34 protein-coding genes (1 of these 34 running past the window's edge) are annotated in these 57,671 nt (G+C 50.5%); 27 read left to right on the forward strand and 7 right to left on the reverse strand.

All coding sequences use genetic code 11. The features are described from left to right. Positions 1-233 precede the first annotated feature (233 nt). The 3 genes from XMD579_RS03830 (at position 234) to XMD579_RS03840 (ending at position 24,176) form a co-directional block, all read left to right on the forward strand. Positions 234-19,937, forward strand: a complete 19,704-nt coding sequence (locus tag XMD579_RS03830; protein WP_217364081.1) for an Ig-like domain-containing protein — start codon at positions 234-236, stop codon at positions 19,935-19,937. Between the two features lie 232 nt (positions 19,938-20,169). After that, positions 20,170-21,390, forward strand: coding sequence for a TolC family protein (locus XMD579_RS03835; RefSeq protein WP_173481649.1), 1,221 nt, complete (start codon positions 20,170-20,172; stop codon positions 21,388-21,390). A gap of 8 nt (positions 21,391-21,398) precedes the next feature. Next, positions 21,399-24,176: a BamA/TamA family outer membrane protein gene (locus XMD579_RS03840; protein ID WP_173481648.1), complete on the forward strand. Its 2,778-nt coding sequence runs from the start codon at positions 21,399-21,401 to the stop codon at positions 24,174-24,176. Here the strand turns inward: XMD579_RS03840 and XMD579_RS03845 are convergent. Continuing rightward, complete coding sequence (locus XMD579_RS03845) at positions 24,173-24,661, reverse strand: hypothetical protein (RefSeq protein WP_173481647.1); 489 nt, start codon at positions 24,659-24,661, stop codon at positions 24,173-24,175. The genes XMD579_RS03840 and XMD579_RS03845 overlap by 4 nt on opposite strands. 128 nt (positions 24,662-24,789) lie before the next feature. Between XMD579_RS03845 and XMD579_RS03850 the strand changes: the two genes are divergently transcribed. From XMD579_RS03850 to XMD579_RS03860, 3 genes are all read left to right on the forward strand, one after another. Next, positions 24,790-25,161 carry a response regulator gene (locus tag XMD579_RS03850; RefSeq protein WP_173481646.1) on the forward strand — a complete coding sequence of 124 codons (372 nt, stop codon included), beginning with the start codon at positions 24,790-24,792 and terminating at the stop codon, positions 25,159-25,161. A 4-nt stretch (positions 25,162-25,165) separates the two neighbouring features. Next, positions 25,166-27,727: a response regulator gene (locus XMD579_RS03855; RefSeq protein ID WP_173505876.1), complete on the forward strand. Its 2,562-nt coding sequence runs from the start codon at positions 25,166-25,168 to the stop codon at positions 27,725-27,727. 139 nt (positions 27,728-27,866) lie between these two features. Further along, complete coding sequence (locus XMD579_RS03860; protein WP_173498988.1) at positions 27,867-28,856, forward strand: sigma-54 dependent transcriptional regulator; 990 nt, start codon at positions 27,867-27,869, stop codon at positions 28,854-28,856. A 698-nt stretch (positions 28,857-29,554) separates the two neighbouring features. Here XMD579_RS03860 and XMD579_RS03865 read toward each other — a convergent pair. Continuing rightward, positions 29,555-29,842, reverse strand: a complete 288-nt coding sequence (locus tag XMD579_RS03865; protein WP_173481482.1) for a hypothetical protein — start codon at positions 29,840-29,842, stop codon at positions 29,555-29,557. A 155-nt stretch (positions 29,843-29,997) separates the two neighbouring features. Here XMD579_RS03865 and XMD579_RS03870 point away from each other — a divergent pair, with 155 nt between their 5' ends. Next, positions 29,998-31,245 carry a lipoprotein-releasing ABC transporter permease subunit gene (locus XMD579_RS03870; RefSeq protein ID WP_173481642.1) on the forward strand — a complete coding sequence of 416 codons (1,248 nt, stop codon included), beginning with the start codon at positions 29,998-30,000 and terminating at the stop codon, positions 31,243-31,245. Further along, complete coding sequence (locus XMD579_RS03875; protein WP_173481641.1) at positions 31,238-31,924, forward strand: ABC transporter ATP-binding protein; 687 nt, start codon at positions 31,238-31,240, stop codon at positions 31,922-31,924. Before XMD579_RS03870 ends, XMD579_RS03875 begins: the two co-directional genes overlap by 8 nt. Here XMD579_RS03875 and XMD579_RS03880 read toward each other — a convergent pair. Beyond that, positions 31,911-32,432, reverse strand: coding sequence for a DUF2062 domain-containing protein (locus XMD579_RS03880; protein WP_173481640.1), 522 nt, complete (start codon positions 32,430-32,432; stop codon positions 31,911-31,913). The genes XMD579_RS03875 and XMD579_RS03880 overlap by 14 nt on opposite strands. A gap of 119 nt (positions 32,433-32,551) precedes the next feature. Between XMD579_RS03880 and XMD579_RS03885 the strand changes: the two genes are divergently transcribed. The 8 genes from XMD579_RS03885 to murB all read left to right on the forward strand — a co-directional run bounded on the left by XMD579_RS03885 (position 32,552) and on the right by murB (position 39,338). Continuing rightward, the gene (locus XMD579_RS03885; RefSeq protein WP_173481639.1) at positions 32,552-34,756 is read left to right on the forward strand and encodes a DNA internalization-related competence protein ComEC/Rec2; all 2,205 of its coding nucleotides are present in this window, start codon (positions 32,552-32,554) and stop codon (positions 34,754-34,756) included. 67 nt (positions 34,757-34,823) lie between these two features. After that, a complete protein-coding gene (locus XMD579_RS03890) occupies positions 34,824-35,444 on the forward strand; it encodes a MotA/TolQ/ExbB proton channel family protein (RefSeq protein ID WP_173481638.1) in 621 nt (206 codons plus the stop codon). Positions 35,445-35,452: 8 nt separating this feature from the next. Continuing rightward, on the forward strand, positions 35,453-35,863 hold the full coding sequence (locus XMD579_RS03895) for a biopolymer transporter ExbD (protein WP_173505877.1): 411 nt from the start codon (positions 35,453-35,455) through the stop codon (positions 35,861-35,863). A gap of 1 nt (position 35,864) precedes the next feature. After that, positions 35,865-36,854: a tetraacyldisaccharide 4'-kinase gene (gene lpxK, locus XMD579_RS03900; protein WP_173481636.1), complete on the forward strand. Its 990-nt coding sequence runs from the start codon at positions 35,865-35,867 to the stop codon at positions 36,852-36,854. A 1-nt stretch (position 36,855) separates the two neighbouring features. Beyond that, entirely contained in the window at positions 36,856-37,041 is a 186-nt protein-coding gene (locus XMD579_RS03905; protein WP_173481635.1) for a Trm112 family protein, read from the forward strand. Positions 37,042-37,046: 5 nt separating this feature from the next. Further along, positions 37,047-37,814, forward strand: coding sequence for a 3-deoxy-manno-octulosonate cytidylyltransferase (kdsB, locus tag XMD579_RS03910; RefSeq protein WP_173481634.1), 768 nt, complete (start codon positions 37,047-37,049; stop codon positions 37,812-37,814). Positions 37,815-37,845: 31 nt separating this feature from the next. Then, positions 37,846-38,322 carry a low molecular weight protein-tyrosine-phosphatase gene (locus tag XMD579_RS03915; protein WP_173481633.1) on the forward strand — a complete coding sequence of 159 codons (477 nt, stop codon included), beginning with the start codon at positions 37,846-37,848 and terminating at the stop codon, positions 38,320-38,322. Continuing rightward, entirely contained in the window at positions 38,322-39,338 is a 1,017-nt protein-coding gene (gene murB, locus XMD579_RS03920) for a UDP-N-acetylmuramate dehydrogenase (protein WP_173481632.1), read from the forward strand. Before XMD579_RS03915 ends, murB begins: the two co-directional genes overlap by 1 nt. A 65-nt stretch (positions 39,339-39,403) precedes the next feature. Here murB and rne read toward each other — a convergent pair whose 3' ends face one another. Then, positions 39,404-42,136: a ribonuclease E gene (gene rne, locus XMD579_RS03925; protein WP_173505878.1), complete on the reverse strand. Its 2,733-nt coding sequence runs from the start codon at positions 42,134-42,136 to the stop codon at positions 39,404-39,406. A gap of 487 nt (positions 42,137-42,623) precedes the next feature. Here rne and rluC point away from each other — a divergent pair, with 487 nt between their 5' ends. From rluC to XMD579_RS03950, 5 genes are all read left to right on the forward strand, one after another. Continuing rightward, positions 42,624-43,550 (forward strand): 23S rRNA pseudouridine(955/2504/2580) synthase RluC, encoded by a 927-nt coding sequence (gene rluC / locus XMD579_RS03930; RefSeq protein WP_254443752.1) that lies wholly within the window; start codon positions 42,624-42,626, stop codon positions 43,548-43,550. Between the two features lie 28 nt (positions 43,551-43,578). After that, positions 43,579-44,679: a DNA-binding protein gene (locus XMD579_RS03935; RefSeq protein ID WP_173484303.1), complete on the forward strand. Its 1,101-nt coding sequence runs from the start codon at positions 43,579-43,581 to the stop codon at positions 44,677-44,679. Between the two features lie 123 nt (positions 44,680-44,802). Next, positions 44,803-45,777: an HTH-type transcriptional regulator CysB gene (gene cysB, locus XMD579_RS03940; RefSeq protein ID WP_173505880.1), complete on the forward strand. Its 975-nt coding sequence runs from the start codon at positions 44,803-44,805 to the stop codon at positions 45,775-45,777. A gap of 100 nt (positions 45,778-45,877) precedes the next feature. Continuing rightward, a complete protein-coding gene (thrH, locus tag XMD579_RS03945; protein ID WP_173481627.1) occupies positions 45,878-46,495 on the forward strand; it encodes a bifunctional phosphoserine phosphatase/homoserine phosphotransferase ThrH in 618 nt (205 codons plus the stop codon). A gap of 56 nt (positions 46,496-46,551) precedes the next feature. Continuing rightward, positions 46,552-47,424 (forward strand): alpha/beta fold hydrolase, encoded by an 873-nt coding sequence (locus tag XMD579_RS03950; protein WP_173483208.1) that lies wholly within the window; start codon positions 46,552-46,554, stop codon positions 47,422-47,424. Here XMD579_RS03950 and XMD579_RS03955 read toward each other — a convergent pair. Next, positions 47,418-48,002: a MarC family protein gene (locus tag XMD579_RS03955; RefSeq protein WP_173483207.1), complete on the reverse strand. Its 585-nt coding sequence runs from the start codon at positions 48,000-48,002 to the stop codon at positions 47,418-47,420. The two genes, XMD579_RS03950 and XMD579_RS03955, sit on opposite strands and share 7 nt — an antisense overlap. 133 nt (positions 48,003-48,135) lie before the next feature. Between XMD579_RS03955 and XMD579_RS03960 the strand changes: the two genes are divergently transcribed. From XMD579_RS03960 to XMD579_RS03985, 6 genes are all read left to right on the forward strand, one after another. Beyond that, complete coding sequence (locus XMD579_RS03960) at positions 48,136-48,822, forward strand: GntR family transcriptional regulator (protein WP_173481624.1); 687 nt, start codon at positions 48,136-48,138, stop codon at positions 48,820-48,822. Between the two features lie 12 nt (positions 48,823-48,834). Continuing rightward, positions 48,835-49,728 carry a methylisocitrate lyase gene (gene prpB, locus XMD579_RS03965; protein WP_173481623.1) on the forward strand — a complete coding sequence of 298 codons (894 nt, stop codon included), beginning with the start codon at positions 48,835-48,837 and terminating at the stop codon, positions 49,726-49,728. A gap of 62 nt (positions 49,729-49,790) precedes the next feature. Then, positions 49,791-50,921, forward strand: a complete 1,131-nt coding sequence (prpC, locus tag XMD579_RS03970; protein WP_173481622.1) for a 2-methylcitrate synthase — start codon at positions 49,791-49,793, stop codon at positions 50,919-50,921. A 22-nt stretch (positions 50,922-50,943) separates the two neighbouring features. After that, on the forward strand, positions 50,944-53,553 hold the full coding sequence (gene acnD / locus XMD579_RS03975; protein WP_173481659.1) for a Fe/S-dependent 2-methylisocitrate dehydratase AcnD: 2,610 nt from the start codon (positions 50,944-50,946) through the stop codon (positions 53,551-53,553). Between the two features lie 63 nt (positions 53,554-53,616). Beyond that, positions 53,617-54,795, forward strand: coding sequence for a 2-methylaconitate cis-trans isomerase PrpF (gene prpF, locus XMD579_RS03980; RefSeq protein ID WP_173481621.1), 1,179 nt, complete (start codon positions 53,617-53,619; stop codon positions 54,793-54,795). Between the two features lie 233 nt (positions 54,796-55,028). Next, the gene (locus tag XMD579_RS03985) at positions 55,029-56,498 is read left to right on the forward strand and encodes an NAD-dependent succinate-semialdehyde dehydrogenase (RefSeq protein ID WP_173505881.1); all 1,470 of its coding nucleotides are present in this window, start codon (positions 55,029-55,031) and stop codon (positions 56,496-56,498) included. A gap of 42 nt (positions 56,499-56,540) precedes the next feature. Here XMD579_RS03985 and XMD579_RS03990 read toward each other — a convergent pair whose 3' ends face one another. After that, a complete protein-coding gene (locus tag XMD579_RS03990; RefSeq protein ID WP_173484301.1) occupies positions 56,541-57,329 on the reverse strand; it encodes a class II aldolase/adducin family protein in 789 nt (262 codons plus the stop codon). Between the two features lie 15 nt (positions 57,330-57,344). Beyond that, on the reverse strand, positions 57,345-57,671 hold the 3' portion of the coding sequence (locus tag XMD579_RS03995; protein ID WP_173505882.1) for a MarR family winged helix-turn-helix transcriptional regulator. 159 nt of this gene lie beyond the right edge of the window; only the last 327 of its 486 coding nucleotides appear in the window; its start codon lies off the right edge, out of view; it ends in the stop codon at positions 57,345-57,347.

Raw genomic sequence — 57,671 nt, forward strand, 5'->3', positions numbered from 1 at the left:
GCGTTGAGTTTATCGTTAACTTCTCTGAAGCGGTCGATCTGGAAGGCGATGCGCCTTCACTGTCACTGAGCAACGGTGCCACGGCTGAGTATGTCAGCGGTGCGCCGTCTAAACAGCTGCTGTTCCGCTACACCGCCCAAGAGGGTGATGCGAATGCTCAAGACCTCGATGTTCTGAGCTTTGATGCACCTAACAGCACACTGATCTCACTGTCAGGCACCGGCGAGGCGTCTGTGTCACTGTCACAGATCACTGCGGTTGCTGCCAAGTACGATATTAGTTTTGATGGTGAGCGCCCAGAGGGGACGATCACCTTTGATAGCGACGCCTTGATTGCCGGTGAGACCTCGGGTGTCACTGTCACCTTCGCTGAGTCTGTCACCAACCCTCGTGATGCCATCAGTGTCAGCAACGGTACGCTGTCACCGCTGGTGCCTGTGGAAGGTACAGCTATTCCCCGTACGGTGTGGAAGGGTGTGTTTACCCCGACCCTGAAGATCGAAGCCGATGAGACGACGCTGGTGCTGGATAACAGCCTGGTGGCTGACAATGCCGGTAATACCGGTACGGGGCTGAGTGTCTCTAACCCGATCTCTATCGATACCCTGGGTCCTGTCGCAGAGCTTAGCTCTAGCGTGCTCTACAACGGTAACCGTCTGATCACCATCGATTTTGGTGAGCAGGTCACTGACTTCGATGTGAACGACATTGTCGTGACTAACGGCATTAAAGTGACCAGTGGCTTTACTGAAGTTCAAGCCGGTCAGGTCTACACCCTGGAAGTCGCTCCCACCGCGGCAGCACAGGATAACCCTACCGGCGATGTGACTGTCACGCTGCGCAAAGGCACGATGACCGATAGCCTGGGTAACCTCAATGCAGAGCAGTCGATTGCGCGTCCTTGGGATATCCGTGCGCCTGAAATTACTCGTATCAATGCCGAGAGTGGTTCCTACACTGCCGGCGATACCATCGCGATTGCCGTCACATATGACGAAGTGGTGAACGTTGATGCCGTCAACGGCACACCCTTCCTTGCCCTAAACAACGGCCAGGTGGCTGAGTACGTTCGCGGAAGTGAGTCCAACACACTGGTGTTTGAGTACACCGTGGTACAGAACGATCAGGTCGATGCGCTGAATGTGCAGGCACTGGTTAAAGACGGTGCCAACATTACCGACAATGCGGGTAACGACGCAAAAACATACATCACGCCGGGTGCCAACCTCTCGAACCATGCAGTGGTTGAAATTGATGGCGTTGCGCCAACGATTGTCACCATCTCTGCGGTTGAAGATGCACTTTACTTGGCGGGTGATAGCGTAGAACTGACCGTTCAGTTCAGCGAAAACGTCTACATCGACTTTACCAACGGTTCACCGATCCTTGCACTGAGCAACGGTGCGGTTGCTGAGTATGTGGATGGCGATGGTTCAAGCTTCCTGAACTTCCGCTACACCGTTCAGCCAAATGACTTTGATACAACCGATCTGGATGTACATGCTCTGATCACTAACGGATCGGTGTTCAGGGACATCTCCGGCAACGAAGCCAATATGGCGATCCTGAGTGATAACAGCCGATTGGCGTACCGCTCGGATGTGGTGGTTGATGCAGCGACACCTTACATCAAAACCATCTCTGCCAATGCCGGTCACTACAACGAAGGCGAGATCATCGATATCGCCCTGGGTTGGAACAAGCCGGTTGAGATGAACGATGCGCTGGGTACCCCAGAGCTGAAACTAAGCAATGGCGAAATCGCCACCTACAACGCCGCAGCCTCTACACCAACACGCCTAGTCTTCAGCTATGCCGTTCAAGCGACTGATTTTGAGTCGGACGCACTGGCGATTGCTGAATTGCGCACCAACTACGCCACCTTCAACGGCGTTGTTGCTGGTGAATCTGCGGATCTGACCCTGCCAAATGGCGGTGCGATTGCGCAGGCTGAGGGTGGGATCTTTATCGATCTGACGCTACCAGAAGTAGAGTCTATCAGCGTTCTCGACGAGAACGGTTCCGCAGATCTGAGTGCAGGCGAAGCTGCAACGCTGACAATTACGTTCAACGGTGCAGTGAAAGAGCTGCGCCCAGAGTTCTTCAATGTAGAAAACGGTTCAATCGGCGAGTTTGAAACAACTGACAACGTCACTTGGACTGCCGTATTCACGCCACTCAAAGATACTCAAGCCGGTGAACAATCTCTCAGCTTGAATCTCAATCTGGTCTCAGACCTAGCCGGTAACTTCGGCGAAGGCGATTCGCCAGCGGCTAGCTACACCTTGGATAGCGCTTACCCAACCGTGACCATCCGCTCGGATGCGGACGGCATCGTTAATGGCGATGTGCGCATGGTGGTGAACTTCTCTGAATCGGTACAGGATTTTGACCTGACTAAACTGTCAGTCGAAGGCGGTACCATTGATCAGTTAAGCCTGGAGACCCCCGATAACTCGGGTCGTCCTGAAGGCGAATACAGCTTTGTTGTGACCCCCGATCGCAATAGCACGCAGCCGATTAAAGTGCGCGTGATGGATGGCGTTGTCACTGATGAGGCCGGCAACCCCAACAAAGCGTCGGATGTTCTGCTACAGCCAGTCGATACGGTAAAAGCCAAGATCGAAGGTATCCATGCAGAGGCCGGTGCCTATGCGGTGGGTGATACCGTTCAGTTGACCGTGAAGTTTACTGAAGAAGTGGCACTCGAGGACCGTCCGGACGATCCGGATAGCCCGCGTCTGCCGACCCTTTTCCTCAATAATGGTGAGCTCGCGACGTATGTCTCAGGTTCAGGTTCTGATGAGTGGGTGTTCGAATACACCTACAGCGCAGACCACGCGGAAGGTCACCCACTGCAGGTGATCACCTTCCTTGAGAATGACAAACTGGTGGTGGATGAGGCCGGTAATCGCGCTAACACCATCTTAGGTTCGAATAACCGTCTGCAGGAATCGGTAGTCGTAGATGGTACCGAGCCCGTGGTACTGGGCTTTAGCTCAGTCGAAGCGACCTACAACAGCACCGAAGCGTCTGAAAATGGCATGTACAACATCGGTGATGTGATCTGGATTAAATTGACCGCTTCAGAGTGGCTCAATGTGGATACCACCGAAGGGCGTCCAACGTTACTGCTCGAAAACGGCGGCACCGCGACCTACGTATCGGGTACCGGTTCGAACACACTGCTGTTCCGCTACGACGTGCAGGATGATGATCTGTCGACAGACTCATTGACGGTTGCGTCGGTCAGCTTCAATGACGGGCTAATTACTGATGCTGCGGGCAACGCACTGGTCGCCGATAGCTTCAACAATGCGATTGTTGCAGGCCATGTGAAACCTCAGGTTGAAGTGGATACCGATGCACCGATTGTTGAGACGGTTAGCATTGTTGAGACAGTAGCTATTAACGATACTGGCGCCACTGTTGACGCAACCAACGACGGTTACTACAGCGCCGGCACCACCATCGCCTTCGAAGTGAAATTTGATGATGTGATCAATGTCGATACCTCTGAAGCGATCGATGGCAGTCCAGTACTGGCACTGAGCAACGGTCAGCTCGCCACCTATGTGGAGGGCGATGGCACCGATACGCTGCGCTTTGAGTACACCGTATCCGCAGACGATATCAATACCACCGATCTTGAAGTCCTGGGTCTTGCCGAGCAGGGCGCCGTACTCACCGATGATGCAGGTAACCCTGCACTCGTTGAGATGGTCACTGACCGTCGCAACTACACTACGGCGGTGGTGGATACCCATGGCCCAGAGTCTGTAGGTACGAGTGATAGCTTTACCGAAAACGCGGATGGTGAGGACATTGTTCGCACCCTCGAGACGCTCAGCTACACCTTCGAATTTAACGAGATGATGGATCTGCTGCTGGCCACTGTTGCGGGCGTTGATCCAAGCATTGATCCAGCGGATACCGCCACCATTGAGCAGATCGTGGCGGACAATCAGGCGGAGATCCTGAGCTACTTCAGTGTCACCCTCGAAGAGGTTGATCCTGCTATTCACGTGCGTGTGGATGGCGATGGCGATCTGCTGTCAGACGTAAATGACGGTCTAGTGGCGACTAACTTCCGCTTCGAGAGCAACGAAGATGGCACGCTGGATCTGACCAAGTTTACTGTCGATGTGACAACCCCAGACCGTACTTATGCCGATCTGCATGTAGGACTCAATACCGAGAAGTTCGTCGACTTCGCACAGAACGAGCCGATGGATGCGACCATTGTGGCGACTCAGCGCGTGGATACTCAGTCGTTTGATCTTACTGCAACGCCGGTTGCGGGTCTCTTTATTCAAGATGATTCCGTTGTGGTTGTACTCGATGCCGATGGCAATGAACTAGTAGCAAACGTCACGCTTGATGCTGCCACTGGTCAAGCGACTGTACGCGTATCTCCAACCGAGGCTTATCCCGGTGGTTACCGCGGTCCAGTTATGGTTGAGCTGATTGATTACGACGATACAGCTGATTATATCGACGAATTTACCGGCCAGGGTGTGTCACTCTCCGACGGTGTGACTCCAAGCATCATGCGTGCGGTCTTCAATATCACCGAGCCGGGCGAAGTGAAAGTCACGGTATCACCTGTTACCGAGTTGGCAGTCACTAAACTGACCGAAACAATGGCATCCGAAGGTTCGACTTCGCTCGATCCAGCTAAGGTAAACGAATTTAACAGCGGTATCGGTCGTATCTTCGGTATCGATGACATTATCAAAACCGCGGCAACCGTTGTGAATTCAGCGACCGTTGAAGCACAGACGGGCGCTGATGTGACCGACTTCGACGCTACCGATGGTATCGACTCCTCTGAGAAGTACGGCCAGGTGCTGGCGATGCTGTCTGCGCGTGACAGCGCCACAGGTTCACTCACCAACACGATCACTGACCTTGCGGCTGACATTAAAGTTGCCAGCCTGGGCAAGAGCACCGCGATTGCAATTACACAGTCCGGCGCTGACAAACTGGCGGATACGCTCAAGTCGATTGAGACTGCAGCGGTTACTGCAGATCCTGAAGTTGTTGATCAGAGCGTAGAGCTTAATGATTCAGGCGTTAACACGGGCCTTATCGATGTCTCCTACATCGAGTCCGCAGCGGGTAACAGCTACGGTATTAACCTCGATGAAGCGAAAGAGACGCGCGTGCCGGTTAAAGGCGCAGCTGAAGGTGATACCGTGTTTGTTCAGTGGGGTGTTAACACCGCGACTGGCGAACCGAATCTAATCGAATACGTTGTCACAGCTGACGACGTCGCAGAAGATGGAGCAGTTACTGTTCCTGTCAGTATCGATGCTATTGCGCTGCAGATGGACTCGAAAGAGGTACCCATCCGCACGGCAGTGATCAAACCGGATGCGGTTGATATCGAGGGTAACCCGGTTACAGCGCCGAGTGAATCTGACTTCACGGCACCGGTATTGTTACAGGTCGATATCATTCCACCTGAAACGACGGTTGAGGCTCCAACTGCCGAGACTCCATTTGAGGTGTCCGGTGCCATTGAGGGTCTTAACGCGGGTGATGACTTCTTCATCCTGATCAACAACAGTGCTGACGAGCGCTTCAAGTACAAGGTCGAAAGCACATTCTTGGGCGATGAAGATGCCGAGCTCCCAGCGGGCTTGAGCCTTGAGAACATCGTCTACGACGAGATCGGCGATACTTGGGCGTTTGACTGGTCGTTTGACCTGACTCAGGCGATCTCCGTCGCTGAATTGGCTGCTGCTGAAGCGGACCCAGATTACACGCCGGTACCTACTTTCTCTGAAGAGAGCGAGACAGCGGTCTTCCAGGTCGATGCAGCAACTTCAGACTTGGTGGGTAACGCCGCCGAAGATAATTCACGCAACGAGTTCATCATCGGTACCGCGAGCGATCTAGTTGATAGCGACACCGAAGTCACCTTTATGGATCAGGTGCTCGATCGCCTGACTGAGCGCTATGAAGATGAGGCAGTCGATACGCGCTCTGAAATTCAGACCATTGCGAATGCCGTTAACAATCTGGAGGCGATTGCCGCTTTTGATGCGGCGGCTCTTTCAGGCAGTTTAGTAGCCGAACGCCAGAGTTTAGTGCTATCCGCAGACGGTTCCGTTGCTCCTGGTCAGTTTGCGCTGAACCTTGGCGGTGACGCCGTTGACGTTGATCTGTCAGGTGTCGCGAACCCAAGCGTATTGGACATTGTCGATGCGATCCGTGCTGAGTCCGGTTACGCCGATAAGAACTACACCGTCGCGCTGAGCGCTGATGGTAATAGCGTTGAAATTAGCTACAAAGCCTTTGGCCCACAGCCAGAGTCGAGTGCTATTTCAACACTGACTGAGACACTTTCTGCCGCTCCGATCGATTCAACCATCGATGTGGCCGGTGATATCGCTAATTTTGCGGTTCAAAGCATTGCGGTGGACGGTGCCGCTGTCGAAAACGGCTTTGCCGTTTCCCCAGGACAAATCCGTCTATCGTTTGGTGGTGTCAACCTTGATCTGACCGCTGCTGAAGGCGATCTGATTACTGATCTACTGGCCGATGCGCAAGCCGCTCCGGCGTATGCAGACCTGCCATTTACCCTAGCGGTTAATGATGCCGGTGATAGTTTGGTAGCCACCTGGAAGCAGGTCGGTACGATCAGCGACACCCTGTCCCTGAACCGTGACTATGAACAGACCACTGAGACCTCAGTGGACGCGACCAGCAGCACCGATGGTGATGCGGGTATCAGCACGGCAGAGTTGCAGTCACTCGATATCCAGAATGTCGATGACTCTAAACTGCGCGCGATTAACAAAGCACTGGCTGAGAACCTGGCGCAGATTAAATCTGAGCCGAGCATCACCTTTGCTGACCAGACACTGGCTGCCGGTGATGACACTACCGTTACGCTGAGTTTCCCAACTCGTGTGGGACAGGTGCCCGATGATGTCCTGGCCCTGGTGGGTGGTGACCTGAGCACGGAAGGGGTAGAGGGTGCACCGATCTGGAGTACTGTTGACGGTATTAACTGGACAGCCACCTTTACTGCCAGCAGTGCGATCAACAACACTTCACTGCGCTACGAGCCGGTGCTCGATGAGGACGGCGTGCAGGTGCTGGATGCCAATGGCGATCCTAAACTGGCGGTGATTCCAACCGTCGATGCCGATGGAAACCCAACCGGTGAGTATGAATCGATCGGTCTCAACGATCTGCGTCAGGTATCACTGGTGGAAGCACTGGTGAACCGTGTGACCGATGCGTCGGATACGGTGAAAGCCTTTGCCAGCGAGCAGGGTGATACCCCTGCGGCATTGCCGTCGGTGCAGGACTTCGCTGATATGTCAGTAGAAGGCGTGGCCGATGACAACCTCAGCGCGGTACAAGATGCCCTGAGCACCGTACGTGATCGCTTTGAGGGCGAGGGTGACCTCTTTACCCAGATCGAAACCGTTGTGGATAGCTACAACGCGGTATTCGATACCGTGTATGCCGAAACAGAACAACCGACCCCTGTCGATCTGATTGAAGATCTAAACAACATTGGTGTTAGTAACCTGAGCAGCGATGCTGCGCGTGCTGAAGACCAGACCACGCTGTTGCAGGGCGCCCTGCGTGAAGTTGCCGCAGCTAAAACAGATATTACTGACGGTGCGACTGCAGCCGAACAACAAGCAGACATGATCAACTCGGTAGCGAAGCTCGAGAGCTTTGTGACTAGCGTTGAGAACGTCCTTGCCCGTGCCAACGGTGAAACCGTGGATGTCGACGGCACAGCTACGCCTGTGGCTGTTAGCGATGCAGACCTGACTGCGCTGGGCTTTGGAGACCTGTTACAGGATGAGTCCGCCAATAGTCGACTGAGCGCCTTGCAGAAAGTCCTGCTGGATCAGTCTGAAGGCGAGGGCAGCGACGCCATCGTTAACTACGCGGATCTGAAAGCGGTTCTTAACACTGCTTCGGATGCCTTCGATGCGATCGTGGGTCTCACTGCAACTGCTCAAGATACAACCCATGCAGATGCCGATGCGCGTGCAGCGGCAGTTACTGCAGCCTTGGCTGAGGTCGATGCCGACAGCTTCCAGAACATGGGTATCGATGGTGTGACCGATGTAAATATCGGGTCGATGACCGGCGATGAGATGGCAGCGGCCGTTAAAGACGCGCTGTCCAATACCCCGAATGACATTGTCAGCCTTGAAGCGATTCAAGCGGTGGTGGATAGCTACAGCGATATTTTGGCAACCGCACAGGATGATGCGGGCACCATTGAGGTGGTCGATCTGACTAACATTGGTGTCACGCTTGAAGCGGGTACCGAAGAGGCCGTGGCGGAACTAGCCAGCGGCATCATTGCGACCTTCGGTACGGCGGATGTGTCAAGCGTCAGCGACGTACAGGCGAAGATCGATGCGATCAACTCGGTGTTTGCGAATACCCTGCGTACGTCTGATACAGACACTGAGAACACTACAGTTGTGTCAAAAGACGAGCTACATACACTTGGCTTTGATGGCGCAACCGATGATAACCTGGATGCGATCCAGCGCGTGCTGAGCGATCAGAGCGATGAGTCTGACGTGAAGTCGTACGCGGATCTGAAACAGTTGATCGACAATGCTGTAAATGCGCATGCCGATATTCTTGCAGCGGCAACAACTGATGATCTGACCGATATCGACACCACCGACTACACCAACATGGGTATCGACGGTGTTAGCGGCGACCTATCTGATGGTGATGACACCAACGACGGTAACCTCGCAGCAATCAACGATGCGTTGATCAATACCGATAACAGCCTCACTACTGCCGAAAGCGTGCAAGAGGTAGTAGACAGCTACAACACCATCCTTGAGACCGCGACCAACGACAGCGGCACCATTGACGTGGCCGATCTGACTAATATCGGTGTCGAGCTAGAAGCTGGCACTGAAGCGGCTGTGGCAGAACTCACCTCTGGCGTGATTGCGAGTCTGGGTTACTCAGAAGTTGATACTGTGGCAGAGACGCAGGACATCGTGGATGCGATCGATGCGGTGTTTGCCAACACGCTGCGCACTTCAGACGATGATGCGACACACACTACGGTTGTCTCTAAAGAGCAGCTGCATACGCTGGGCTTTGTCGGTGCGACCGATGACAACCTGGATGCCATCCAGCGCGTATTGAGCGATCAGACCGATGAGTCTGATGTGAAAGATTACGCAGCCCTAAAACAGCTGATCGACGCTGCGATTGCAGCACACAGTGACATTCTCACTGCTGCATCGACCGATGACCTTACCGGCATTGACGAGGCTGATTATGCGGCAATGGGCATCGATGGGGTTGATACCGACAACCTCAGCTCGATCAACGATGCGCTGATCAATACTACGAATACACTGGATACTGCTGCCTCAATCCAAGAGGTGGTGGATAGCTACAACCACATTCTGGATCTGCGTGCCGATGGCAGCGGTATCACGCTGGATGCGGCTGACTTTACCGACCTGGGTGTGACACTGAAAGCGGATAACGCGAATCAGGCTGAACAGCTAGCTTACCTGCAAGAGATCGTCGCAAGTGATCTGGGAAGCGGTGATATCACGACTGTATCGGGTCTGCAGGCGCTGGCTAACGCTACTTCTGATCTGATCGATCTGATCCAGGGCAACAGCCCCGATAGCGATGGCACTGAGGGTCTGACTATTGAGCAGTGGGCACTCTTGGGTGTGACGGCGGCTGATGCCGAAGAGGTGGCGATGCTGAATGCTCGCTTGGCTCTGACCGCAGATGATCTGTCTGATGTCACTAACCTGGCGACTGATCTTGCGGCACGCGTGGAGGAGTCACGCAATGCACTGGCGAAGATCGAAGCCTACGCGAACGCCGATGGTGCGTCTGATTTTGATGCGGATGGTACCACGTCACCAACAGATACAGACGATATACCGACTGTCCAAGACTACAGCTTTATCGGTGTAGTCGACTATGATGCGGGCAACAGTACGCGCGTTTCCATCGATGCGACGAACATCGCGACCATCAACGAACTCTTTGCCGCAGCCCTTGTGGGTGCTGATGAGGGTGATGACCCAGCCTCAACCCGCACTGAAGTACAGGCAGTCATCGATGGCGCAGCGGATCGCTTAGGCGCGTTTGCGAAGATCGTCGCCTACGCCGAAGCGAATGTGCTAACTCCAGCAGATAGCTCGCTGATCCCAACCGCGGCCGACTTTGCGCTCTGTGGCGCAAGCGGTGTGGCGGATAACAACAACATTCCAGCGCTGCTGACTAAGTTGGCAGCGATGGGTTCTAGCAGCAACGGTCTAGCGGTGGATACCACCCCAGAACTGCAGGCCTTCGTGAAACAGGTGGCGATCGAGAAGATCAAAGCCTGGACCGATACTGATGGCGGCAACGGTGCTGCACCGATCCTGCAGGATTACCTCAACGCGGATCTGGTAAGCTACGACGACAGCGCGATCACTGAAGCGATGGTGCCTGCACTGAACGAACTCTTTGCCGGTAGCCTAACCGCTGCAGGCGATGCCGATGACCAAGCTGAACAGCAGCAGGTTATCGATGGTGCAGCGGCCATGCTCGCCGCGATGGCGAAGATCGCCAACTACGCTGAAGCAGATGGCGCGATCGACCTTGATGGCGATGCCGATACCGGCGATGCCAACGGTTACGATCACCTCACCGTCGCTGACTTTGAAGCGGCGGGTATCAGCGGTGTAGCTGACGGAACTGACCTCTCTGTAGGGACAGGTACGTCTACATCAGCGAGCGGTTACAACAACCTCGAGGCTGTACTGAATAAACTGGCTGACAGCGGTATTAAGTACCTCAATGCTGACACACTTGAAGAGGTGCAGGCATTGGTCGCGAATGTTGCGGCTGAGAAGATCGCTTACTACGCCGATCAAGATGGTCAGTGGCCAGCGGTTAGCGAGAGTTATGCGCTCTACACAGATGTGCGAGCAGATGCTGGTGGCAACGCCTTCTTCATTGATGGCACAGAAGCGCCAACACTGGATCTGAAACCGGGTACTTACACCTTCGATCTGTCACAGGCTTCGATGGCCGGTACCGATCTGGCCTTTAGTATCAACGCTGATGGCTCTGGCGGTCTGCCAGCCGGTGTTACCTTGGTTACCACGGGCACCGCTGGTCAAGCGGGTGCCTCTGCCGTACTGACCGTGCCACAGGGCTATGAAGGTACGCTGCACTACATTGATGCTAACTCAATGGTCACTGGCGGTAGCGCCGTTGCTGAGAAGCTCTACTTTGCTCCTGAGGTGCAGGACTACACCAACGCAGGCCTTGTCGATCCAAACGACAATGCGATCACAGCGCAGCACCTGCCGTTCGTGAACGCGATCTTTGCCAAAGATAGCGTTGGTCACACCGACGATGCACCGAACAACCTGTTCGATGCCGATGACGCCACCAGCCAACAGGCGGCGATCGACGCTTACGGCGCCAATATGCTGTCGCTGATGAAGTTCGTCGACTACATGCTGACCGAAAATGGCGTGGTTAAAGCGGACTTCAGCCTGGCTGACTTCACCAATGCAGGGCTATTGCGTGTCGATGGCAGCAGCATGAGCGGTGTGCTGGATCGTCTGCCGGGTTATGAAGTGTCCGACACCTTGGACCGCGATGCACTGAACTCAGTGGATAAGATCCAAGCGTTTATCTCGCGCGCGATTATCGCTGAGTACAATGATGATCCTGCCAACAATCAGGCGCCAGTGGGTGCAGACTATGTGGCAGCGGGTATCAACGGTGCTGATGACGATAACGCAGCGGCGATGAACTACCAGGTAGCGCAGATAGCTTCCGGTAGCTACAGCGATAGCATCTCTGCGATCGAAGCACTGGTTACACCTGCAAACACCGCCATCAACAAGCTGGCAACCTTCGATCTCGATCATATTGATCCGATCAGCAACGATAGCCAGATCGTTATCGGTCGCAGCCATGACGGCACCAACTTTGTCGCACAGACCCTGACACTGGCGGACTTCGGTGATTACGCCGATCCAAGCAGCGATGCGCAGGCGTCAATCAAAATTACTGCGCTGCCTGCAGCGGGAACGCTTGAGCTTGATGGTACAGTAGTATCTCAAAATGACAGCATCAGTGTGGCTGACATTAACGATGGCAAACTGACTTACACACCAGCGAGTACAAATGCTGCAACCTCACTCGACTTCTCAGTCATTGATGCTGATGGCAACGAGAGCGCTGAAGACTACACCTTGTCGATCGATCGCGAGGACTTCAGTCCTGCAGTCGGTATTGCAAACTCGGGTCTGGTACAAGCAGATACCGGTGTATACAGCGGTGGTCTTTATGTTAACGATGCGCTAACTGGCTTTGAAAGTATGAGCAGCCTGCGTGTGGTGATCACCGCCACAGGTGGCGATGTGAAGATCGGTAACCTGAGTGGGGCTACTCAAATTCAAATTGGCTTCGATTACGCGACAACCGGCGGCGATGAGATCTGTATTGAAGGTACACAGGCACAGATCAATGCGGCACTGAAAACCTTGCAGACCAAGATCACCAGCGGTAACGAGAAGGTCGATATCTCGATTGATGTTCAGCCGGGTGGCATGGTTTACAACCCTGAGAATGACCATTTCTATGAGTACGTCGCGAGCTCAGGTATCACCTGGGATAACGCTAAAGCGGCGGCTGAAGGTCGAACATTCGAGGGTATGACAGGGTATCTGGCCACTCCAACTAGTGCGAATGAAAATGCGTTTATCGCGTCAAAAGTGAGTGCGCAAGCCTGGATTGGCGCCAGTGACGTGGCTAGTGAGGGCGTTTGGAAGTGGATGACCGGTCCTGAGGCTGGGACTCAATTTTGGCAAGGCGCCTCAGGCGGTTCAGCAGTCAATGGCGAGTACGCGAACTGGGCGAGTGGTGAACCGAACGATTCAGGTGGCGAGGACCATGCACACTACCTGAGCAGTGGGATGTGGAACGATTTCCGCTTTAACAATAGCTCAATTCAGGGCTACATGGTTGAATACGGCGGTATGCCAAACGACGTCCCGACCGTTAAAGCAGGTGTTAAAACACTGACCGTTTATGCCACCGAAGCACTCGGCAACGTCTCTATGACCGTTTCAGACTTCGAGCAAGCGGGCGTAACCGGCGTGACGACTGACAATCTAGCCTCTATCAACCAGGTGTTGAGTGGTAAGTCAGCAGCAGACGTAGATACCAACCCAGAGCTGCAGTCTGTGGTGAATGGTGTCATCTCCGCGATCGCGAAGATCGAAGATTTCAATAACGGCGCTAATGGTGTCACAACACTTGATGTGGCTGACTATGAAGCTGCGGGTATCGTGGGCGTTGCAGCCGGCAACAAAGATGCGTTTAACAGCGCTATCCAGGCTCTGAACACGGGTGGCGCGAACACGACCGCTGAAATTCAGGCTGCCGTGGCACAGGTGCGTATTGAAACCTATGCCGATGCGACTGACGCCACTGGCCTGGAAGTACCTACAGTTGCGGATTACCACGCGCTGGGCATCTATGCCGTAGATGCATCTAACCTTGCGTGGGTGAATAGCTTCGCCCTTGATGCAGCATCGGACCTTGCAGACAACACCGCTGAGATCGAGCTACTGGTACAAGAAGCGCTTGAGATGAAACCGTACTTCGATGCGGTCGCTAAGATCAGTGCTTACGCTGACTCTGACGGTAATGGCACGGTACCGACACTTGAAGATTACGTGGCGGCACAAGTTAAGGGTGTCAACGAGTACAACCTCGGCATGGCGAACGCACTCTTTGCTGATAGCGCAGTGGGTACTGGCGACACAACGCTGGCAGGCACTCAGTCTGAGCAGCAGTCGGTGATTAACGCCGCATCCACAGAGCTCTCGTCTTACGCGAAGATTGTCTCTTACGCAGCCAATAATGGTGGCGAAATTCCAACGGCGACTGACTACAGCAATATTGGCCTGGCAGCATTCCCGTCCGAGTATGTGGCTAAACTCAATGCGCTACTTCTCACTCAGCCAATTGGCCGTGCCGAAGTAGATGAGCTGTCTGAGATCGAGGCCTTGGCGTCTCGCATCAAGATTACCGAATACGCTAACGCCAATGGTTTTGCCATTGATGGTACAACCGACCTGGCTGGCGACTTCGTACCTTCTATTACCGATTACGAAAATCTGGGGATTACTCAGATATTCAACGGTACTCAGATGGTCGATATCGATGCCAATAACCTCGAGCAGGTCAACGACGTGATGCGTATGCGCTACGTTGGTGACGGCGCTCGTGTCGATGTGATCGACAACGCTACCGATGCTGCGAGCAACGAAACCAACCTGGCGTACGCAAATACTGTTGATACTGCAGCAGAGATTGAGGATGCCATCCGTCTAGCGATGGGTGAGACGGTCGATTCTGGCAACAGCAGTTTCGGCTTGCGTGCGGCGGCACTCGATAAGATCGCTGCATTCGCAGAAACGGTCAGCAACCTTGCTGATCAAGCGGCTTACGATGCCTATGTGGCTGACAGCGGTAATGCTGCCAGCATTCCATCAGCCGATGACTACAACAATGCCGGTGTACTAGGTATTACCAACAGTACCGCCGAAATCAATGAATCGCTCGCAGCAGCAATTAACACCAAACTCTTTACTGGTGGTGCCAACGGCACGGTGAACACGGTCGTTGAATTGCAGCCGTTTGTCGATTCTGCTAATGAGATCGTCAACAAAATTGGCGCTTGGGCTGAGCCTGACTTGTCTGGAATTATGGGCACGGTTCAGAACTTTATCTCTCTAATACCTGAATTTGAAAACGCAGGCTTTGATACTGTCTCGGGTAATGATATCAATGGTTGGACAACCTATATCGGAGAGGTGAACCTTGGTGTAACTGTTTTGGCAGGTTTTGTGTCACCTGTGGAGTCGAATGTTGGGGCAGATACAACTGCGATAGGTAAAAATGGCACTAACTACCTGACTGATTTGCCTTATGACTGGAACCAAGACGGTCCTGCGACGGTAAGCGTTGTAGATGATCCGGATGCCTCGGGTCGCGGTAATGTCTTGTCAGTAGATACTGGTGTACAGTCCTTGGGTACCAGCTTGGTTAGAAGCGGCTATGTAGGCTCGACACAATACACGACGGGCACGAACGGAAATTATCCTTACGGAATTATTCACGGCCCAGCGATCTACAGTAATGAAGCAATTGAGCTTACTGCAGGTGCGACAATATCGGTAGATTGGAAGGCGACTGCTGCAGGTGATGCCGCGGACGTTTTGGGTTATTTGGTGAACGTTAACGATGGTTCAACTATCAAGCTGCTTGATTACACCAGCCCGAACGATACGACTGAAACATCTTGGCAAACCAAAACTGTTACTGTTCCTGCTGATGCAACTGGTAGCTACAAGTTTGTGTTTGTTGGTGGTTCTTTCGACTACTCTGGAGGCCAAGGCGTAGGCGCAGAATTCCTTATTGATAACATTGATGTTCGTTACATCACCTCACCCTACGAATTTAATGGCCTGGTAAATTCAAACGGTGCAGATGATTGGCAGGCAGCACAGGCGCTATTCGATAAGCTGGCTTACAGTGATAACTCGGATGCACTTGTATATTCATCTTCAGTAGATCCAAGCCAGGATAACCCGCTGCAGGTGGGTTGGTATGACATGGGTGATATGGGTGTTGAGCCATCAGTACTCGATCACTTCATAATTCATGCAGCGAACACTACGGGTGATTACAGCAAACTGCCTGCTGATTTCGATATTATGGGTTGGGATAACAACGCTGGTGAATGGGAAGTTATTAAGACCTTCAGCAGTGATCTGACCTCAGCGACGCAAACAACCGTAGGTAGCCTGTCTGCTGCCGAAATACAGCAGATTGTATTGCCCGCACTTAAAGCAAACACGATCTACGACCTGAATGTGGGCGGCGTTACGCTATCGATCACATCAGATACTGATCCGACCGTTGCTGAAATAGCTGCGGCGTTCAATAGCGCGGCGACTTCTGCCTCAGCGGCCTTTACGGTAACTGAGTCAGCGTCTGGAACAGGCTTAGATATCACATGGACAGCAGCAGGTGTCGTTACAGATACCGCACGCTTCATGATGTCTGCTGATAACTACGAAGCTTCAAATGGATCATCACTGACATTTGATGTTTCAGATGTCGACGCCAAGGCTTATACGGGCTTTAAGATCAATGTTCGAGAGGCCTTCGGTGGTGCTGGCATTGAGATGACCGAGCTAGAGTTGAAGGCTGCGGCGATAGACTATGCGGATCTTCCGTCTGGTTCTGAACCCACTTATCAGGACTATAACGCCATCGGCTTCACCGAGGTGGATGCTAATAATGTTGCCGATATCAACGCACTGGTCTTTGCCAAAGAGAGCGCGGCCGATGTGTCTACCTTGCCGCAGATCAAGCCGGTCATTGATACCTACTTGGATGCCATGGGCCGCATTGAGGCTTTCGCGAATGGCGATGGTGCAGCCGACACAGATGGCGATTTCACTGCTGATACAGGTGAAACAGGCGTACCGACCGTAGCGGATTATCAGGCTATTGGTATGCGCTTCGTTGTGAACAGCGATGGCCTCAATGTGCCAATCTCAAACGACAATATAGCAGCCATCAATGAGGTCATCGCTGGTGCGAGCTACGGCGACGATTCTGGCGATACCGCCATCACAACAGCTGCCGAACTGCGTGCCGTATTGAATTCAGGTGCTATTGCTGCTCGCTTAGCTGCGATTGCAAAAATCTCTGAGTTGGCGACGGTTATCCCTAACAGTGTTACCCTCGCAGACGACACGACTACACCAACTGTGGGCAATACTGATACGGTAAATCTGACGCTCACGGGTCCTTATGGGGCAGCCCAAGTTCTGACGGCAACGATGACCTCTGAGAGTGGCTGGGGTGGCATAGCTGCCGAGCTATCGGCAGACCTTGGTGCCAACTCAGGTTTTGTCATCACTGCTGCAGCAACCGGAGGTCTTACGATTACCCGGGCTGACGGCGCAACCTTCAGTGTTGCTGTCAACGACGGTACAGGCGATTGGTCGCTCAGTGACGGTAATTCGAACACGTTGAGTCTGTCCTCAGGCACGGCTGCGGGTATTGTTACGGTCAACGGCGATGGGTCGGCTCCGTCAGTAGCGGACTTCACTGCTGCTGGTGTCACAACTGTAAGCATTGCGAATATTGCTGAAGTTGTTGAATACATAGTTGCTGGTAGTGCTGATAGTGAGTTTGATACATCGAAGGAGATCAGCTCAGTTGTCACTGCACTTGATGCATTAAAACTCATTACTGATTACGCCGAAGCAGACGGCACAGGTACCGCACCAGATGCGAATGACTTCGCCTCTATAGGTGTTTCCAGCTATGACTCTGCCGGTACGGCTAAAACTATTGATGCTAGCAACATTGACGCGATCAGAGAGTTACTCAAAGAGACGTCAGTGGGTACGCAGGGATCGGATACTTATACTCTGACTGACGCAGCCAGCATTCAGTCAATGCTTAATTCTGCATCGATTGTCGCGAGGCTGGATGCCATCGCTAAGATCGCGGCCTATGCCGAGGATAGTATTACTAACGCAATCCCAGATGTGGCGGATTATGCAGCCTTGGGTATTACTTTGGATAGCAATGCGCTTAATTCTGCTAATGCTAGCATTGAAGTAGCGACCGCTGCGACGGCAGATACCTTGGCTGAAATCAGTGCGTTGATGCCGGCAGTCCCCTACATCGGAATGATCGGGAGTTTTGTTGACCCTAGCGAGACCGTAACGTTGAACGTTGGCGACAGCATTGAGTTCGTTGTCATGACTACAACACCGCTTGATCACACTGCAGGTGGTGTTGTGCAAGCAACACTAGACAACGGTGCGACTGTTTTGATGCGTCCCGAATACGACCAAGAATTCGGTAGGACAGCTCTATTTGGCGTTTACACAGTAGCGGTAGGTGATGGCACATCTACTGATCTTGATATTACTGGGTTTAGTGCTGTTAACGGACAATCACTCCCTGTCTCAAGTAATGGCACGCCGTTGGAGCTCGCTATTCCAGCAGGGGTTGCATCTCTTGCAAGCCGATTTGATATCGTTGTAACTGACTACGAGCCACCAAGAATTGAATCGCTCAGTTTCGCTTCAGATACAGGTCTGTTTAATGACGACCTTGTGACTGCAACGGCGTATCAAAGCGACACAACGAACGGCGCGCTCACGGGTAGCTTCAGCCCTGTATTGGACGCTGCGAATAAATTCGTAGCCATAAGTACAGTTTTCGACGGGCAGACGGTTTACGATGCTGACTCGAGTTTTAAGAACTCTCTAAGCGCGTTGGATAATGGAGATGATCAGCTTTTCTCGGATCCGCTGTTAGGGCAGTGGTTGTCCGACAGTAGCAGTTTTCAGATTGTTGTAGACAACGAGAATGCAACTATTGCTGACGGGACATATAGTCTGACATTCAGTGTTGGATCGGGTACGTCTCAAACTCTGTCCTACACTTCTTCTAGTGGCACTGTTGGCGACTTATTGGATGGTCTATTCGTAACCAATAATACGTTGAATACAGTCGGGTTTGAGACTACTCGTGGAAGTAGTGGCTTTAATGTTCAGCGCTTCTCTGGTGAAGACTTTACCGTGAGCCTGTCTCAAGACTTGCTTAATTTGGGGGTTTTGAAACAACGTGAGTTTGTTCAAAACACTGGTGAAGTTGACACACTGATTACTGGTTCAGTCTCGGTAACTAATGGAGCAACGGACTACAATGCGTCATTTACCACAGAGGTCAAACAAGGGGCATTGGCGACTGTGACCCAACATGGCGACGGCAGCAACCCGGAAATTCAAACAGTCAACTTCCAGGTTGACATTGGGGGGGATGGACGACGCCAGTTTACGGGGGACCTTCGTTTTGGTTCCACTATTGTGGAGCTGGCATGGGGATTCAATTCTACAAGCACAGATAGCGATATTGTCTCCGCGTTGCAAGGTTCACTGGATACAGCTTTTGGTGCTAACAATCCAGATCGACCTACGTTGACACTTGGGTCAATAGGGGCTGCTGATTCGAACGGTCATGCTTTGGTTGATATGACATTTACTTGGAATCATAACAGTAATGCAAACGTCGGCTATCAGCTGCTAGTTGACGATGGTAGATCAGAAGTGGTCGTTGAACAGAGCTTTGATTTCACCCTTGATCAAACTGCTGCTAATTCACCAGTTCTTAGTGGTGCGAGTTCAAATGCTTTGACAGCCAGCGAAGGCACAAGTATCGATATTACCGGCGTTGAAACCGGCGAATATCTGTACTTCATTGAGGCGAATGCATATGCAGGGCTCACTGATGTTTCAACAAACTCAGACCAACACATGCAAGACATATTTGCGCTTTCTTCAGAGAAGTGGACGCGTGTTCTAGTGGGTGAAAACGTCACGACAACTGATACGGTAAGCTTTACAGTGGATGGATTAATGGACGGTAGTTATAAGCTAGTTGCGATGGATCTGGCGGGTAATTTCAGTGCTGTATCGTCAGATACATTAACTGTCACTGGAAGCTCCGCTGTGAATACTGACCTTGATGTTGCTATGAACGCCATTACTGACACTAGTGATGGTGACGGCTCAACCGTCGAGCTATTGCTCGATATCAACGAAGCTGTCGCTGGTGATACTGTCGAGATATGGATCGATGGTGTTAAGGTTGACGAGCATGAATTGACAGCAGCAGAAGTGACCGTTGGATCAGCAAGCGTTGCTATTGATGTCGATGCTAACGGCGCTGATACAGGTACATTGAATGATGTTAATGTACAGATTGCAGTTCGACACGGTAGTTTTGATACACAAACTGAAACAGAGGACTCGACTGTTAATTACACTTGGAGTTGATGAGAAAAGACGGAGCTCTCGGATTAAAAGCCCACCTGAAAAGGTGGGCTTTTTTATTTATATCAATGACTTGATGGTAGTAATGGCGTTTTGATTACCGCGTGACAATCTGTCAAAATAATCTGTGACATATTTGACACAAATGACAAAAAGGAGTATTTTTTGTCACAATCGTGTCAATTTATATTGACTCAGTTAAACCCGCTTCGGCGGCCTAAACCGAGTGTTGGATATGTTTTTTAGAACTGTTTTGTCAGGTGTAACAGCGTCGCTGCTTTTGGTTGGTGCAACCCATGTCTCGGCGCAGACAATGGATGAGTTGCTCGCCGAACTGCGTTCATGCTCGCCGGAGCTGATTTCGAGAGATGCAGCGGTGAGTGTTGCTGCCGGTAATGTCGAGGCGGAAAAAGCTAAACGTCTGCCCAGTTTCTCGCTCTCCGCTAACGGCAAATACTTGGCTGACAGCTCCAATGACAACAGTTTGGATGCGTCAGCGCGCTACACGCTGATGTCTTTTGGTAAGTTTGAAGCGAACGAGGCTTTTGCCGAGCGTAAGTTGCAGGTTGAGCAGCTAAATAGCTATGAGACGGGTCTGCAGAAACTTGCAGAGCTGCTGCAACGCAAGTCCAGTTTCAACCGACTCTCGAACGATATATCTACGCTACAAACCATCGTCGGTATGCAGCAAGAGGTGTTAGATAGGGTAGAGCGTCGCTCCAACGTGGCACTCTCATCTGAGAGCGATAAGAATGCGGTGTTCTCCAAGGTTTGGCAGAACAAAAACCGAATCAATGAGAATCGTCTGCAGCAGCAGTTGGTAAAAACTGAACTGGATCTGCTGGCCTGCACCGAGAATCTGCAGCTGCTAACGCTGGATGTACTGCCCATGGAAGACGGGCTGGCAGACCCGTTGACGCAAGAGTTTGTAAACAGCTCTATCGCCGCGCTGGACGCTCGTTTAGAGAGCAAAGTAGCTGAGCTGGAAGCCAATAAACTGTCGCTACGACCCGACGTGGATCTCGTTGGGTCAGTACCTGTTGATGATACTGCCAAGGACAATTCCAGCCTCGGTATTGAGATGAATGTCTCATACGGCAACATGGGGCGGGTAGAAGCCGCACGTGCTGTGGCGTTGGAAGCGGAAGTGGAGGCGTTGCGCTTTGAACGTGAGGTGAGTAACGCACGTCGTATCCGCAACCTTGTAAGCCTAGAGCAGCGTATTATGGCGTTGCGTGACGAGGTCATCCCGAATCAGCAACTCGCGATTGATACCGTCGGCATGAAACTCGCCTCAAAAGAGCGTCTTTTCAAAGCGGGGCGTGTCTCCCTGTTTGAGTTGCTATCGGCCTATGATGAGCTGCTAAGCGCCCAGCTCGATCTCAATAAATTCCAAGCAGAGCTGCAGCAGGCGCAGATTGATCGTGCCAGCTCGCTGGACTTCATCTACCGCTAGGGTCTGATATGAAGCGCCTCTCTGCTCGCCTCAACCTTCTGCTAGCACTGCTGTTTTCAGCAGTGCCAAGTGCTGTGTGGGCACTGGAGCAGGGCTTTGCCGTAGAGGCGAACTCAGAGGTGCGTCTGAGTGTGAATGGCGAAACGCTGAGCGTTGAGCAACTCTCTGATATGTTCTCGATTGAGCGCGTCGGTGACTTTGATAAATATCTTGCCCTGGAGGGAGCCTTTAATGGCTCTGAAGTGCTCGAACTCCAGGCCTTTGCAGTTGACGCCGCCGGTAACCGATCTGCAGAGCCGTCTCGATTAGAGTTAGCCTCGCTAGACACCACAGCTCCGGAAGCGCCTGAAATCGCACAGATCGCAAACAACTTCTCTGAACGATACACCAACGGTTTTGAACTGCCGGCTGGTTCAGTACCGATTCTCAGTGTTAATGGACTTCTGGTTGAGCAGCAGCACCATAGCGATTGGTTTGAGATTACTCAGGGTGCTGAAGTAGAGCAGTATGTCGCGCGTCCGGGGCTGTTTGATGGCACCGAAGTGGTTGAAGTTGCAGCCTATCAAGTAGACACAATGGGCAATGAGAGCCCAGTCTCTGAGACGCTGACGTTGCTACCCATCGATACGCTATCGCCGGGTGCCCCCAGAATTTTGACGCTTGATCAACTGCTGGCTGAATCGGCGCCGGCTTTTGAATCGGAGCCGCTAGAGATCGTGGTTAGTGCCGATTTGCCGGTGCAGAAGCCGGTTGTTTCCGCTCAATCTGTTATTGCTGAGTCCGTGACAGAAGATGCTGTTGATCTTGCCCCACAGCTTAAGTCAGAAAAACAGTCTGTAATCGCGAAGATGCCACAGCCTGAAGCTGACACAGCTGAGGATCTGCAAGTGGTTGAATCGGCACCTGCTGGCGCGCCAACCAAGCAACTTGACGAACTCGAAGATATCGACGCGCTGGTCGCTCGAATTCTTGATGAGGCGCCAAAAGTTCAGAGCGAAGCCGCTCCAGCAGAGCCTATCGAACTGAATACTCAGGTGCACAAAGCACAGTTGACGGTGACTGCTGTAAGCGCAGTGAAACAGGCTGTTGACCTACCTGTTGAAGCCTTTCAGGCACAAGAGGGGAGGGGAGAGTCTGCAAGTGAAAATCTAGAGCTTATCGACGCCTCCACGACGATTCTGCCCGAGGCTAGGCTTGCAGCACCTGCAGAAACGCAGAACGAGCTCTCGATAACAACCCATACTCCACCAAGCGGTATCAGCCTTATTCAATCCGAGGTGCCCGGCGAAATGTTAGCCGCGACTAACGGCATCGATCCGTTTGAGGTATTGAACGTTCCATATACACCGCCTGAGGTTGATTTAAAGCCCAAACTACCGCCACTTAAACCTGCGCCGATAACTCGGGTGTTCGATCTTCGCACAGCTGACGATACCCAGCGCTTAATCGACTGGATGCGGCTTGAATCAGATGAAATCAGTTGCCCGATATTAGAGACGGCCGACGGTGGAACGCTTGACGAGATTCTTAGTTGCCTCGATCGTTTGGGTTACCCGCAAGCGCAGACGGTTGAGTTACCAGACGGAATACGGATCGATACCGGACAGAAGATGCGCATTGAATCGGTCGGCATCCATCAAGTGCTGGATGCCGAGATTGCGTTGAGTCCTGATTTTCTTGCTGACCTTAACGGTAAACCCCTCAGTAAAGCCGAGCATGTTAAGGCGATAGATCGCCTTGACTATCTCGGTTTTGTGCGTGACGGATCATTTGATTATTACGCGCGCATTCCGGGTGTCTACGATGCGGAAGTCGTCGGTGAGGCGGGGGAGAGCGACCTCAGCGTTGGGGCAAGTTTAACAACAGGCGGTAAGCTTTTTGGGGCGCTCGACGGGCGCCATTTTTTCGATTACCAAGGCTTACGCTACCTCGACTACCGAGTTGGCAGTAATATCGACGGGCAGTATGAGATTGATCTGGCCGTCCCTGTCTATTACAACCTGAACAACCAGCTTGATTTGGAGTTTAGTACCCGCCCACAAGAGTTCCGCTTTTTCGATTCACGAGCGACAGAGCTCAGTTCGCGATGGCGTGATTTTTCAGGTGGAGATGGCCTACATCTGACTGAGATAAAAGTTAGTGGCGAGGTCCATCAGACAGAGGTTAAATCGCAAGCAGCATCGGCAGGGCAATCCGTGGCCGACCAGATGCTGCTCAGCGCAAAAGCGGTCTTTGAGGCGCGGCCCGGTTGGACAGAGGGTGACGGACTGACACTGTCCATCGGGCTCGCCCAGAATTTGGATCGCGGTTCCGGATACGGGCGTACGGATATCGACTACGACACCGGATCTATCCCGCTTGCTGATACTGGCCTAGCTCTGAATGCACGAGTAGGGGCTTCGGCGATTAGCGGTGATATGGCTTCAGTGCCTCTGAGTCAGCGTCTCTATTTAGGGGGCGCTGATTCTGTACGTGGGGTGACCGCCTCATATCTGGGCGGGGAGACAAATCTAGCGTCGAGCGGCGGCTCTACGCGGGTTGTTTCGCAAGTTGAGCTCTCCAAACCGGTTACCCTCTTCGACCAGCAAGTTGACTTAGGCGTGCATCTGGACGCGGGCAGTGTAAGTGGTGGAAATCTATCGCGTGACCGTTCAGCAATCTCTGCAGGCTTATTCGGGCGGGTTAATATCAGTGAGGATACTTCGGTCTATGCTCATCTCAGTCGAGCGAACGTTGATCAGAACGAGCGCTCAGCTTTTGGGCTCGCAATTGTTAAAAAGTTCTAACCTCGCGGCTGTACAATTTCACTTCGGTCAAAATACTTTAGTGGTTCTTGAACGCTCTCTCGCTCATCCTTTGTCCCCCTGAAAACCTGAACTACCTCTACATACTCCAGTCGGTTATAGCTTACTCGCATGGCGAGTTTAGCGTAGGCATCGAAGGGGTTTAGCGCGGGCACATCATACTGAAATTTGCGTGCCTCTTTGCTCGGGGAGAGGGTGAATACATCAATCGAGAAGGACTTCGAGCGTGCCAGTTTTCTGCGCTGCTCGTTACTCTCTGGGAAGAGTTGTCGCTCTATCTCGTGCTGCGATTCCGCGCGTAGATGACCGGTGGCGACTAACGCGCTCACAAAGCCATTTAGCTCCCAGCGCCAATTCTGATCATCAAGTGAACGGGGACACTTATCCAACAGAGATCGAAGGATTTCAGACGATTCAACCCTAAGGTGTTGTCGGATCAATTTGACGATAGCAATCGGTGAAATCATGTAGCCCCCAGACGCACTACCTCCAGATTAGTACAGATTTTTAAAAAGCGCGTTGTGGTAATTACACGTTGATATTTTTCATGGGGTTGGGTCACACTATGGCCCTATCAATGAAGGATTGAGCCCACATGACCCAAGCTATAAAGATACTCGCTGTTGATGACGATGAACTCATCCTAAACTATATCAAGAGTACACTCTCTCCAAACTATCAAGTGATTACGACGCCTAGCGCTCACCAAGCGTTTGAGATGATCATCCGCTTCCGGCCAGATCTGCTCATTACGGACATTGTTATGGATGAGTTAGATGGACTTGCTCTTTCGTCCTTAGTTCGAGTGGCGCGGGGCAGCTCAGATATCCCTATCATTGTCTTGTCAGCGCATGACAATGACGAGATTCGTGCTGAGCTTGCTGAGAACGAGATCAATCTCTTCCTGCAGAAGCCTTGCCGTGCATCTGAGCTGCTTGAGTCTGTGAAAGCGCTTATAGAGGGATGAGCCTTTGAGTGCCGCTAAGTCTCCGCCAAGATCACAGATTACAAGCTACTTATACAAACATCCCTATCTCTTTGTACTGTTAATCGTCGCTGCCTCTATTGCTCTGTCTGTAGCACTCACCCTGCTGGTAGGTGTCGATATCGGCACAAAAACAATACTGTTGCCCGCGATCATTTCGTCGCTAGTAGGCGGGGTTTCTGTTGGATACTCGAGGAAATATATTGAGAAAACTGCACTTTTGTCGTCTCAAGTTGAACTTCTTGACCGGGTAGCGGACTCCCTTAATTTCGCGGTCGATATCATCAAGAATCCAAATGATTCAGCGGAGGTTCTCGGAGATCAGGTTCATCGTTTCCTCGGCGAGCCGGCAGAGTCGCAACTGACCTTTGCGGATTTGGTTGATCGTATTCACCCGAATGACATAGAGGCTTTTACTGTCCGGAATGAAGAGTTTTTCAACTCTGAGCTTCAGGAAGACGGAGTGTTAACGGACGAGTTGGAGTGTCGTATTCGTCGTGTCGACGGTGAGTACAGATGTACACGTATCAACCGTGTGTTGACTGTTCGGGTTGACACACGATTTTGTTACGTTCAGTACTCCGACATTGAGGAACTGAGGCAACGGGCAGCCGAACTTGAAAAGCTGGCCCACGATCGAGCAGATAACCTTGTAACCGTTAGCCACGAGATTCGAACACCGCTCAACGCAATTCTAGGGCTAACGGATCTGATGTTGGCTACACGGCTCACCAAAACACAACAAGAGTACCTCTCGAAGATATCGGGTGCGGCCGACACGCTGGAGTCATTAGTGCGCAACCTGCTGGACTTGCGTCGTTTAGAGAGTGGGCAGTTGCATGTAGAGCCGGAACCCGAGCTAGTTGAAAACTTGCTGGACAACTTTGTGGCGCTGCATCAACCGGTTGCTGAGAACAGCGGACTGCGATTTATGGTCGACTTTTCTCCCATGCTTCCGCGAAAAATCGAGATAGATGCCCAGCTTTTAGGCCAGATCGTCAATAACCTGCTGCGCAATGCGGTAAAGTTTACCGACGAGGGCTTGGTAATGCTCTCTGCCGGCTTCAAAAAGAGCTCAGCCTCTCAAGGAGACCTGGTTATCGAGGTAAGTGATACGGGTGTAGGTATAAAACCCTCGCGTCACGAATCTATTTTCGAGCAGTTTGAACGCGGCGGTGCTGGTAATACAACTGAGGGGGCTGGGCTTGGTTTGGCACTTGTAAAGAGACTCTGTAAGTTGATGGACGGGGAGGTAAGGCTGCAATCTGAATTGGGAGTAGGATCTAAATTCAGTATCAGCATCCCAGTTAAAGTCAGCTATGCCGAACCGATCGTGGATAAAGCTTATCTAAAGTCGATCAAGCGTGTGACGGTGTTATTGGTTGAGCGACGTGGGCTCGCCGCAGATCACATAAAAGCGGTGCTCAAACCTTGGGTTGCAGACGTGCAGGTTGTAGTTGACCTTGATGAAGCGACGGGTGCCCTGGCAAAGCAAGCATTTGATGTGGTTCTCTTTGGACATGTTCTCGGATTGGACCAGTTGGAGCAGTTTATCAACGATCTACTAAGGCAGTTTGGGAATAGGCTGCGTCTGGTTGCGATTTCCAAGCTCGAAGGCTTGAATCCCCGCTTATTCAGTCTAGTAACGGGTGTTGTTGTAGCCCCGTTCAGTCTAAAACAGTTCGCCTGTATTTTGGGCGATACGAGACAGGCTGGCCCACTTGTAGCAGAATGTCATGCCAATCTGGCTGCTGAGGTCAGTTCACTTATTTTGCTGAGAGATCTACGCATCCTTGTGGCTGAGGATAACGAGATCAATCAGCAAGTGATTAGCGAACATTTGCGTCAGCGCGGTGCAGAGGTCACTTTAGTTGGCGATGGTAAGCAAGCAATTGACGCGCTGACTCGCAGCGATTACGACCTTATATTGATGGATATCGAAATGCCTGTGCTCGATGGCTTTGAGGCGACTGAGCGCATCAAAGCAGAGCCGGGTTGGAAAAACATCCCCATTATCCCCGTATCTGCTGGAGTAACTGCCTCGCAGAAAGAGCGGGCCACCAGCGTTGGTATGCAAGGCTTTGTGGGTAAGCCCTACAAAATCGATGAGCTTCTGAGGGCTATTGAAACTGTGATGGTGGACAAAGATTTTGCACCGGTGCAGGCAGATTTGGGCTTTGAAGATGATTCAAACCTCTCTTCTCCTGAATCTAAGGTGTTCGAATTCGCTGAATTCGATTTCGAAGAGGCGCGAGATTACTGGCCGACGTCCGAATCACTAATCTCTAACTTACAACTCTTTATCGAGAAGTACCCTGTTGCTAATGATTTGTTTGATGGCGTGAGTGATGAAGAGTCTGGCAAGCTCGCACACACGTTGAAGGGTGCCGCCGGCTTTCTTGGTATGGCGCGCTACTCAAACCGGCTGAATGAACTGAGCTTGGCCTTCAAAAACGGATCTGCCACTGCTGACATGGTTTCGGATGTTAGGGCACAGCATAAGCGAGTTCTTTCAGAGGTTGAGTCGTTTTTGTCCATGCTTGAGTAGGCATTCGTGACTTTTGCTGTATGTGGTTAGCGACGTTGGCACAAAAGTACGCGAGATCCTCGCTTTTGGCATAAACTGTGCTAAGTTTGTCATATGTCCCTGAAATAGGGCGGCTTAACATGAAATATTGGGGGTTTTCATGTCAACTCAGTCATCACTCGATTACGTAGCAGTTCTTTCTAAAGTTGCTCAGACACCTGACCGAGTCCTCTTGTTGGGCGATCTCGGATCAGGACAAGCCGTAGCAGCCTTTACCCTACACCGCGGCAGCGCTCGCAAAGATCAAGCCTTTGAAGTCATCCGCTGTACTGGACTCACTGAAGAACAGTTTGCTGCAGAGCTCTGCGGTGTTGCCGATCGCTCTGGCGACATTGTTCGTTTGGGTGCTCTGGCAAAATCTGACGGTGGTACCCTTTGTTTGATCGGCGTGGACGATCTTTCCCAGCAGTCTCAAGCTGTGTTGGTACGCGCGCTGGAAGAGTCGACTTATTACCCTGTCGGGGGGGCGCAGCCTGAATTTTTTGACACGCGTATTGTTACCGCACCAACACACAACTTGCGTGCCAAGATCGAGAGTGGGCAGTTTCGCATGGATCTGTACCACCTCCTTAACGAGCAGATTATTCACATTCCAAGTCTTAATGACCGTCGCTCTGAGATGGCTACACTAGTTAGCCATCTGCTCTCAGAACTCGGTGCTGCTGGTCGTATGCTGAGCAGTGATGCGATCGAGCTTCTCAAAGCGCACAAATTTACTGGAGGTTTCCGTGAACTGCGCAACATCCTGAAGCGCGCAACTAGCTGGTTTGATGATGCAGAAATTGATGCAAACATGCTGAGTTACGTCATGTTTGATGGCAAGGATGAGAGCGCTGCGCGCACTGTCTCATCCAATGACTTCCGTCGTGAGCGTGTCGTTAAAAGCATCGAACCGACTGCCAACGCTGAACCGATCTCGGCCAGGCCTGTACCACCGCCTGCTACTGGATCACTGAGCTTGAAAGAGCAGGAGCGTCAGTACTGGGAGGGCTTGATGCACCAGGTGCAGGGCAATAAGCAGAAAGCTGCTGACATCGCCGGCATTAGTCTTCGGACGCTCTACCGTCGATTGGAGTCTGCGGGGCTTTAATTCATAGGGGTTAGACCCCGTTTTTCGCTAAACCAATTTCTTAGAAGCCGAATTAAGCGGATATTGAAGGTAATAAGGCTCTATAAATAGTTTTAAAGGTAATTAGGGGGATTACAAGTACCTTAGCCGCACACACTAAGCTAGCAAGAACGATAATAAAACTGCAAATAAAAATTGGAAGAAAGACTTTCCCGAGACCTCATAACAAGATTACCAACGCGGTGCCCGCTATAACGACATTAATGCCCGCAATGTGCCGACTCCAGTAGATCACACCTTCCGTCCGCTTTAGGGAAATCTCTCCGGTTGCGAAAGAGCTGCTATGTGCGCCTTGCAGCTCTCAGAAAAATGGCAGCTAATGTCCGGAATTTGCGCAGTCGTTCCCAAATTTATCGAGATCACTTGTTCACGCGGTTCCAGGGGTTAAAGCACGTTCTTCAATTCCGAGCAGCTAAATGCCAATCCCGATACTTGAAGTCATTTGTTTCGCTTCGTTCGTTAGCTGGGCTAACGTCCGCTTCTGAGGATTTTTTCAGTAGCCTTTGGGTCGCTGTTTACACTTTGCAACTATTCGTTGTTTTAGGATAGGGTCTGGAATGTGCCGGTTTCAGCCTTTTATTTAATGAAAAAATTTACTACTGAATCAGTGTCTAGTCTTACCAAAGAAAGCATAGCGAGCAGCTAATTCGCTAGGTTAATTACTTCTGCTTGGTTTCTGAGTCATTCTGATAGTAGCTATCTTCATAGTACCTCCCCTTGATGGCTAGTACCTTTTCTAACCAGCGGTTGTAGTGTTTCCATATGAAGAAACCAGGTGTCATTACCACCATGATAGCGACCATTAAGCCTGCGCCTTTATGAGATTCTGGGAACTGTTCTGTAATCAGACTGAATAGTGATAGTCGCTCAGCGACTAGGTACCAACAGCCCAAGCCAATCAGGCCAACGGCTATTCCAATGTGGTGAAGTTTTTTACTGTCGAGCATGTTTTTCAGAACCCCAAAGATAAGCTGTGCTGAGAATAGAGGTTTCAAGGGCGATTTTAAATGTTAATCGCGAAATACTCCCTGAATTAGGTTCACTCAAGCGGTCAGAATTGTTAACTTATGCTTCAATTCATTATCCAGGAAATCGCCAGTCGATGTTCAATCCCTTTTCTCTTTTTGTTGGCTGGCGCTACACCCGAGCAAACCGCTCGAACTACTTCATATCCTTTATCAGTTTAGTTTCTACGCTCGGACTGATGCTCGGTGTGGCCGCATTGATTCTAGTACTGAGTGTCATGAACGGCTTTGATCGTGAGTTGAAAGAGCGGATACTTGGTATGGTTCCACAGGCTACTATCAATGGTTACAACGCTCCGTTAGATAAATGGCAACCACTACGTGAAACGCTTTTGACTGCGTCTGACGTCGAGGGGGTGGCACCCTTTGTTCAGGCACAAGGGATGCTGACCGCCTCCGGTCGTGTCCAGCCTGTATTGGTATCGGGTATTGATCCAAAACTGGAAGAGAGTGTTTCGATAGCCGCCGGTCAGATGACTCTTGGTGACCTGAACTCACTTGAAGCTGGGAAATATCAGATTGTTTTGGGGGAGCTTCTTGCTAAGTTTTTAGGCGTATCGGTCGGTGATAAGGTCAATCTGGTTTTGCCTGAAGCGTCAGTGAGTGTGGCCGGTGTTATTCCGCGTTTAAAACGCTTTACTGTGTCCGGTATTTTCTCAGTCGGTGCTGAGTTAGATGCCAATTTTGCTTTTGTTCACCTTCAGGATGCAGCCCGCTTGAAACGAATTAAGGGTGACGCCGTTGAAGGGCTTAGGATTAAATTCAATGACCTGTTCAGTGCGCCTACACGAGTCTATGAACTTGCCCGAGAGTTGAACCATCCAGTCTACACCTCTGACTGGACTCGAACTCATGGCAATCTATTTCAAGCGATTCAGCTAGAGAAACGAATGATCGGACTGCTTCTGTTTCTGATCGTCTTTGTTGCCGGCTTTAACATCGTCTCGACGCTGGTTATGGTCGTTACCGATAAGCGCTCCGACATCGCAATATTGCGCACTCTGGGCGCGAAGCCAGGGATGATATTGAGGATCTTTATGATTCAAGGATCCCTTATAGGGTTGCTAGGGACTCTGCTTGGAGCCATTTTAGGCATTATTTTAGCGCTGACTGTCTCTGATCTGGTGGCTTGGATAGAGTCGGTGTTAGGTATTCAATTCCTCTCTTCGGAGGTCTACTTCATCAGCTATCTACCCTCTGAGCTTCAATTAGGGGATGTCTCGCTGGTGATTGGTGTGACTCTTGCGATGAGCTTCCTAGCCACGCTCTATCCTGCTTGGCGCGCGGCTAAGGTTGAACCTGCGGAGGCGCTTCGATATGAGTAATGTCTTGGTTGCAAACCAGCTATGCCGCTCTTTTGATGAAGCGGAGCGTCAATTGATCATCATTAATGATCTGAACCTGTCTGTAGCTGCCGGTGAGCGTCTGGCCATCATCGGCTCCTCGGGTAGTGGTAAGAGTACGTTGCTCAACCTATTGGCGGGGCTGGATACACCAACCGCTGGTGAGGTGGTTATCGCAGGTGAATCGATTGGTCGGCTTTCCGAGCATCGCCGCGCTGAACTGCGTAACTCGCAACTCGGTTTTGTGTTTCAGTTTCACCACCTGCTGCCGGAGTTTTCTGCGTTAGAGAACATTGCCATACCTCAACTGTTGGCGGGGGTATCTGTTGATGCCGCTCAGAAGCGTGCAGCTTATCTTCTTGATCAGGTAGGTCTCTCATCACGTGCTCAACATAAACCCGCCAAGTTGAGTGGGGGAGAGCGCCAACGCGTCGCGATTGCCCGTGCTTTGGCAAACACACCCGCCTGTGTTTTGATGGATGAACCTACCGGTAATCTTGATCCTCATACCGCCGAAGATGTTGAGCAGCATCTACTGAGACTCAATCAGGAGCAGGGCGTGGCACAGATTGTCGTCACTCATGATCATGCGTTGGCAAAACGGATGGATCGTGTGCTTGAATTGAAAGAGGGGCGTTTAGTCGAGACTAGTGTTTGCTAGCACGAGCCTTTAGTAAACGTTTCTGCCAACGGCGTCGCACTTGCCAAATCCACAAGCGGTTGATGGCTATATAACTGATCCCAGACAATAGCAATCCACAGATAAGAGAGCCCGTCAGCAGGGGCCACCAGATCGTTGCGAGCTCTGAGTGGATGGTGTGTAACTCCCAACTGATGTTGACCGGCGGCGTTCCTAAAATCCAAGCCCCAATCTTATAGGTCGTATAAAAAATAGGTGGCATGGTGATAGGGTTGGTTAACCAAACGAGCCCGATCGAAATGGGTAGGTTTGAGCCAATCCAGAGTGCCAAAAAAGCGGCCACAAGCATCTGACCAGGAATGGGAAGAAAAGCACAGAAAATACCCACCAAGAACGCTTTAGCGGCGGACTTTCGAGTCAAATGGAATAGGTCTGGGTTGTGCAGATGTTCACCAAGCCATTTAAGATGCTTATGACTTTTTAAAGCATCCTGTTTCGGCATGTAACGCTTTAACAGCTTACGTGGCATCCCTGAACAACCTATGAAATTATTTGGAAGTCAGATTATGCCCTTCGATTATTAATAAACCAACCTGCTATTACTGAAACTTCTGCTAGATTGAATAAATAATTTGGCTTGGATCAAGGATGATCAGTTTTCTCTTAGCAGTGCTCGGGCACGCCTATCTACCCTCTATCAGTTGGGGATCCTATTTTTTTATTATCTTAACCCTAGGAACGGTTGGCCTGTGGTGGGGCTCTACTACACTTAGATCTCATCTGCTGTTTGCTCTAATAGGTTTTGTGGTGGCCCAGTGGCATGCAGTCGATGGGCTCTCTAAAACCTTACCAATAAGCGTTGAGCCAGAAGAGTTTGAGATTGAAGGGACAGTCATCAACTTACAGCCTCAGGGTTCAGGGGGCTTTCAATCGCTGCTATTGGATATAGAGAGTGCACCTGTTCAATTGATGAGAGTCGAGCGTGTGCGACTTGGGCTATACGACTCTGAGGTGAGAATAGCGGCTGGCGATCGCATTAAAGTGCTGGCCAAGGTGGGTCCACTGAATGCCTACCAAAATGAGTTCAGTCCGGATCGACGCAGAAGAGAGTTTGCACAGGGGATCGGCGGGTCAGGGTATGTCAAACAGCTGATAAAACATGAGCAGAATAGTTCCATTCGGCAACGGGTACATGATTGGCTACATCATAATATGAGCCAATCGACATCCGCTCTGATGTCCGCCCTTGTTTTGGGTTACAGAGGAGATCTAGATGACAGTCAGTGGGAGCTTCTTAGGGTCAGTGGAACCGTCCATTTAGCGGTTGTTAGCGGATTACATCTAGGGGTGATGTGTTTAACAGGCCTTCTATTGGGTAGGTTGGTTGTGGTGACGATCCAGTACTTGGGTGTTAGGCCCAACTCGATAATACAAACCCTGCCCGTTTTATGTGCGATCAGTTTAGCCTCTTTTTATCTCTGGTTTGGTGGCTTTGGTGTGCCGCTTCAGAGAGCTTGGATCATGGCGATCTGCTTGTTGCTGCCGCAGTTGTTTGCAAGGCGAATAGACCCCATGAAACGACTTAAAATTGCACTTTTTTTGGTACTGGTTTATGAGCCTCTATCGATTTTAGAGATCGGCTTTTGGCTTTCGTTCAGTCTGGTAGGGTTGTTGATTCAGTTCGCCAATTGGCGCAATGGCTACTCAAGGCTGATACAGATCTTCGCAGTACAGCTCTTTTTAACCCTATTAATGTTGCCAATTCTGCTCTTTGGCTTAGGGCAGTTTAACTTGGGTGGTGCACTGTCCAACCTTTGGGCGATCCCCTATGTCTCACTCTTTGTTGCACTGTTACCCCTAACGCTAGCGCTGGTTGGAATCTTTGAGCCGATCTTGGCGTTCTATGAAATTTGGGCTTCAGGGTTTTGGCATGGACTCTCTTTCCATTCGCTAGTTGGTTTGCATGCTCAGTGGCAAACTCCCGCGATATTTGGACTCTTCGTGAGTTTGCTTGCTCTGGTTTTGCTGTTTCTACCTGGACGTCTCAAAGTGTTGAGTCTACTGCTTCTGCTGCCGTTGCTCACTCCCAAACAGAATCGGCCCGATGCGAGTGAGTTTGTCGTTCGTCTACTGGATGTGGGACAGGGTCTATCAATCTTAATTGAGACCCGAGAGGGAGTGACGGTCTATGATTTAGCGGCTAAAAGTCGAAGCGGTTGGATCGCAGCTCAAGCTACTCTCTTTCCAACTCTCAGGGCTCTAGGCTACAGAGAGTTAGACCTGATTGTTAGTCATTCAGACGTTGATCACAGTGGAGGCTTAGAGAGAACCTTGAAGCAGTTTTCAGTACCACGATTCTATTCAGGCCAGCCCGCTTTAACGGGAGGCACTGCCTGTGCATCACAAAACTGGAAAAAGGGGGAGGTTCGTTTTCAGCTCTATGCCCTAAAGAACCAGCAATCCGATAATGATCAAAGTTGTGTTCTGCACATCGAAAATGGTCGTTGCTCAATATTGATTGCAGGAGATATGTCCAGCCGTGCAGAAATCGAGTTGCTCAATCAGCATCGATTAGCCCCTGTGACTTGGTTGGTCTTATCCCACCACGGTAGCCATAGCTCTTCTTCAGGTGTCTGGTTGGATCAACTTTTGCCGGAGGCTGCGATCGCATCGCGAGGCAAACACAATCGTTTTGGGCATCCTAATGAGTCAGTAAAACAGCGATTGGCCGATCGAGGCATCACCCTTTTGGATACAGCGGAGCAGGGTGAAATAGTATTAACAGCGACCCAAGATCAGTGTCTAAGTGACTCTTTTGCAAACTTATATCCCCGTTATTGGCGAACTCATTAATGCTGCGATACTATGGGATTTTTATAGGCCGTCTAGGCTGGTCAATCTGTCTTTTTGAGGTTTTTCGTTGTTAGAGTTAATTTCCGCTGGTGGTTGGTTGATGCTACCGATTTTAGCCTGTTCAATTCTTGCACTTGCTATCACGGTTGAGCGTTTGATGGCCTTAAGGGCTGATAGGATTTTACCACCGGGTCTGCTAGCCGATGTCTGGGGGCTCTATAAAGGTGGGCAGCTGACTAATGATCGTCTCAAAGAGATCAGAGAGGCGAGTGCATTAGGATCACTGATTGTCGCTGGATTGATTAACGCGGGCTCCGGTCGCGATGTGATGAAAGAGTCCATTACCGATGCAGCCAGTGACGCCATTCATCAGATGGATAGATTTTTAAACAGTCTAGGTACTGTCGCGGTCATTACCCCTCTGTTGGGTCTGTTAGGGACTGTGATCGGCATGATTAAAGTCTTCTCCCAGATCATGATTTCCGGCACGGGTAACGCTAACCTTTTGGCCGGAGGTATCTCCGAAGCCCTGATCACAACAGCAGCCGGTTTGACAGTTGCCATCCCTGCGTTGGTAGCGCACCGCTTCTTGCAACGTCGTGTATCGACGCTGGTGTTGGCAATGGAGCAGGAGTCGGTCAAGTTGGTCGATATTATCCATGGTGATCGCAAAGTGGATCTTAAATAGGGCGCTCTGTGAATTTTCCAAGACCTCAATCGGAAGAGATATCCATCAACCTAACCCCATTGATTGATGTGGTCTTCCTGCTGCTGATCTTTTTTATGGTGTCGACCACCTTTACTAAAGAGACCCAGCTTAAAGTGGACCTCCCTCAAGCAACGACAGACCAGATGGCTCAGGTCGATATGCTTGAGATCATCATCAAGGCCGATGGTAGCTTCGCAATCAACGATAAAGCATTGGTCAATGCGCAGCCTAAAACTCTTAGGGCGGCAGTGCTAAAAGAGAGTGGTGGTGATCTTACAACCCCTCTAAAGATTTCCGCCGATGCATCGACTCCTCACCAAGCGGTCATTACCGCCATGGATGTAGCAGCAAACTTAGGGTTTTCTCAAATGAGTCTTACGACCAGAGAGATCGACTAAGTTGATTGAGAATGCTTGGTATCAGAAAGCAGGCTGGCTAGTTCTACTGCGTCCCTTATCACTGCTCTATCGTTTCATCTCTAAACGCCGCCGTGTGCGTCTGACCGAGCAGGCGGTCACAATGGATGTGCCGGTTGTCGTGGTCGGTAATATCAGTGTCGGTGGTACCGGTAAAACTCCCCTCTTAATCTATTTGGTAACCCTAGCAAAATCCTTGGGGTTCAACCCCGGTGTGGTCAGTCGTGGATACGGTGGTCAGGCAACAAGTTATCCTATGCAAGTGTCTGACCAGACCTCGCCAGAGTTGGTGGGGGATGAGCCGCAGATGATCTTCGAGAAGACAGGCGTGCCTGTCGTCGTTGATCCGAATCGAGTCTCTGCATGCCAGCATCTTCTTGACCAACACTCGGTCGATATCATCTTCAGTGATGATGGTCTGCAGCATTATCTAATGGGACGCCAGTTCGAAATTGCGGTGATCGACTCTGTGCGAGGGTTAGGTAACCAACAGTTGATGCCGGAAGGGCCTTTAAGAGAAGAGCTGTCGCGCTTAAATGAAGTTGATCTGGTTGTGTTGAATGGTGAAGGCCCTTTTAGCTATCCAGGTGCGCTTACCTATCGTCTAAGCCCTACTGCGTTTAGACATCTAGCATCGGGTGAACAAAAATCGCTTCAGATCGATCAATTTGGTAGCAAAACAGTCTATGCATTAGCGGGTATCGGTAACCCTTCACGGTTTTTTGATACCCTAATGGGGCTGGGCTTAGAGCTTAAAACCATCCCTTTAAGGGATCACGCACCGATTACTCAAGAGCTGCTCGATCAATACCGCTCATTGCCATTGGTGATGACCGATAAAGATGCAGTAAAATGTCACTCTATCGCCCCAGATAATTGTTGGGCGCTTTCAGTAGAGGCGGAATTTGCACCCAAAGAGGCGGAGCACTTGGCCCAATTACTGAAACGTGTTGTTAACCCTAACGGAGAATAAAATGGATCCTAAACTTCTCGATATCCTTGTTTGCCCTGTCAGCAAAGCCCCTTTGGAGTGGGATAAGGAGAGTGATGAGTTAGTCTGTCGCACCAGTGGTTTAGCTTATCCTATCCGTGATGGCATTCCGGTGATGCTTGAGAGCGAAGCTCGCACTCTAAGCAGCGAAGAGCGTCTTCCGGAGTAGCCTTAATGAGTTTCACTGTCGTTATTCCGGCGCGCTATGCATCTACCCGTTTTCCAGGTAAGCCTTTGGTTGAGCTGGCCGGTAAAACGATGGTGCAACACGTCTATGAACGGTCACTGGAGAGTGGTGCTAGCCGTGTCATCGTCGCAACCGATGACCCAAGAATTGAGTCGGTAGCCAAAGGCTTTGGTGCTGAGGTCTGTATGACCTCGGCGGATCACCCTTCAGGCACCGATAGACTTCAAGAGGTCGTTAATAAAATTGGTTTGGCGGATCATGAAATTGTCGTCAATGTTCAGGGTGATGAGCCTCTAATTCCAGCAAAGTTGATCGATCAAGTTGCGGATAACCTTGCGGCACATCAAGATGCAGGCATCTCAACATTAGCAGAACCTATCGAGACGAAAACCGACCTTTTGAATCCTAATGTGGTCAAGGTTGTGACGGACATTCGCGGCATGGCGCTCTATTTTTCGCGAGCTCCGATCGCTTGGCCGCGAGATAGGATGGCCAATGATGAGCTACCTGAAACTCTGCCTTCTCTATTTGCTTGGCGCCGTCATATTGGTATCTACGCCTACCGTGTAGGATTTCTTAATGCTTATGTTCAATGGTCACCTGCACCCATTGAAAAGACAGAATCCCTTGAGCAATTGCGTGCTCTATTCAATGGTGTTTCGATTCATGTAGCCAACGCCGTCGAGGCTCCACCAGCGGGCGTTGATACCCCTGAGGACCTTGAAAGACTTAAGCGGATAATGGAAGGCCAGTAGGTTATTTGCATCAGTAAGGGTGGTGTTTGCAATGATTAGAGTGTTGTTTGTCTGTTTAGGTAATATTTGCCGCTCCCCATCAGCTGACGCTATTTTTCGTAAAAAATTGGATGATCACCCTTGGTTAGCCAATCGAGTTGAAGTCGATTCAGCGGGAACCGCTGCATGGCATGTGGGCAACCCGCCAGACCCTCGCTCTGTCAAAGTGGGGGCTGAGCGTGGATACGATTTAACGCCTTTGCGTGCAAGGCAAGCGACACCTGCTGACTTTGAACGCTTTGACTACATCCTGGCAATGGATGAGACCAATCTGGATAACTTGCAGGCTATTGCGCCGAATCACTACTCTGGCCACCTGAGCCTGTTTCTCGATTTTGCAGGGAAGAGTGGGGCAGAAGTACCAGACCCCTATTATGGTGAGGGTGACTCAGGTTTTCATGAGGTGGTTGATCTGATTGAAGCGGCATCCGATGGCTTAATCAAGCAGTTAGAGGTGAGACTCGCCTAATGCTCACCATACACTCCTGGCATGATTTAACGGCGTTCAACACTTTGGCGATGCCGGCTAAAGCTCAATTTTTTGCTGAGTTATCTGACTTAAATGACCTCCCTGAACTGCTCGATTTTATTGCTCAGCAGGATCTTCCCACTCTGTGGATAGGCGGTGGCAGTAACCTGGTGTTGGCAGATAAAGTGCCGGGTTGCGTTGTTCATATTTCAACGAAAGGCATTGAGATACTATCAGACTCAGAAGAGTCGGTTTTAATTAAAGTGGCCGCTGGAGAGAGCTGGCATAGCCTAGTGACTCACTGTCTGGAAAATGAGTGGTATGGTCTAGAGAATCTTGCACTGATTCCAGGTTCGGTCGGTGCATCTCCTGTGCAAAACATCGGAGCCTATGGTGTTGAAGTAGCGGATTTGATCGATCAGGTAGAGGTGTTTGATACGCTATCCAACTCCTTTAAAGTCATGCAGAAAGCGGACTGTCAGTTTGCCTACCGTGACTCGCTGTTCAAGCGAAACCCAGGCCGTTTCATTATCACTTCAGTGCTTTTCAGCCTATCTAAACAATTTGAAGCTAAATGTTCTTATGCGGCACTTCAAGGTTGGTTAGATGCCCAAGGGGTTAAAAAGCTGAGCGCTCATGCGATTTTTGACGCAGTGGTTGCTGTGCGCCAATCTAAACTGCCGAATCCTGAAGAGCTCCCTAATGCGGGCAGTTTCTTTAAGAATCCTGTTGTCTCAATTGAGTGCTTTGAGAGTTTGCGTCAAATCTATCCAGAGATTCCAAACTACCCAGATGCTTCTGGAGTTAAGCTTGCTGCGGGTTGGTTGATCGATCAGTGCGGTTGGAAAGGTCTCTATCGTGAACGAGTGGGTGTTCATAAGGATCAGGCCCTCGTGATCGTAAATCATGCGGGTGGGTCGCGTCAGGATATTGATGAACTAGCCGATGATATTAAACAGAGCGTGTTGGATCGTTTCTCTGTGCGCCTAGAGCAAGAGCCGATCGCCTATCCCTAGCGTGAGCAGAAATTAAACCCAAAAAAAAGCAGCCCATGGGCTGCTTTTCTATTGGAATTGTGCGGTTATTCAGCGGCCTCTGCTTGACGACGCTTCAATCGAGGATCGTTTGCAGCGCGACGGCGGCGACGAGGTTTTTCCTCCTCTTCGCTCGCTTCTGCTTCAGCAGGTGCTTCTTCAACCGCTTCTTCTACTGCTGCTGCGGGCTCTTCATTAGCTGAAGGCTCTTCATTGGCTGAGGGCTCTTCATTGGCTGAGGGCTCTTCATTGGCTGAAGGCTCTACAGCAGGAGTAAGATCCAACTCAACCTGTGTCTCAGTGACTGTTTCAGTCGTAGCTTCAACTTCATTGGCTGCGTTTTCAGCTGGCTCGTCAGCAGTTACTTCCGGATCTTGTTCACCTGCCGTTGTATTTTCTGCAGGCTCTTCAACAGCAGTTTCAGTAGCTTGGCTCTCTGTCTCAGTAGCAGCTGTTTGCTCTACAGTGGTTTCTGGCACTTCTTTAGCGGCTGGCGCTTCAGTAGAGATCGCTGTTTCAGATGCTTTTGGGGTTTCAGCTGAGGCTTCCACAGTAACTTCTTCTGATACGGCTTCTAGCGGTGCATTGAGTAACTCCTCTGGGATAGGGTTGCTACGTTCAGCACTGCGCTCTTCATTCGCGCGGCGACGACGGCCACGGTTTTTACTGCGTGGTGGCAGTTCCGTTTCGCTATTGTTGTTAGAGTTGAACTCTTCATTGCCATTTTCTGAACGACGATCACGATCACGATCACGGCCACCGCGACGGCGACGGCGTGAACGGCCAGAGCGCTGCTCGTCACTCGATGAACTTTTGTCGTTATCACCGATGGTCGGCAGGTTGTTCTCCGTCTCAACCGTAATGACTTCGTCCGAATCACGACGCTCACGACGATCGTTACGGCGATTGTTGCCACGGCGGCGATCGTTACGGTTGTTGTTGCGACGACGGTTGTTGCGGTTGCCATCGCGGTCAGAACCTTTCTTGTCATCACGGCGAGTGCTCTTTTTATCGTCCTCTTTGTCAGAATCGGATAGACCAAACAGATCTTTAATCGCTGCAATAATACGCTCGCCCAATGACTTGTTAGCGACGGGCTTGCGACTAGTCTGCTGACGTTTTTGTTGGCGAGCTGGCTCTGCTTTTGGTTCAGAGCTCTCGCTCTTAGGTGCTGGTGGCGCAGATGAGTTAAGAACCCCCTGCACAGCCGCTTGCTCACGAGGAGCGACCGGAAGTGGTTTGTCGGTAGGATCTTCGACTGGCTGTTCTGGTTGCAGCGTGTAGCTCGCATCATTCACGGTAGTGATGGTGTGATCATCGCGCAAACGAACCACTTCGTAGTGTGGTGTTTCCATGTTTGGATTAGGAACCACAACGATACGAACGTTTTGACGCAGCTCAACAGCGTGCACTTGATGACGCTTCTCGTTAAGCAGGAAGGTCGCTACGCTGACTGGAAGAATCGCGCGAATTTGAGAGGTGCGATCTTTAGACGCTTCCTCTTCAAGAATACGCAGAATAGAGAGTGCCAGTGATTCAATATCACGAATGTAGCCTTGGCCATTACAGCGAGGGCAGACGTGACCGCGACTCTCTGCCAACGATGGACGCAGGCGTTGACGTGACATCTCTAGAAGACCAAAGCGCGAGATGCGTCCCATCTGAACGCGTGCGCGGTCAAGCTTGAGTGCATCGTTAAGGCGTTTTTCAACTTCGCGCTGGTGTTTGATTGGCGTCATATCGATGAAGTCGATAACCACTAGGCCACCCATGTCGCGAAGGCGAAGCTGGCGAGCAATCTCATCAGCCGCTTCAAGGTTGGTGTTCAGAGCGGTCTCTTCAATATCGCCGCCCTTAGTTGCGCGAGCGGAGTTGATATCGATTGAAACTAGAGCTTCTGTTGGGTCGATAACAATCGAACCGCCAGAAGGGAGTTTTACTTCACGTTCAAATGCTGATTCGATCTGTGTCTCGATCTGGAAGCGGTTGAACAGTGGTACAGACTCTTTGTAAAGCTTGATACGGTTTTCGTAAGTTGGCATTACCTGACGAACGAAAAGCTGAGCTTGTTCAAATACTTTCGGCTCGTCGATTAGCACTTCACCGATGTCATCGCGTAGATAGTCGCGAATAGCACGAATAACGACGTTGCTCTCTTGGTAGATCAGGAATGGAGCAGGGCGATCATCAACTTCAGTAATCGCAGTCCAAACCGTTGCTAGGTAGTTAAGATCCCACTGCAGCTCTTCAGTCGAACGGCCAATACCGGCGGTACGAACGATGACGCCCATGCCTTTAGGAATGTCCAAGCCGTTCATGGCCGCTTTCAGTTCAGAGCGCTCATCACCTTCGATGCGGCGCGAAATACCACCTGCACGAGGGTTGTTAGGCATTAGAACCATGTAACGACCGGCAAGGCTGATAAAGGTTGTCAGAGCGGCGCCTTTATTGCCACGCTCCTCTTTATCGACCTGAACGATGACTTCGGTACCCTCTTTTACAAGATCTTTGATGCTTGGACGCTGGCCGCGTTCAGGCGATGAGACAAAGTACTCTTTAGCGATCTCTTTTAGGGGTAGGAAACCGTGACGTTCGGCACCGTAATCGACAAATGCAGCTTCAAGGCTGGCTTCTACACGGCTGATACGGCCTTTGTAGATGTTTGCCTTCTTCTGCACGCGGGAGTTGGATTCAATATCCAAATCGAACATGCGCTGTCCATCGACAAGCGCAACACGCAACTCTTCTTGTTGAGTCGCGTTGATTAACATGCGTTTCATTTTGACGTTCTCTTAACGCAACGCATCTTTGACGGGCAACAAACCTGTGTCCTGGCTTTATCGAAGCAATAACTAATCTCCAGTACGCTCTGCACCGGATAATTAGGGTCTCTTCAGCGATGAAGGAAACATCAACCAATATCGTTATCGATTCTAGCTGTGGCTGCTGCTCTGCCCAATTTACTCAACGTGGAGTGGGAGGCTGCAGGTTCCTGGTTGAAGTGCGTCTCCATCCTTCAGCCGAGGGCTGTTGTTCAGCACTCGTGAAAAATACGTAGCTATTTATAAATTTCTTCAGCCATTACATGGCTATTCAAGCTGGGTAACTACCGCCAAATTGTGAGTGAATCACTGTTCGCTCTAGTGGGGTGTAAATAAAAATGAAGCCTTCTTCATCCAGCAGCGGTAGAATATAGCAACTTACTGGTTTTTCAGCAATTTATTTTACCCACACATCATGCCTTCAAATCCCCCTAAGTCCGGCTCTTTGAATAAAGTTCAGTTTGTTGATATCGATGCCGATCAAGCGGGTCAGCGTATCGATAATTTCTTGCGGACCTTTCTTAAAGGGGCGCCAAAAACGCTGATCTACAGGCTGTTGCGCAAGGGTGAGATTCGAGTTAACAAAAAACGCACTAAACCTGACTATAAGCTTCAAGCGATGGATCAAATACGCATCGCACCGATTCGCCTGCCCGAAAAAGGGGAGAGTGCCCCTGTCAGTGATCAGTTGCTCGAATTGCTAGAGCGTTCAGTGGTCTATGAGACTGACTCACTGCTGATCATCAATAAACCCTCGGGTATAGCGGTGCATGGTGGTAGCGGCGTCTCATTAGGGCTGATTGAGGCGGTTAGAAAATTGCGCCCAGATGCGCGTTTTTTAGAGCTGATTCACCGAATCGATCGTGACACCTCAGGTTGCATCATGATTGCTAAAAAACGCTCGATGTTACGTTACATGCACGATGCGTTTAGGGAGCGTCGAGTGCATAAGATCTATCAGGCACTGGTTGTTGGTCGTTGGGATGCTAAGCACAAACAGATCAATGCACCTCTGCTGCGAGATGAGCACCGATCAGGTGAACGAACCGTCCGCGTCTCCCCTGAGGGCAAACCGTCGGTTACTAACTTTTCAGTGCTGCGTCGATTTGGTGATCTTGCCACCCTAGTGGAAGCTCGGCCTAAAACGGGTCGCACTCACCAGATTAGAGTGCACACCCAATATACGGATCATCCGATTGTGGGTGATGTTAAGTACACTTCGGATGAGAACAACGCTGAATTTAAAAAGCTGGGTTTTAAACGATTGATGCTTCATGCAGCCGGCCTCAGGTTCATCCTGCCTGATGGCGAAGAGCTAGAAGTGCGTGCTCCGTTAGATGATAGTTTGTTAAGATTGATGGACAATTTGTAGTTCGTTGCAGTGGAACGAAAAGGTAAAGATGAGCGAGTTAGATCTTAAAGTAGTTGAGTTAGCAGAAGAGCTGTTGGCCGAAGGCCAATTGCCGACTGAGGTTGTGATCTCTGAACGACTGGGTCTCTCTAGAGATGAAGCCAGTGCGGCATTAAGTCAGTGGGCGCAGAGTTTGAGTTATGCCCGACTGCCTGAGGTGCATGCCAGTGCAAAGTTACATAACTCTGTGCCCGAGTCACTGAGTAAAGGCATTGAACAGATCTGGGATCTTGCGTTGCAAGAGGCGATGGCCGAGCTGCGAGTTGAGTTGCAGAGTGAACGAGCGGGTGATGAAGAGGATCGCAAGGCGACTCGCGACATGGTTCGTGACGCGGAAGCACTCTATCGTGACTTGGAAGTGAAATACCGCGCGCAAACTCAGCAGATGGATAAGAGTGAGCAGGCTCTTCGAGCGATTGAAGCTGAAATGGGCGTGCTTAAAGCCAACATTGCCAGTGAGATCAATCAACGTAAAAAGGCTGAACAGGTTCGTACTAACCTAGAGACCGAATTGAACCAGCTTCGTAAGATGCACGAAGATGCCAAGAAAACCTTTGATGCACGTATCAAAGCGGAGCAGCAGCAGGCATTGGAGAACGTTACCCGTGCTGAGGTTGAAGCTCGTCACTATCGTAATGCGCTTGAAAAGCTTCGTGATGAGGGCACTCGAACAGAGTCAGAGCTGACGCGCTCAGTTCATGAAAACCAGGCTCAGATAGCGAAGAAAGATGCACGTCTTGAGATGCAAGAGAAGACCATCAGCGATCTGGAGCGTGATCTGAACGAACTAAAAGAGAACATGACATCGGCCAGTCGTGATATCTCGAATATCAACTCTAAGCTGCTGCGTGAAACTAACGCCAACCGTCGTTTGGAAGCTCAGATCAAAGAGCGCGATGATCAGGTTCGTGTACTGAATCAGAAGTTGACGGTCGCAGCAACGGAAGCTGCAAAGCGCGAAAGCGTACTTCGTCAGCAGCTCAAAGAGAAAGATGAATCGCTGACGCGCGCTACCGCTCGAGTGAACTCACTGGAAAAGCGTATTACTCAGCAGGAAGATCAGATTCGCCGACTCAATGCTCGCCTTTAGTCGTGTATAAGGATATAGCCTTTTGCTTTAGCTTATTCTCTAGTGTTATATTTGGCTTATTAATAGATATCAACGCTGACTAAGGGCGATTGGCTAATAATTGGCTATAAATTGGAGCAATAGATGAAACTTCAGCAGCTGCGTTACATTTGGGAAGTCTCTAAACACGACCTCAATGTCTCTGCTACGGCACAAAGCCTATACACATCGCAACCAGGTATCTCTAAGCAGATCCGTCTACTAGAAGATGAACTGGGTGTTGAAGTGTTCGCTCGTAGTGGTAAGCACCTGACGCGCGTTACACCTGCTGGTAAAACGATTCTTGAGATCTCAGGAGAGATTCTCCAGAAAGTGGACTCTATTCGCCAGATTGCTCAAGAGTTCAGCGATGAGCGTAAAGGCAGCCTATCGGTAGCCACCACTCACACACAGGCACGTTACGCTCTGCCTCCTGTGATTAATGAATTCATCAAAATGTATCCTGAAGTTGCGCTTCATATGCACCAGGGTACACCTACTCAAATTTCTGAGATGGCCGCCGATGGTACTGTCGATTTCGCGATTGCGACGGAAGCGATGGGCAGCTACTCAGATCTAATTATGATGCCTTGCTACAGCTGGAACCGTTCAGTGGTCGTACCTAAAGATCACCCGCTTGCGCAAGGTGGCGAGTTAACTCTAGAGAAGTTAGCTTCTTATCCAATTGTTACCTATACCTTTGGTTTTACCGGTCGTGGCAAGTTGGATGAAGCGTTTAAAGAGCAAGGTCTCGATCCTAAAGTGGTCTTCACTGCGGTGGATTCGGACGTTATCAAAACCTACGTTCGCCTAGGGTTGGGTGTAGGTATCATTGCCAGCATGGCGGTCGATCAGCAGCTAGATCAGGATCTGGTAGCGATCGATGCATCTCATCTGTTTGAGCCCTCTATCACTCGAATCGGTTTCCGTCGTGGCACCTTCCTTCGCGGTTACATGTTCGACTTCATTCAGAAGTTTGCTCCACACATTACTCACGACGTTCTTGAAAAAGTTCAAGCCTGTAGCGGTCGTGCTGAAGTGGATGAGCTGTTCCAGGATATACAGATCCCTTCGATGTAAGGCCATAGGTCTAATGAACCTCTAATATTGTCGTCTTTCGTTTGAAAGGCGGCGACTAAATCGCTAGAGTAGCCTCTCAATTTTTAAAGGAGAGCCTAGCGTGGAACTAGCATGTCTTGATCTTGAAGGGGTCCTAATCCCTGAAATCTGGATCGCATTTGCCGAAGAGACTGGTATCGAGGAGTTAAAAGCAACGACTCGTGATATCCCTGATTACGATGTGTTGATGAAGCAGCGCCTTCGTATTCTTGATGAGCACGGTCTAACCCTTCCTCAGATCCAAGAGACCATTGCTAAGCTGAGCCCACTTCCAGGCGCTAAAGAGTTCACCGATTGGTTGCGTGAGCGTTTCCAGCTGGTGATTCTTTCCGATACCTTCTATGAGTTTGCAGCACCGTTGATGGCTCAATTGGGTTACCCAACGCTGCTTTGTCACCGACTTGAGACAGACGAAAACGGTCGTATAACTGACTACACGCTTCGTCAGCGCGACCCTAAGCGTCAATCAGTGCGTGCTTTCCAGCTGCTTAATTACCGTGTTATCGCTGCAGGCGACTCTTACAACGACACGACTATGTTGGCTCAAGCTGAGCAGGGCATTCTTTTCCATGCTCCGCAGAACGTCATTGAAGAGTTCCCGCAATTCCCAGCGGTACACACCTACGAAGATCTTAAGAAAGAGTTTCTAGCGGCAAGTAACCGCAATCTCTCCCTTTAAAACTGCCTATTGGGGGTAGCATTAGCTGCCCCTACTTATCCCGAGTAGTGCTTACCATGAGTCGACTATCAGATAGTCACTGTCATTCAGACACTCTAGCCCATGCAGGTTATCAGCACGCTTATCGCATTTATCGTCACCCAGAATCTGAAGGTGGTCGCCGACTGCTGTTAATCCACGGCGCTGGTGTGGCGGGTCGATATACTTGGGAAGCGATGCAGCACTTTCTTGAAGGCTGGGGTGAAATCCTTGTACCTGATTTACGAGGGGCAGGTGAGACCGTCAGTGATGATGGAGTAGAGCACCCCTTCAGTGTCAATGACCTGGTGTCGGATATGACCCACCTAGTGGATCATTTAGGCTGGCATGAGTTCGATCTAGCGGGCTATTCTCTTGGGGGCTTGGTGTCACTGTTGTTAAAACAGAACCTCAGAGATCGGGTGCGCAAACAGTTCCTGCTTGAGAGTGCGCTGCTCGATCGTCATGATTGGCAAGAGACCGTCTCCATTCGTCAATCCTTCTCTGCCGCGGCTAAAAGCCTACGCAATACAGAGGGTGATGAAGGGATTCGAACCTTTCTTGATACCATTTCGCCCAATCGTAAGGTGAGTGAAGCGGTTGAAAAAATGACTTTGCAGCGTTTGGGCGAGCGTCGACTGGGTTTTGCTAACTCTCTAGACGCCGTTACCAATGCGGCCCTGTTCATCGATCGAGAGAGACTGCTAGCGGCTCAAGGGGATGTCAGCAGTTTTATAGGTGGATTGAGTGTCGAGCCGATGCATCAACTGCATCAGCACCTGTCAGACAGTATGCGTAATTGGCACTACCATTTTGTGGCAGGGACAGATCACTCCCTACCTTATCAAAAGCCTCGTCAGATCGCCCGTATCATGAATGATGAGTTAAAGCGCTATTTAAAAGGCTACTGAATTGCTAAAAATCCATTGATTAGCATCTGAACAGCGATCGAGATCAATATCATACCCATCAGACGTTCTATCGCTTTCAAGCCACGTTTGCCGAGTATTCTATAGAGTGATTGTCCTGCGATTAAAATAATAGCGGTCGCCACCCAGCTGATCAGAAGGGCGATTAACCAGTCTATACTGCGACTCGGTTCGCTCTCTGCCAGTAGAACCAGAGTGGCCAGTATTGAAGGGCCTGCGATCATTGGCGTAGCCAAGGGGACCACTAGCGGTTCGCTATCATCCTCATCATCGCCCATAACGCCACCACGGGATGGGAAGATCATTCGGATTGCAATAATCAGTAGTACTAAACCGCCAGAGATAGAGACCGCCTCTTTAGAGAGCGATAACAGTTTTAACAGTGCCGAGCCGCTGTATAGGAAGATCAGCATTAGGATTAAGGCGATCACTAACTCCCTGAGTAGTACCTTGATACGTCTGGCGGGGTCGACCTTTTTAAGAATGGATAACACCACAGGGATATTGCCCAACGGATCCATGATTAAGAAGAGCATCAATGCTGCAGCGTAGGTATCCATATTTCACTCCTGCTTATATCCGACTGATCAGTCGAGATAACAAAATTGTCGACAATGTTAGCCTTTTGGTTGATTGTCAGCCTATATAAAGCGGGTTATTCTACATTGCATAATCAGATTGTCGACAATATTTATGACCATTGAACCGCTTTACGCTTCAGAATCACAACAGAGTAGCACGCTTGCAGACCGAGTGTGTCATGAAATTATTACTGCGATTGTGAAGGGTGAAATTCCAGCGGGCGCTAAAATTTCTGAACCAGAACTGGCTAAAACCTACGGTATTTCGCGAGGCCCACTTCGTGAAGCGATACGTCGTTTAGAGGGGCTGCGTCTGGTTGAGCGAAAGCCTCATATTGGCGCGCGTGTTGTTCAGTTAAGTGTCAAAGAGCTGTTGGAAATCTATCGCGTTCGTGAAGCGCTAGAGGGTATGGCGTGCCGTTTAGCCGCGACCGTTATGCCGCAAGAGGAGATCAACCAGCTTCGTGCTCTGCTAGATCAGCATCAGTCAGGTATCGAAGAGCAAGAGGGACAGGCCTACTTTCAGAAAGAGGGCGATCTCGATTTTCACTACCGAATTGTGATGGCGTCTGGTAACTCAAAACTTCAAGAGTTATTAGCGGCCGATCTATACCACTTGGTGCGAATGTATCGTTTCCAATTCAGTCTTTCCAGTTCTCGTCCCACCATGGCTTTACGTGAGCACCATCAAATATTGGATGCCATTGAAGCGCGTGATGAAGAGCTGGCCGAACTTTTAATGCGTCGTCACATCAGTGCATCAAGACGCAATATCGAATCTAAATTAAATCAACCCTAAGGAGAGATAGAGATGACTCAGTCGATGTCCCCAGGCGCTAAGTTCCGTAAGGCACTAGCCGATAACAAGCCACTTCAAGTTGTGGGTACTTTCAACGCATACAACGCAATGATGGCAACACGTGTTGGTCACCAAGCGATCTATCTCTCTGGTGGTGGTATTGCAAACGCCTCTTACGGCCTACCTGATCTAGGTATGACCTCATTGAACGATGTGATGGAAGATGTACGTCGTGTAACGGCTGCTTGTGATACGCCTCTGATGGTTGATATCGATACAGGTTGGGGTGGTGCATTCAACATCGCACGTACGGTTAAAGAGATGATTCGTGGTGGCGCAGCGGCGTGTCACCTTGAAGACCAGGTTGCTCAGAAGCGTTGTGGTCACCGTCCAAACAAAGAGATCGTCTCTCTAGAAGAGATGGTTGATCGTGTTAAAGCGGCCGTTGATGCTAAAACAGACGATGACTTCTTTATCATTGCCCGTACCGATGCATTCCAGATGGAAGGTCTTAACGCAGCCGTTGAACGTGCACAAGCCTGTTTAGAAGCGGGTGCTGACGGTATCTTCGCTGAAGCGGTTCATACGCTTGAAGACTATAAAGCCTTCTCTCAGGGTATTAACGGTGGACACCTACTTGCGAACATCACTGAATTTGGTGCGACACCTCTATTCAATAAAGAGGAGTTGGCAGAGAACGGTTGTACGATGGTTCTTTACCCACTGTCTGGTTTCCGTGCAGCAAACAAAGCCTCTTTGAACGTTTACGAAGCGCTACTGCGTGATGGCGATCAGAAAGCCGTTGTGGATACGATGCAGACTCGCATGGATCTTTACGATTTCTTGAACTACCACGACTTTGAACAGAAGCTAGATGCTCTGTTCCAAGAAGGTAAAAACAAGTAACTAATCCCTAACTCTCGGATCTGTTGTTCTGTCGCAGGTCCATGTCATTCAAGGAGAAAGAGATGGCTGAAGCAAAAAAATTAAGTGGTGCAGGTCTGCGTGGTCAATCTGCGGGTGAAACAGCACTCTGTACGGTTGGTAAATCGGGCGCTGGTCTTACTTACCGCGGCTACGATATTAAAGAGTTGGCTGACAATGCGCAGTTTGAGGAGGTTGCCTACCTTCTTCTATACGGCAAACTGCCTAACCAAGCGGAACTGGATGCTTATAAAGCACGTCTGAAAGGCATGCGCGCACTTCCAGCAGCGCTTAAAACGGTTCTAGAGAACATCCCTAAAAATGCTCATCCAATGGATGTGATGCGTACCGGTGTCTCTATGTTGGGTAACCTTGAGACAGAGATGGACTTTAGCGAACAGCACGATCACATCGATCGCATGCTGGCGGTATTCCCTGGCATCATCAACTACTGGTACAACTTTGCTCACAAAGGCATCCGAGTTGAGACAGAGACAGACGCAGACTCTATTGCAGAGCAGTTCCTATGGACGCTTCACAATAAAAAACCAGAGCCGCTGCACGTCGATGTTATGCACGCCTCTTTGATCCTTTACGCAGAGCATGAGTTCAATGCCTCAACCTTTACGGCTCGTGTCTGTGCGTCAACGCTGTCTGACATTCACAGCTGTGTGACCGGTGCCATCGGTTCACTGCGTGGTCCTTTGCATGGCGGCGCTAACGAAGCGGCGATGGCGATGATCGAAAACTGGAAATCTGCTGACGAAGCAGAGGAAGCGATCATGGGTATGTTGGCTCGTAAAGATAAGATCATGGGCTTTGGTCACGCGATCTACCGCGAGTCAGATCCACGTAACGCGATCATCAAAGAGTGGTCTGAAAAACTCTCTAAACAGGTAGGTGATACGCACCTTTACGCTGTTTCTGAGCGTGTTGAAGCGGTCATGTGGCGTGAGAAGAAACTCTTCTGTAACGCGGACTTCTTCCACGCATCGGCTTACCACTTCATGGGTATCCCTACTGAACTGTTCACGCCGATCTTTGTCTGTTCGCGCGTAGCGGGTTGGACTGCTCACGTCATCGAACAGCGTGCAAACAACCGTATTATCCGTCCTTCTGCAGACTACACTGGCCCTGAGTCGGCTGAGTGGGTTGCGATTGAAGACCGTGCCTAATTAAGAGTAGGAACTTGAAATGATGAATACTCAATACCGTAAATCTTTAACTGGCACGACGCTCGACTACTTCGATACTCGTGCAGCGGTTGAAGCAATTGAAGCTGGCGCTTATGCGAAGCTTCCCTACACATCGCGTGTATTGGCAGAACAGTTGGTTCGCCGTTGTGAGCCGGACGCTCTAACTGATTCGCTAAAACAGCTAATCGAGCGTAAGCGTGACCTCGATTTCCCTTGGTACCCAGCGCGTGTTGTCTGTCATGACATTCTTGGTCAAACAGCACTGGTTGACCTAGCAGGTCTGCGTGATGCGATTGCGGATCAGGGTGGTGACCCATCTAAGGTTAACCCTGTCGTGCCAACTCAGCTGATTGTTGACCACTCGTTGGCAGTAGAGGCACCAGGCTTTGATCCAGAAGCGTTCGATAAGAACCGTGCGATTGAAGATCGTCGTAACGAAGACCGTTTCCACTTTATCGACTGGACCAAGACTGCGTTTGAAAACGTTGATGTAATTCCAGCCGGTAACGGCATCATGCACCAGATCAACCTTGAGAAGATGTCTCCGGTTATTCAGGCGCGTGATGGGGTTGCCTACCCTGATACCTGTGTCGGTACTGACTCGCACACGCCTCACGTTGATGCACTGGGTGTTATCGCGATCGGTGTCGGTGGTCTTGAAGCTGAAACTGTTATGCTGGGTCACCCATCAATGATGCGTCTTCCAGACATCGTGGGTGTGAAGCTAACGGGTAAACGTAATCCAGGAATCACTGCGACTGATATCGTATTGGCTCTGACTGAGTTCCTACGTCAGGAGCGTGTCGTTGGTGCATACCTTGAGTTCTTCGGCGAAGGCGCTGATTCACTATCGATTGGTGACCGTGCGACTATCTCGAACATGACTCCAGAGTTTGGTGCAACGGCTGCGATGTTCTACATCGATGGCCAGACGATCGACTACCTAAAACTGACGGGTCGTGAACCAGAGCAGGTTGCACTGGTTGAGCAGTACGCTAAAGAGACTGGCCTATGGGCGACCGATCTTGTTACGGCTGAATACGAGCGAGTTCTTGAGTTTGATCTATCAACTGTTGTCCGTAACATGGCAGGTCCATCAAACCCACACCGTCGTCTACCAACTTCGGATCTAACCAATCGCGGTATCGCTGACGAAGCGAAATTGGCTGCAGCGAAAGCGGAAGAGGCTGATGGCCTGCTACCAGATGGCGCAGTGATCATCGCAGCGATCACTTCGTGTACCAACACCTCTAACCCCCGCAACGTTGTTGCTGCAGGTCTTGTTGCTAAACGTGCTAACGAGCTTGGCCTTGTGCGCAAGCCTTGGGTTAAATCGTCATTTGCTCCAGGTTCAAAAGTTGCAAAACTTTACCTAGAAGAGGCGGGTCTTCTTCCAGAACTTGAGAAGATGGGCTTCGGTATCGTGGCATACGCTTGTACAACCTGTAACGGTATGTCGGGTGCGCTTGATCCTGTGATTCAGCAAGAGATTATTGATCGTGACCTCTACGCGACAGCTGTACTATCGGGTAACCGTAACTTCGACGGCCGTATCCACCCATACGCTAAGCAGGCATTCCTAGCATCACCACCACTTGTCGTTGCTTACGCGATTGCCGGTACGATGCGTTTTGATATCGAAAACGATGTATTGGGTACGGATACCAACGGTAACCCAGTAACGCTTAAAGATATCTGGCCATCAGATGAAGAGATCGATGCGATTGTCGCTAAGGCCGTTAAGCCAGAGCAGTTCCAGCAGATCTACATCCCTATGTTTGACCTAGGTGAAGCTGAGAAAGCGCCAAGCCCACTTTACGACTGGCGTGAAATGTCGACCTACATTCGTCGCCCTCCATACTGGGAAGGTGCGTTGGCAGGTGAGCGTACGCTAAAAGGTATGCTTCCATTGGCAGTGTTAGGTGACAACATCACAACTGACCACCTATCGCCATCGAATGCGATTCTTGCGTCGTCTGCAGCGGGTGAATACCTTGCTAAGATGGGTCTTCCAGAAGAGGACTTCAACTCATACGCAACTCACCGTGGTGACCACCTAACAGCACAGCGCGCAACCTTCGCTAACCCGAAACTGTTGAATGAGATGTGTCGTGATGAGAACGGCGAGATCATTCAGGGTTCTCTAGCTCGTCTAGAACCTCAGGGTGAACAGATGCGCATGTGGGAAGTGATTGAGACTTACATGGAGCGCAAGCAGAACCTAATCATCGTTGCTGGCGCTGACTACGGTCAGGGCTCATCACGTGACTGGGCGGCTAAAGGTGTTCGCCTAGCGGGTGTTGAAGCGATCGTTGCTGAAGGTTTCGAGCGTATTCACCGTACTAACCTAGTCGGTATGGGCGTACTACCTCTTCAATTCAAAGAGGGCGAAACACGTCATACTTACGGTATTGATGGTACTGAGTCGTACGATGTGGAAGGTGAGATCGCGCCACGTGCAGATCTAACGCTGATCATCAATCGTCGTAACGGTGAACAGGTTCGCGTACCAGTGACCTGTCGTCTTGATACGGCTGCAGAAGTTCGTGTTTATAAAGCTGGTGGTGTGTTGCAACGCTTTGCTCAAGATTTTCTTGAGGGCAATGCATAAGCAATTGGCTAACTACAAGGGGTCGCATCGCGGCCCTTTTTTAAATTAAGGGAGATGTTTGAAATGGCATTTGTTCCTCAAATTCAGGTTCGCGCTACCTACATGCGTGGCGGTACATCTAAGGGTGTTTTCTTCAATCTGAAGGATTTACCAGATGCGTGTCAGGTTCCAGGTGAAGCGCGCGATAAGTTGTTAATGCGTGTCATTGGTAGCCCAGATCCATACGGTGCTCAAATTGATGGTATGGGTGGTGCGACTTCATCGACATCGAAGACGGTTATCGTCTCAAAAAGCACCATGCCAGATCATGATGTTGACTACCTTTTTGGTCAGGTCGCGATCGATCGTCCATTTATGGATTGGTCAGGTAACTGCGGTAACCTATCGGCGGCTATTGGCCCTTTTGCTATTCATGAAGGGCTAATCGACCCAGCTAAGATTCCTGAAAACGGCATCTGCGAAGTCAAAATTTGGCAGGCCAACATCAAGAAGACCATCATCGGTAAAGTCCAGATCACTAATGGTCAGGTACAAGAGACAGGTGACTTCGAGCTTGATGGTGTCACTTTCCCCGCAGCTGAGATTGAAGTGTCGTTCATGGATCCAGCCGATGGCGAAGGTTCTATGTTCCCAACAGGTAATCTTGTCGATGATCTTGAAGTTCCTGGTGTGGGTACTTTTAAAGCGACAATGATCAACTCAGGTATCCCAACCATCTTCCTCAATGCAGAAGAGATTGGTTACCAAGGTACTGAGCTTCGTGAAGCGATCAATAATGATCCTGAAGCGCTAGCGCGTTTTGAAACCATGCGTGCCCACGGTGCGCTAAAGATGGGTCTAATCACGGATCTTAAAGAGGCTGAGACGCGTCAACATACCCCTAAAATTGCTTTTGTCTCACCACCAAAGAACTACACAGCGTCTAGTGGTAAAGAGATCACAACGGATGATGTAGATGTTCTAGTTCGTGCACTGTCTATGGGTAAACTTCATCACGCGATGATGGGTACAGCGGCAGTTGCTATCGCAACGGCAGCAGCAGTACCGGGTACGCTGGTTAACCTCGCTGCCGGTGGCGGAGAGCGCGATGCCGTTCGCTTTGGTCACCCATCGGGTACCTTGCGTGTCGGTGCAAAAGCGGAAGAGGTGAATGGTGAGTGGACTGCTAAAGCCGCCATCATGAGCCGAAGTGCGCGTCTTCTAATGACGGGTTCTGTGCATGTTCCAGGGGATACCTTTTAGTCTCTGGAAAATGCTGAAAGTGCCGATGTCAGGCTGAAGGCCTGGCACGGTAACTGCGTAGTGGGTTAGTACCCAGGTGACAGGCCTTCAGCCTGTCATCCGCCCTTTCTTCATTCACCACTAAACAAGTGAATTTCACTCCGCAAAACAGCATATAATTGATCCTTTCCATCGGGTTAACGTATTGTTTATATTGAATAACGTTTATAACCAGACCACAGGATCTTTTGATCATGCCACTTCAACTTAGCGACACCTCTCTTCTTATCTCTAAAGCGTTTATTAATGGTCAGTGGGTAGACTCACATTCCGGCGAAACATTCGCCGTGACCAATCCAGCTACTGGAGAGTTACTTGCTGAAGTTCCCGATATGGATGAGGTCGATACTCAACGAGCTATCGACGCGGCCGATGCTGCTTGGGCCGATTGGAAAGCCGTTCCGTGCAAACAGAAAGCTAATCTTATCCGTCGTTGGTTTGATTTGGTCATGGAGAATCAGGAAGATCTAGCGCGTTTGATGACAGCAGAACAGGGTAAGCCTCTTGCAGAAGCGCGTGGTGAGGTCGCTTACGGCGCGAGCTACATCGAGTGGTTCGCTGAAGAGGCCAAGCGTGTTTATGGTGATACCATTCCTGCAGCTACGGGTGATAAGCGTTTAGTTGTTATCAAGCAGCCAGTCGGTGTAGTGGGTGCAATCACTCCTTGGAACTTCCCGAATGCCATGATTGCGCGCAAGATTGCACCAGCGCTAGCAGCGGGATGTCCAGTGGTTGCTAAACCGGCAGAAGATACACCGCTTTCATCTCTCGCACTGGCAGAACTTGCAGCACGAGCAGGTATCCCTACGGGTCTTATCAACATTGTGACAAGCTCGAGAGCTAAAGCGGCTGCCGTAGGCAGTGCGCTTACGAGTTCAGATAAAGTTCGTAAAATTTCCTTCACTGGTTCGACGCAGGTCGGCAAGATTCTAATGAAACAAGCCGCCGACAGCGTCAAAAAAGTCAGTATGGAGCTGGGAGGAAATGCCCCCTTCGTCGTTTTTGATGATGCTGATTTGGATGCGGCTATCGAAGGTGTGATTGCATCTAAGTATCGAAACACTGGCCAAACCTGTGTCTGCGCCAACCGTATCATTGTCCAAAGCGGTATCTATGAGTCATTCCTTCAAAAGCTCGCTGAGCGTGTTTCAGCCTTTAAAGTGGGTAACGGTCTTGAGGAGGACGACGCTGTTCAAGGTCCTCTGATCAACCAAGCTGCGGTCGAAAAGGTTGAACGACACATCAAAGACGCAGTAGAGAAGGGAGCTCGGGTTGTACTAGGTGGTAAACCGCATTCACTGGGTGGCACCTTCTTTGAGCCGACCATACTGGCTGACATCACAACCGATATGTGTGTGACTTACGAAGAGACCTTTGGTCCTGTGGCACCTATCTACAAGTTTGAATCAGAAGAGGAGGCCATCGCACTGGCAAATGACACAGAATTTGGCTTGGCAGCCTATTTCTACAGCCGCGATATTGGCCGTGTCTGGCGTGTTGCTGAAGCACTGGATGTTGGGATTGTCGGTATCAATGAAGGGATTATCTCTTCAGAAATGGCCCCCTTTGGTGGGGTTAAGCAGAGTGGTCAAGGTCGAGAAGGGTCTAAGTACGGTCTGGATGACTACCTAGAGATTAAATACCTCTGTATGGGTGGCATATAATTATGCCCACTAAAAAGCCCTCTTGTCAGAGGGCTTTTTCTTTTACAGTTTCCAGCTAGGATCTTTCTGATCGATCAAGCGGATCAACGCTGGCCACTCTGGGTGTCTCACTTTTGCATTTGCCTGAGCTTCGCCGCCTTCGAACTGATGACGAGTTTTTCGAATGATCTCTTCATCAATTGGGTTCAGGTTGCCTGCCGCCATAGCAGCCAATTGCACCTCTGCATTTCTAATGAAAGCAAAGTGTCTTACAAAGGCCCAGGTACAGGTTGGGCCTGCTGTGAGAAGACCGTGGTTCTTTAGAACAAGCGTATGGTTGGTATCACCCATTGCCGCCGCTAGTCGTGGTCCCTCGGAGCCATCCAGAACGATCCCTTCAAAGTCATGATAGCCAGTGCGTTCGAAGAACTGACAACCCTCTTGTGTAACAGGAATCAACGGTGAATCCAGCGCGCACAGTGACTGCGAAACTGGCTCGTGTGTATGCAATATACAGTGCAAATCGGGGCGGGCTTTATGAATCGTTGAGTGAATGGTGTAGCCTGCTTTGTTGACGTTCCACTCACTTTCAGAAAGGGCGTTACCATCAATATCGATCTTAATCAGGTCTGATGCGCGCATTTCATCATAACGAACCCCGAACGGGTTGATTAAAAACTCATCAGTTCCAGGAATACGCAGGCTGATATGGTTGTAGACAATGAATGTCCAGCCAAAGTGATCAACCATTCTGTAGGTCGCTGCGAGTTGAAGGCGGGCTTGCCATTCAGTGTCACTCATGCCTTCAGGTGCATCGGGTAGATCTACCTGAAATCTTGGATCGTTACTCATGTTCTGTCCTTTTATTTATTCGGTGTCGAGCGTTTCAATATTTTTAATCAATTTGTGAAGGGTCCCAACAAATTGAACTAATTCACTCTCATCAATCTCTTTTACGACTCTCTCATGACGATCAAGCACCACGTCCAAGAAGCGTTGATGTAGTGCCCAACCCTTTTCACTAAGTGACCAGCGTTTTTGCTTGCCTTTGGGTGTGGCTGTTTCACCAACGAGCAGATTTTGTGAGTCCAGTTTAGCCATGGCTCGACTGGCCGCTGCCTTATCTATGCTGATCAGGGAGCAGACTTCAGCTGCCTTTTGGTTTGGCTTATAAGCCAGAGATGCGAGAACCCG

Source organism: Marinobacterium sp. xm-d-579 (assembly GCF_013282935.1).
Lineage (GTDB): Bacteria > Pseudomonadota > Gammaproteobacteria > Pseudomonadales > Balneatricaceae > Marinobacterium_E.

Coding starts and splice junctions, on each gene's coding strand:
- XMD579_RS03835 (WP_173481649.1), top strand. CDS start 20,170: ATGTTTTTTAGAACTGTTTTGTCAGGTGTAACAGCGTCGCTGCTTTTG.
- XMD579_RS03840 (WP_173481648.1), top strand. CDS start 21,399: ATGAAGCGCCTCTCTGCTCGCCTCAACCTTCTGCTAGCACTGCTGTTT.
- XMD579_RS03845 (WP_173481647.1), bottom strand. CDS start 24,661: ATGATTTCACCGATTGCTATCGTCAAATTGATCCGACAACACCTTAGG.
- XMD579_RS03850 (WP_173481646.1), top strand. CDS start 24,790: ATGACCCAAGCTATAAAGATACTCGCTGTTGATGACGATGAACTCATC.
- XMD579_RS03860 (WP_173498988.1), top strand. CDS start 27,867: ATGTCAACTCAGTCATCACTCGATTACGTAGCAGTTCTTTCTAAAGTT.
- XMD579_RS03865 (WP_173481482.1), bottom strand. CDS start 29,842: ATGCTCGACAGTAAAAAACTTCACCACATTGGAATAGCCGTTGGCCTG.
- XMD579_RS03870 (WP_173481642.1), top strand. CDS start 29,998: ATGTTCAATCCCTTTTCTCTTTTTGTTGGCTGGCGCTACACCCGAGCA.
- XMD579_RS03875 (WP_173481641.1), top strand. CDS start 31,238: ATGAGTAATGTCTTGGTTGCAAACCAGCTATGCCGCTCTTTTGATGAA.
- XMD579_RS03880 (WP_173481640.1), bottom strand. CDS start 32,432: ATGCCACGTAAGCTGTTAAAGCGTTACATGCCGAAACAGGATGCTTTA.
- XMD579_RS03885 (WP_173481639.1), top strand. CDS start 32,552: ATGATCAGTTTTCTCTTAGCAGTGCTCGGGCACGCCTATCTACCCTCT.
- XMD579_RS03905 (WP_173481635.1), top strand. CDS start 36,856: ATGGATCCTAAACTTCTCGATATCCTTGTTTGCCCTGTCAGCAAAGCC.
- kdsB (WP_173481634.1), top strand. CDS start 37,047: ATGAGTTTCACTGTCGTTATTCCGGCGCGCTATGCATCTACCCGTTTT.
- XMD579_RS03915 (WP_173481633.1), top strand. CDS start 37,846: ATGATTAGAGTGTTGTTTGTCTGTTTAGGTAATATTTGCCGCTCCCCA.
- murB (WP_173481632.1), top strand. CDS start 38,322: ATGCTCACCATACACTCCTGGCATGATTTAACGGCGTTCAACACTTTG.
- rne (WP_173505878.1), bottom strand. CDS start 42,136: ATGAAACGCATGTTAATCAACGCGACTCAACAAGAAGAGTTGCGTGTT.
- XMD579_RS03935 (WP_173484303.1), top strand. CDS start 43,579: ATGAGCGAGTTAGATCTTAAAGTAGTTGAGTTAGCAGAAGAGCTGTTG.
- cysB (WP_173505880.1), top strand. CDS start 44,803: ATGAAACTTCAGCAGCTGCGTTACATTTGGGAAGTCTCTAAACACGAC.
- XMD579_RS03950 (WP_173483208.1), top strand. CDS start 46,552: ATGAGTCGACTATCAGATAGTCACTGTCATTCAGACACTCTAGCCCAT.
- XMD579_RS03955 (WP_173483207.1), bottom strand. CDS start 48,002: ATGGATACCTACGCTGCAGCATTGATGCTCTTCTTAATCATGGATCCG.
- XMD579_RS03960 (WP_173481624.1), top strand. CDS start 48,136: ATGACCATTGAACCGCTTTACGCTTCAGAATCACAACAGAGTAGCACG.
- prpB (WP_173481623.1), top strand. CDS start 48,835: ATGACTCAGTCGATGTCCCCAGGCGCTAAGTTCCGTAAGGCACTAGCC.
- prpC (WP_173481622.1), top strand. CDS start 49,791: ATGGCTGAAGCAAAAAAATTAAGTGGTGCAGGTCTGCGTGGTCAATCT.
- acnD (WP_173481659.1), top strand. CDS start 50,944: ATGAATACTCAATACCGTAAATCTTTAACTGGCACGACGCTCGACTAC.
- prpF (WP_173481621.1), top strand. CDS start 53,617: ATGGCATTTGTTCCTCAAATTCAGGTTCGCGCTACCTACATGCGTGGC.
- XMD579_RS03985 (WP_173505881.1), top strand. CDS start 55,029: ATGCCACTTCAACTTAGCGACACCTCTCTTCTTATCTCTAAAGCGTTT.
- XMD579_RS03990 (WP_173484301.1), bottom strand. CDS start 57,329: ATGAGTAACGATCCAAGATTTCAGGTAGATCTACCCGATGCACCTGAA.